Genomic DNA, 57671 nt, shown 5'->3' with positions numbered 1-57671 from the left:
TCGCGGTACTGCACCGACGCCAGTCTGGCGGCGGCGCGGCTCGATTCGCTCTGGCGCATCAGCGCCACCAGGCGTTGCTGACGCTTGTTGTAATCGCTGAACGCGTTTTCCGACTCTTCAAGCGCGAGCAATACCTGCTGCTCATAGTTGGCCAGTGCGCCTTCGGCATCGGCATCGGCGCTGCGAATCTGCGCCCGGACACTGCCCAGGTCGAAGGCCGCCCAGGTGATGCTCGGGCCCAGCGACCAGGCTCTGGCGGCGGACGAGCCGATCTGTGAACCACGTCCTGCGGTAAAGCCGAGAAAGCCGCTCAGGCTGACCCGTGGAAACAGGTCGGCAGTCGCCACGCCGATCCGCGCAGTCGACGCCGCGAGCTGACGTTCGGCAGCGCGCACGTCGGGACGATTGCGCAGCACCTGCGTTGCATCGCCGATCGGCAAGGCCTTGGCAATCGCCGGCAGCTTGCTGGGGCTCAGGTCCACGCTCAGAGTGTCCGGGCGTTCGCCCAACAGGGTCGCAATGCGGTTGCGCTGGCGAGCCTGTTCAGCCTGCAATTGCGGCACCGTTGCTTCGACAGCGGCGAGACGCGCATCGGAACGCACCACATCCAGCTCGTTGCCGACCCCGGCATCACGCAGTTGAGTGGTGATGTCCTGAGACTTCTGCTGGTTGCTCAGGTTGTCGCGGGCGATGGCTTCACGCAATTGTGCACCGCGCAGCTGGCCGTAGGCGTCCACCACCTCGGCAATCAGTGTGACCTGAAGCTGATACAGATTGGCTTCGGCCACGTCCTGGTCGGCATCGCTGGCCTCCAGTTGGCGCTGAATACGTCCAAACAGGTCCACTTCCCATGCCATGTCGAGGCCCAGGTCATAGCGCTCGCTGTTGACCCGGCGCTCGGTGATGCCGGGCTGCTGCCCCTTGCCGATGTCACTGCTGGCGCGGCTGGTCACGACCGGCATGACATCGTTGGCGACGTCATCGCGAATCGCCCGTGCAGACTTGAGGCGGGCAAACGCAACGCGCAGGTCGCGGTTGCCATCCAGCGATCTGGCGACCAGTTTATTGAGGGTGGGGTCCTCGAATTGCTGCCACCACAGGGTGTTCATCTTGCTGCGGTCATAGTTGCCCTGAGCCGCGGAGGCCAGCTTTGCCGGTGCCGTTTCCGGCGTCTTGTAGTCCGGGCCGACGGCGCAGGCCGCCAGTGCCATGACCAGCAGGCTCGGGACAAAGAGTTTAAACGCGCTCATCAATGCATCTCCGCAGGCAGGTTTTGCAGTTGCTGCGCACGGGCGGCCTTGCGGGCCTCCTTGCGCTCGACGTAATTACGGATCAGCACGTAGAACACCGGCGTCAGCAGCAGGCCGAAGAAGGTCACCCCGAGCATCCCGGAGAACACCGCGACACCCATCGCATGGCGCATCTCTGCACCGGCACCACTGGACAGCACCAGCGGCACGACGCCCATGATGAACGCGAACGAGGTCATCAGGATCGGCCGCAGACGCAGGCGGCAAGCCTCCAGCACCGCATCCAGCGGGCTCATGCCTTCCGCCTGTTTGTCCTTGGCAAACTCGACAATCAGAATCGCGTTCTTGCACGCCAGGCCTACCAGTACGATCAGGCCGATCTGGGTGAAGATGTTGTTGTCGCTGCCGGCAATCATCACCCCGGCAATCGCCGAGAGCAGGGTCATCGGTACGATCAGGATGACCGCCAGCGGCAGGCTCCAGCTTTCGTACTGCGCCGCCAGCACCAGAAATGCCAGCAGTACGCAGAGCGGAAACACGAACAGCGCCGTATTGCCCGAGAGGATCTGCTGGTAGGTCAGGTCGGTCCATTCGTAGATCATGCCGGTGGGCAGTTCCTCACGAAGCAGTTTTTCCACAGCAGCCTGAGCCTGTCCAGAGCTGAACCCCGGTGCAGCCGCACCATTGATTTCGGCCGTTATGAAGCCGTTGTAGTGCATGACACGGTCGGGACCTGCGGTGTCACTGATCTTGACGAAAGTGGCCAGCGGAATCATTTCGCCTAGGTTGTTGCGCACCTTGAGCTGGCCGATCTGGTCGGCGTCCTGACGGAACTGCTGTTCAGCCTGGACGTTGACCTGATAGGTGCGGCCGAAGCGGTTGAAGTCGTTGGCATACAACGAACCCAGGTACACCTGCAGGGTGTCGAAGATATCGCTGACCGCCACGCCGTGGGTCTTGGCTTTCTCGCGATCGATTGCAGCGTCGACCTGTGGCACGTTCACCGTGTAGCTGGTAAACAGCCCAGCCAGTTCCGGCACGCTGCGACTTTTGGCAATGATGTTCTGGGTTTCCTTGTACAGCTCGTCATAGCCCAGGTTGCCACGGTCTTCGATTTGCAGACGGAAGCCGCCAATGGTGCCCAGCCCTTGTACGGGCGGCGGCGGGAAGATCGCCATGTAGGCTTCCTGAATCGAAGCGAACTGGCCATTCAGTGCGCCGGCAATCGCGTTGGCCGACAGGCTGGCGTCCTTGCGCTCATCGAACGGTTTGAGGGTCACGAACACCACGCCGTTATTGGGGCTATTGGTGAAGCCGTTGATCGACAGGCCCGGGAACGCAATCGCGTCTTGTACACCTGGCTGCTTGAGGGCCAGCTCCGACATGCGCTTGATGACGTCCTCGGTGCGGTCCAGGCTGGCGGCGTCCGGCAACTGGGCAAATGCAACCAGGTATTGCTTGTCCTGGCTCGGTACGAAGCCGGTCGGTGTACTGGCAAAGCCCATCCAGGTCAGGACCATCAGGCCTGCATACACCAGCAGGGCAATGCCGCTGCTGCGAATGACCCTGGCGACGGTGCCGACATAACCATGGCTGGCTTTCTCGAAGAAGCGGTTGAACGGACGGAACAACCAGCCACCGAGGATTTTGTCGAGGAAGCGCGAGAAACGGTCCTTGGGGGCGTCATGACCTTTGAGCAGCACAGCGGCCAGCGCTGGCGACAGGGTCAGTGAGTTGAACGCCGAAATAACGGTCGAGATGGCAATGGTCAGCGCGAACTGCTTATAGAACTGTCCGCTAAGCCCGGAAATGAACGCCGCTGGCACGAACACGGCGCACAACACCAGTGCCGTAGCAATAATCGGCCCCGTCACTTCGGCCATGGCCTTGTGCGTGGCGGCAACCGGTTCAAGCCCCAGTTCGATGTTCCGTTCGACGTTCTCCACCACCACGATGGCATCGTCCACCACGATACCGATCGCCAGTACCAGCCCGAACAATGACAGCGCGTTCAGCGAGAAACCGAACATGTGCATCACGGCGAAGGTGCCGATCAGCGAAACCGGTACGGCAACCAATGGAATGATCGAGGCGCGCCAGGTCTGCAGGAACAGGATCACCACCAGCACCACCAGAATCAGTGCTTCGAACAGCGTGTGAATCACTGCCTCGATAGAACCACGCACAAAAATGGTCGGGTCATAGACGATGCTGTAATCCATGCCTTCCGGAAAGCTCTTCTTCAGCTCGGCCATCCGCGCCCTAACATCGTTGGAGATGTCGATGGCGTTGGAGCCTGGGCGCTGGAAGATCGGGATCGCCACCGCAGGCTGGTTATTGAGCAGCGAGCGCAATGCGTACTGGCTGGAGCCCAGTTCAATGCGCGCAATGTCCTTCAGGCGAGTGATTTCGCCATCGGCACCGGCGCGAACCACCACGTTTTCGAACTCTTCTTCACTGACCAGACGGCCTTGGGTATTGATCGACATCTGGAAGCTGGTGGCATTCGGCGACGGCGGTGACCCCAGCTGGCCTGCAGCGACCTGGCGGTTCTGCTCGCGAATCGCGTTGACCACGTCGGTGGCGGTCAGGTTACGTGACGCGGTTTTGTTCGGGTCGAGCCAGACACGCAGCGAGTAGTCGCCCATGCCGAACAACTGCACATCACCGACGCCGCCCAGTCGCGCCAGCTCGTCCTTGATGTTGAGCACGGCGTAGTTGGACAGGTACAGCATGTCGTAGCGCTTGTCCGGCGAGGTCAAGTGCACAACCATGGTCAGGTCAGGGGAGGCCTTGTCCACGGTAATACCGATGCGGGTCACTTCTTCGGGCAGTTTTGGCTCGCTGCGGGTCACGCGGTTCTGCACCTGCACCTGCGCGTTGTCCAAGTCAGTGCCCAGTGCGAAGGTGATGGTCAGGGTCAGCTTGCCGTCGGCGGTGGCTTGCGAGGACATGTAGAGCATGCCTTCGACACCGGTAATCGCCTGCTCCAGCGGCGAGGCGACGGTTTCACCGATCACCTTCGGGTTGGCACCGGGGAAGTTGGCGCGGACCACGACGGTCGGCGGCACTACTTCCGGGTATTCGCTGATCGGCAGCTGGAACAACGAGATGGCGCCGGCGATCAGGATCAGCAGTGACAGCACTGCGGCGAAGATCGGCCGTGAGATAAAGAATTTGGAGAAGTTCATCGGACGAGTCCCTTAGCCGCGTGGCGCAGTAGCGCTGGCGATATTGACAGCCGGTTTTGGCGTCACTTTTGGCAGGTTGCTGGCGTCGAGAGCCTGGCGTTGTTTGAGCAGTGCGGCGAGGGTTTCGGCGCTGGCCATCGGCGTGACTTCAGGGTCCACAGGCTGGCCGGGACGCACACGCTGCAGGCCTTTGACGACGATGGTGTCATCCTTGCCCAGCCCGTTGCGCACGATGCGCAAGCCTTCGATTTTCGGGCCCAGCTCAACGGCGCGATAGGCAGGCTTGTTGTCCTTGTCCATCACCAGCACAAACTTCTTGCCCAGGTCGGTGCCGACCGCTTCGTCGTTGATCAGGACGGCCGAGTATGTGCCGCTGCCCACCAGTTTCAGGCGTGCATAAAGGCCAGGGGTAAAGCTGCTGTCCGCGTTATCGAACACCGCACGACCGCGAATGGTGCCGGTCCTGGGGTTGACCTGGTTGTCGACAAAGTTCATCTGGCCCAGGTGTGGGTTGCCGGTTTCGTTGGACAGCCCCAGGTAGACCGGAGTGGTCTGGCCACGCTGGCCTTTGCGAGCCAGTTCGGTGTACTTGAGGAACACGCGTTCGTCTGCGTCGAAGTAGGCGTAGACCTTGTCGGTGGAGACCACGCTGGTCAGCGCCGTGACATCGGCGGTGACAATGTTCCCGGCGGTGATCTCGGCGCGGCTCACGCGGCCAGCAATCGGGGCGGTCACGCGGGTAAAGCTGAGGTTCAGTCGGGCCAGGTCCAGTTGCGCCTGTATCGCCGCGACACCGGCTTTGGCTTCCTGCGCCGACGTTGTACGCGAGTCGGCCAGTTCGGCGGAAATCGCATTGTTGCTGCGCAAGCGTTCACCGCGCTGGGCCTCGCTTTCACCGCGAGAGGCCACGGCACGCGCCTGCTGCAACTGGGCTTCGAGGCGGCGGACTTCGGACTGGAACGGACGGGGATCAATCTGGAACAGCAAATCGCCTTTCTTGACCAGCGAGCCGTCGGTGAAGGCCACCTGATCGATCTGGCCTGACACACGAGGGCGAACTTCGACGGTTTCCGGAGCCTCGAGACGACCCGTGAATTCATCCCACTCGTTGACCGGCTGTTCCAGTACCTTGGCGACGGTGACTTTGGCTGCGCCGGGCGCTGCAGGGGCTTCTGACGTCTTGCCGCACGCACTGATCACGATGAGAGCGATAGCCGTGAGGGGGAAGCGCAGATGGCTGATTGTCTGGGGCATGGGAAGTTCCGCCGAGAATAGTGAATGGGCGGATTCTGTTGGCGGTGGGTGTTATTAACGAATCGAATAAATCGAAGGTTACTATCACCCGCAATGATGCAGGGTCACAGGGCCGGCAACCGGCGACCCGAATCAGCAGGTTCGTGAGGTCCACTGCCGCGCATGACATGTGCAAAGCGAGCCCGCGCCCTGTCTGGATAGCACCTCACTGGCCGAAAAAAAGCTCATGTCATATTGCTATCTTTGCGATCAATTCTTGCAATCGCCACGGCTATCAAGTTGTCCGGTCCGGCGTCGATCTTTGGGTATTCCGATAAATCCCAAGGCGAAATTTGATGAAATCGACATGGCTGGACAATTTGAACGTCAGCAAAAAACTGAGCTTGGGCTTCGGCCTCATTCTGCTCGGCGTACTGACGGTGACCACTATTGGCTACTTCAGCACCAACCTGCTGATCGAGCGGCTGGGCAAAGCGGCCAAGGTCGCTGAAGTAAAAGCAGATGCGCTGAGCCTGAGAATCGCTGCACAGACCTACATGGCAAAGCCTGACGCAAGCACTCAGCAGGGTTATGTCGCTGCCCTCGACGACCTGGGCAAGACCATCGAGAACGGCCTGAAGATTCTGACCGTGCCGGTCAACGCCGATAAGCTCCGAGGTATCCGCGATCAGGCGGATGGCCTTAGGCAGACGTTCAGCCAGATGGTGGACAACAACCAGAAAATCGACCAGGCCATGCAGCCGTTGATTACTATTTCCGAGCAGGTCAGCGGCAGTTTCGAAACGCTTCTGCAAAAGACTTTTGAAGACGCCTCACGCTCGCTTGAACAGAACGCTATCGATCAAGTGAAGGTTGCCGGTGACTTGCGCAACGGCATGACCAACTTTCGTCTGGTGTTCCGTCGCTATATCAGTATTCCTACCGCCGAAAACAAGCAGATCACCTTCGACGCAGCAGACTCTCTGATTACCCAGGTGGGTAGCGCGCGCGCCCAGTTGCCGAACAAGGCCGGTCCGGCGGTGGATGCTGCCCTTGCAGCCTTGCAGCAGTATAAGTCGCTGATGGTTTCCATTTCCCAGCTGATGCAACAAAACGACCAGATCCGCGACACACTGCGCCAGCAGGCGCTGGACATAGTCAAAAGCTCCGACGGGTTGATGGCGGGGCAGGTAGTCAGCGCCAATAAAGAAAAAGACAGTGCCGTGACCCAGTTGCTCACGGTGGCCTTGATCGTCCTGTTGCTGGGCATCTTCGCGGCCATCCTGATCACCCGTCAGATCACGCGCCCCCTCGACTCCACGGTGATCGCGGCCCGGCGTATTGCTGACGGCGACCTGACCAACGACATCAGCACCACCCGCCAGGACGAACTGGGCCTGCTGCAAAACACCATGCAACACATGACCGTGTCGCTGCGAACCTTGATCGGCGGTATCAGTAACGGTGTGACACAAATTGCCACAGCAGCCGAAGAGCTTTCGGCCGTCAGTGAACAGACCAGCGCGGGTGTCACCCAGCAGAAAATGGAAGTCGATCAGGTAGCGACTGCCATGAACCAGATGGCGTCCACCGTGCAGGAAGTCGCGCAGAATACTGAGGATGCATCGCAGGCTGCCCGGCAGGCCAGTGAGCGCGCAGCCCATGGCAGCAGTGTGGTGCAACACGCCACACGCGAAATCAGTCAGTTGGCGGGTGAAGTAGGGCAGTTGGGCCAGGCCATGCAGCGCCTGATTCAGGACAGCGACAAGATTGGCGGCGTGATCGATGTGATCAAGGCGGTGGCCGAGCAAACCAACCTGTTGGCGCTCAATGCGGCTATCGAAGCCGCCCGTGCGGGTGAGCAGGGGCGTGGCTTTGCCGTGGTCGCCGATGAAGTGCGCTCACTGGCTCAGCGCACGCAGAAGTCCACCACGGAAATCGAAGCGCTGATTCAGGCTTTGCAGCACGGCACCGGCGCGGCCTCGGATTTGATGGACGCCAGCCGTCAACGCACCGAAGGCACCGTGGAGCTGGCTCGTCAGGCCGAACAGGCGCTGGTGGAAATCACTCACTCGATCGGCACCATCGAGCAAATGAGTCAGCAGATCTCTGCCGCCGCCGAGGAGCAAAGCGCGGTCACCGATGAAATCAATCGCAGCGTGATCAGTGTGCGCGACATTGCCGACCAGTCCGCGACGGCGACCGAGCAAAGCGCGGCGTCCACTGTAGAACTGGCGCGCCTGGGCAGTAACCTGCAAGACATGGTGGCCCGCTTCCGGATCTGATCGTTATGCCAGAGACAGGGAGCAGCGCTGAAATTCAGCGCTGTTCTACCAACTGCAAGAAGCGTCGCGTTCGTTCATTTTCCGGGTTCAGCAGGATGTCGCTGGCTGAGCCATCCGCCACAATTCGCCCGCCCTCCATGAATAAAACCCGGTCAGCAATGTCCTGAGCGAACTTCATCTCGTGGGTGACCAGCAACATGGTCATTTGAAACTCGTGGGCAATCGAGCGAATCACGGCCAGCACTTCGCCAACCAGCTCAGGGTCCAGCGCTGACGTGACCTCGTCGAACAGCATGATCTGCGGACGCATGGCCAGTGCCCTGGCAATCGCCACACGTTGTTGCTGTCCGCCGGATAGCTGGCTCGGGTACGCGTCGGCCTTGTGCGCAAGCCCGACCAGCCTAAGGTATTGATGCGCGCGCTCCATGGCCTCTTCGCGCGACAACTGCAGTACTCGCAATGGCGCTTCGGTAATGTTTTCCTGCACGGTGAGGTGTGGAAACAGATTGAACTGCTGAAACACCATCCCCACTCGATGAATCACCGGGCCCTTTGATGAGCCCGGCCAGCGCCAACGCGCGGTCTGCGCCGGGACAGGTTCGCCCGCCACTTCAATGCTGCCGTGCTGATAATTTTCCAGCCCTTTGATCAGACGCAGCACCGTTGATTTGCCCGAGCCACTGGGGCCGATCAGCGCGACTTTCTGGCCTTGCGGGATGCTCAGGTCCAGATGGTCGATGACCCGGTTACGGCCGAAGTCCTTGACCACTTGCCTGAGCTGTATCTGCGCCTCTGCGGCGGGCAGGGCTGTGGTGTGTGCGAGATCAGACATGATTGCGCCTTTCCAGGTATTTGAACAACAACGACGTCGGCACGCTGATCGCCAGGAACATCAGCGCCATCACCGTGTACGGCTCGTTGTAGCGATAGGTCATCCCGGCGATCTGCTTGGCTGCCTGAAACAGTTCGGGGATGGTGATCACGGCGAGCAGTGGCGTTTCCTTGAACATGCCGATCAGGTAGTTGCCCAGCACCGGCAGCATCGGTTTCAACGCCTGCGGCAGAATGATGCGTCGCCAGGTGTCGCCCCTGTTGAAGTCGAGCGCGCGAGCGGCTTCCCATTGTCCCGCCGGGATATCCTCGATTGCGCCGCGATAGGCCTCGGCGATATAGGCTGCGTAATAGCACCCGAGGCCGATTACGCCTGTGGTGATCGCCGGGAAGGTGATGCCTGCCAGCGGCAGCGCAAAGAACAGTACATACAACTGGACCATCAGCGGGGTGTTGCGGAAAAAGCTCAGGTAACCCTTGCTCAGGTAATGTACGAGCTTCAGCTGCGAGCGTAACGCCAGCGCCAGAACCAGGCCTAGCAGCACCGCTAGCAGGAATCCCAGTAACACGACTTGTACGGTGACCAGCAGGCCCTGAAACAGCTCCGGCATGATCGACCAGGCGAATGCGACATCGAATTCCATCTTCAACCTCTCGCCTGGCGCCACGCCGTCGCGTGTCGTTCATATCGCCGGACCAGCCAGCTCAGCGGCCACGCCATCACGAAGTAGCAGACCAGCACGATGCTCCAGATCAGCGTTTGCTGGCCCAGCGTGGTCACCAACTGGCTGCCGCTGAAGGTCAGGTCGGTGAGGGTGATCAGCGAGACCAACGAGGTGGTTTTCAGCAGTTCGACCAACTGATTGCCCATCGGCGGAATCACGAACGGCAGGGCCTGCGGCAGGATGATGCGCCGAAACGCGCTGATCGGCCCGAAGTCCAGCGCTCGCAATGCGTCACGCTGCCCCTGGCTGACGTTGATCAGCGCCGAACGGATGATTTCCGAGCCGTAGGCCGAAAACGTCAAGCCCAGCCCCAGCACCCCGGTGGTCATGGGCGACAGACGAATACCGAACAACGGCAGAATGAAGAACAGGTAAAACAGCAGCACCAGCGCGGAAATGCCACGCAGTACTTCGACGTACAGCGTGGCGAACCAGCGCAATGCCCGGAATGGCGACAGGCGCATCAGGGCGATCACAAACGACAGCACCACTACCAGCAACTCGGCGAGAAAGGTGATTTGCAGCGTAACCAGTGCGCCGTGCGCCAGTTGTCTGGCGATGAAACCGGCGGTTTCCAATGTTGCAGGGTCGACAAGCATGGCCTGTACTCGTATGGGTTAAGGCCTTAAGCAGTGGCCCGCAGGCCACGCAAATCAGGGGTTGCAGCGTTGAGCTGCGGTAACGGTGGGCTCAGCCAGCTCGTTGTCGGTGTAGCCGTACTTTTCGAGAATTTTCAGCAGCTCACCAGACGCCCGGAGTTTGGCCAATTGCTCGTTGAACGCCTGCTCGAAAGCCGGATCGTTTTTCGGCAAGCCATAGGCATGGTAATTCCAGCCGTGTTTGCCATTGGCGTCCGGGATCTGCTCGAACGGCAAGGCGCGCTCGATGTCCGGGCTGTTGGCCTTCTTGATCAGGCTGATGACTTCTGCATCAGGGAAATACACCACATCGACCCGACCGGCCTGCAAGGCGGCCAGTGCCTCGGTGTCCTTGTCGAACAACACCACATTGCTGTTGGCGATACCGCTGTTCTTGGCTTCCTGGACCTGATTGCTGCCAGGTTGCGTGGCCAGTCGCGCTTTGCCATGGCTGGCAACATCCTTGAGGCTGTGCAGGTTCAGCGGGTTACCGCTTTTGACAATGAATGCACCGCCGGATCGCGTGACCGGGTTGGAAAACGAGATCACTTTGCAGCGATTCGGATTGATGAACAGACCCGCGCCGATCAGATCGAAACGACCCGCTGCAAGGCCGGGCACCAGAGAGCCGAAGTCAGTGATCGGCGTCTCGATCTTCGTGATGCCCAGTGGTTCGAGAATGGCCCGCAATATCTCGACATTGGCCCCGGTGGCCTTGCCATCGGTGCCGATGTAGGCATAAGGCTGCTCGTTGGCAATGCCAGCGGTCAGACCGTCGCTGCGGCCCTTTTCCAGCAACCCGGCCAGCGCCGGGAATGACAGGGCGGCGTTCAACAGTAACGCCGAACCGAACAGGGCTGAGAACGACAGGGGTGTGCTACGTATCATTGCGTGCGCTCGAAGTAGAGGGAAAGGGGCGTTTTGCTGAGGCGGCCAGATCATGTCGATCAGCTGCTCACGCGCGCTTCGTCTTGCCTGCTTCCTGCGTGGGCAATGCGTTTTTGCATAAGGCGCAACTCTATAGCTATTAAAAAATAAATTTAAATATCGATAAGGAATATGCATATGCAAGGGTGCTGTTTCGGTGCTTTCAAGTCAGATGCCTTGAGCGGGTAACGGCAATTTTCTAGTGCCCGGCTGATACGTGACGTTCAAGACGACGGCCAGGAATCGCGGCAATCAGTTCCTGGGTGTAAGCAGCTTCAGGCCGCTCGAAAACGTCGCTGGCAGGACCTTGTTCAAGGGGCTTGCCCTGCTTGAGCACCAGCACCTGATGAGCAACGCTGGCGACCACCGCAAGGTCATGGGATACCAATACATAAGCGATGCCTGACTCGGCCTGCAGCTCGACCAACAGGTCGAGAATTTGCGCCTGCACCGATACATCCAGCGCCGAAACGGGCTCATCAAGCAGCAGCAAATCCGGCTGCAAGGCCAGCGCTCTGGCAATCGCTACGCGTTGCCGCTGCCCGCCTGAAAGCTCGCGTGGCAGCCGGTCCAGATAAGCCACTGGCAAGTGAACCCGCTCGATCAACTGGCGCGCAGCCTGTTCCAGTTCGCGCCCCTTGAGCAGGCCGAACGATACCAGGGGCTCGACGATGCTTTCGAACAGTGTGAAACGCGGGTCCAGGGCGGCGAACGGGTTTTGCTGCACCAGCTGGATGCGCCGCCGCAACGGCCTGAATTCACGCCAGCCAAGGTCTGTGATATCGCGATTCTCCAGCAGTACTCGTCCTTGCGTGGGCTTCTCCAGACCCAGCGCGATGCGCAGTGCGGTGCTTTTACCCGAACCGGACTCGCCGACGATGGCCAGGGTCTGACCGGGAAAGACCTTGAAACTGACGTCCTGCAACGCCTGAAATTCTGCCTCTTCACCTTTTACGTAGGGCAAACGGTAGGTCTTGCTGATGTTGCTCAGGGTCAGCAATGGCGTGTCATTGGCCAGGACCGGGCGTGGAGCAACCGGGCTTTTGCGCTGGCCGAATGCTGGAGCGGCGGCGATCAGTGCTCGGGTGTAGGCATGGCCTGGGTTGACGAGAATCTGCTCGGGCGTGCCGTGCTCGACCAGCTCGCCTTTGTTCATGACCAGCACCCGGTCAGCGCGGTCGGCCGCTACGCCAAGGTCATGGGTAATGATCAGCAGGGAAATGCCACGCTCGGCCACCAGGCGTTGCAAGTGGTCGAGGATCTTGCGCTGGACGGTGACGTCCAGAGCGCTGGTGGGCTCGTCGGCGATGATCAGGCGCGGATTGCCGGCCAGTGCGATGGCGATCAGTACTCGCTGGCGCATGCCACCGGACAGCTCATGCGGGTACTGACGAGCGCGTAACACGGGCTTGTCCAGGCCGACGTGCTGCAGCAGTTCCAGCACATCGGCATCGACTGTCGGATAACGCCCGCCATGCGCCTGCAGCAGCGCTTCGGCAATCTGCCGACCGACGCGCAGGGTCGGGTTGAGGCTGACCATCGGGTCCTGCGGCACCAAGCCGATCACGCTGCCGCGAATCCGGCGTTTCTCGCGCTCGGAGGCATGGCTCAGATCGTGGCCATCAACCTGCAGTTCGCCTCGGGTGATGGTCGCGTTGTCCGGCAGCAGGCCGAGGATTGCGTTGGCCATCGTCGACTTGCCGGAACCCGACTCGCCGACAATCGCCACGGTTTCGCCCTTGGCGACCTGAAACGAAACGTTGCGCACGGCCTGATTGACCTGCCCGTCGAAACGATAGGCAACGCTCAGGTGCCGGATGTCGATCAGTTGCGGGGTGTCGGTCATCGTTGAATCTCTTCCAGAGTGCGGGCGATGTGGTTAAAACTGAACACGACAGCGACCACGAACAGGCCAGGCAGTAGCGAAACCCAAGGCGCAGTCATCAGGAAGTGCCGGCCGTTGGCGATCAGCGTGCCCCATTCGGCGGCTGGCGGTTCAGCACCAAAGCCGAGGAAGCTCAGTCCGGCTGTCGCCAGAATCGCCGCGCCGAAGTCCAGTGTGGCGAGCACCGCCACCGGGCCCCAGGCGTTGGGCAGAATGTGTCGCAGCAGGGTGCGGGTCCAGCTCGCGCCGCCCAGACGCGCTGCTTCCACGTAGGGCAACGTCTTGACCCGCAGCACTTCGGCGCGGGTGGTGCGAGCGAAACCGGGAATGATCCCCACGCCCACTGCGATGGCTACCGGAATGGTGCCGAAACCGATGGCGGTGACAATCGCCAGCGCCAGCAGCAAGCCGGGCAGGGCCAGCAATACGTCGACAAAGCGCATGATCACAGCGTCTATACGTCCGCCTGCGAAACCGGAAATTACCCCCAGGCTCAGCCCTCCCGCCATGGCAATGCCAACCGCCAGCAGCGCCGCCTGCACTGACAGGCTGGAGCCATGCACGACGCGGGTGTAGAGATCACGGCCCAACTCGTCGGTGCCGAACCAGTGCGCAGCATTCGGCGGGATGAGTTTGTCGCTGGGCGAGGTGGCGTAAGGTGCGTAGTTGCTCAGCAAGCCGGGTGCCAGCGCGGCGAGCAATGCAAAGGCCACGATTGCCATGGCCAGCAGAAAACCCGGTCGGCGCAACAGCGGTCTGGCTGCCTCAAGGGCGCGGCTCAGCCTGTTGCGGCGTCGCCATGGCGCGGTCAGGTTTTTGTCGGCGATAACGGCTCGGGACAGGCGTGCAAGGCGGTCGTCAAAAATGGTCATGGCGTCAGGAGACCTTGGGCGTGTGGGCGATGCGCGGATCCAGCGCTGGGTAGAGCAGGTCAACGATCAGGTTGACCACAACGAAGGCGGCGGCAGACACCGCGACAATGGCCAGCACTACCGGAATGTCCTGACGCAGCACGGCTTCCTGAGCCAGGCGGCCGACCCCGGCGCGGGCGAAAATGGTTTCCACCAGCACCGCGCCGGAAACGGTGTTGCCGACTTGCAGACCGATCAGCGTCAACAAGGGCAGCGCTGCGTTCTTGAACGCATGGCGGGCCTGAACCTGTGCGCGGCTCAGGCCTTTGGCGTATGCGGTGATGATGTAGGGTTCTTTCCAGACGCCTTGAAAGCCGCGTTGCAGAACCTGGGCGTACACCGCCGCGCTGGGGATCGCCAACGTGACGGCAGGGAGTATCAGGCTGGCGAAGCCCTGATTGCCGGTCGCCGGGAACCAGCCCAGTGTGAACGCAAACAGCTGAATGAACAGCAGGCCCATCCAGAACACCGGCACTGAGAAGCCCAGCGACGGCAGCCGTGACAGGGCCACCTTCAAGGGCTGCCAGCGCACATAAGCAGTCAGGTACGCCAGACCGATCCCGCCGATCAGCGACAGCACAATCGCCAGACCCGCCAGGCTGAGGGTGTGCGGCAACCGCTCGACCAGCAACTCTGACACTGGTCGGTTGAGTGTCAGCGAGTTGCCGAAATCGCCATGCATCGCTCCCCACAGCAGATCGAAGTACTGTTCGAAAACGCCGCGATCCAGCCCGTAATACAGCTTGGCCTTGGCAAGGTCCTGCGCTGACAGGGAATCGATTTCGACACCGGAAGCGCTGAGCATGATTGACAGCGTGTCGCCGGGCAGCAGATACAGAATGAAATAGGTGATGCTGTACGCGCCCCAGAGTACCAGCAGCGCCTGGGCGATCCGGCCGAGTATATAGCGGCTCATGGCGCTGCAATCTCGATGTCGTTGAACAGCGCAAAACCTTCGGCGGTCCAGTGGAAGTTGCGCACGTTTTTCGCCGTGGCGGCTTGCCAGACTCGCTCATAGACCGGGAACGCCGAACCTTCATCGATCAGCAGGTCCTGCAAGTCGCCATAGGCTGTTGCGCGTTGCTCACTGCGCGTGGCGGTCAGTCCGGCGTCGAACAACTCAAGGGCTTTGGGCAGTGTTTCTGGTGCGTAAAGGTTGGTCGCCAGTGTCGAGCTGTTGGCGCTGCGCGGGTCGATAATGGTCTGCAGAATGATCGGGTCGGCGCGGGTCATGTAGGTGGACGTCAGGTCGTAGTTGCCCGAGGCATTGTTCGCGGCCCACTCTGCGGTGGTCACGACGTTGAGCTTGAGTTCGATGCCGACCTTGCGCAGTTGATCCTGAATCAGAACGTCGCCAGCGGTTTGAGCGGGTGACAGGTTGTAGGCCAGCTTCAGGCGTTTGCCGTCCTTGTAGCGGTAGCCGTCGGCGTTTTTCTGCCAGCCCGCTTCATCAAGCAGGCGCTCGGCGCCTTGCGGGTCGTAGGCCAGTTTGTCGGCCTGGCTTTTGTAAAACGGCGTCGTGATATCAAAGATCCCCGAGACCACCGGGAATTGCGGGTTGTAAACGGTGGCTGCGTAGGTCTTGCGGTCGATTGCCTTTTGCAAGGCCAGACGCACGTTACGGTCAGCCAGGATGCGATTGCCGCGCGTGTTGGGGTACAGATTCAGGGCCGGCCCTGGCAGCGAACGGCTCTGAATGGTCGCGCCCCTGGATTTGAACAGGTTCAGGTCCACCTCGGAGAACGGGGTGCGCGGCCAGAGAATATCGACCTGGCCCTGCACGAACTGGCCGTTGCGCACGCTTTCTTCCGGCACATAACTGACTTCGACCGCATCCAGATGCGCCTCGCCCTTGTTCTGCGCATTGACCGAGGGCCAGGCATAGCCCTTGCGCTTGGTCAGGCGCAGGCCGCTTTCCGGGGTGTAGCGCTCCAGCACGAATGGCCCGGTGCCGATGATCGCGCCCAGTGAGCGCTCCTTGACGCTGAGCGTGTAGGACTCCGGTGCAAGGATGGCGAGGTTGGTGGTGGAGGTGGCTTGCAGGAAGCCTGCATTGGGTTTGGCCAGTACCAGCTTGATGGTGAAATCGTCCAGCACCTCGGCGTGGTCGTAGCCTTTCAGGTACGTCGCGCCGAAGGTTGCCGGCAATTGCGCGGCAAACGACTGTCGGCGTCGTAAGCGGTTTTCACGGCCTGAGCATCGAAACGCTTGCCGTTGCTGAACGTGACATCCTTGCGCAGGTGGAAGGTGTACTCCAGCGCGTTTTCACTCACGTCCCAGCGTTCAGCCAGCCACGGAATGATCTTGCCGGTCTGCGGGTCCTGATCGGTCAGGGACTCGGCGACATTACGCAGCACCACCCGATGCTCAAGCCAGTACACCTGGAACGGATCCAGGCTGACCAGCGTGGTGTTGTCTCTGAAGAAGGTGACCTTGAGCGTCTTGCCGGCCTGACTGTTCGGGTCTGAAGGCGAGCAGCCGAGCAGGGCGATGGCAGTGATGGCGGCGAACAACAGGCGCGAAAGGAGAGGGGGCCGGGTCATCGCGCTGTCCTCCGATATACGAATCCATTTGGAAAAGTCGAAGGTTGAGTGCGGTACATGGAAAAAATCCTCATCAAGTAGAACGCAGCGATCCAGCTGGTTTTAAGACCGTATTCTTATGATAAGGCGCTGTAAAAGTATTTTTTCTTCTAAGCTAATATAGATTTTTATGATTATTAAATAAATTATTATGCTTTATTCTAATTTTTTAGCTTTGCTCGATGTTCAGGTTCTTGGCGCATTGTGCAGGCGGAGCGATGGGACGAACACCTTTCCCGCTCTATGCTTATGCGAAAAGGGTATTAATTTTATACAAAACAGAAAGTTAAGCTATATGTAATCAAGCCAGTTCAAGGCCTCGCCCGATGTTTCTCCCGTCCGTTTACCCTGATCCAGAAGGCCAGCAATGACCTTCGATTACGCCTTTGCCATTTCCACCTTGCCTGCCTTTCTCAAAGCCATTGGCGTGACTCTCCAGGTGGGGCTGATTGCAATTCTGACTTCGCTGACAGTGGCGATCATCAATGCAGCGATTGCAATGTTCCGGGTGCCGGTGTTGTATCGCCTGGTGCCCCTATATGTCGAACTCGCCCGTAACACGCCATTGCTGATTCAGCTGTTCTTCATCTATTTCGCTTTGCCAACGCTGGGGATTCGCGTCTCGGGTTTTGCGTCGGCGGTGGTCGCCATGACGTTCCTCGGCGGCGCTTACCTGACCGAGATCTTGCGCGCCGGGATTGAGGCGGTGCCCAAGGCACAGATCGAGTCTGGATTATCTATCGGGCTGTCTCGCTGGCATTTGCTGCGGTATGTGATTCTGCCGCAGGCGGGCATCCTCAGTTTGCCGGCACTGTTCGCCAACTTTGTCTTCCTGCTCAAGGAAACCACGGTGGTCTCCGCCGTAGCGGTGCCGGAAATTCTCTACACCACCAAAAGCTATATCGCTCTGTATTACAAAACCTACGAGATGCTGGCGGTCATGACCGGCCTGTGCGTGCTGTTGTTCCTGCCGCTGTCGCTGCTGCTCGGTGTTCTGGAAAGGAGGCTTCAGCATGGCCAGTTCGGGTCTTGAGCTGTTGTGGGTGTCTGCGCCGCAACTGATCACCGGGGCGGGTCGCACGCTGGGAATTTCGCTGCTGTCCATCGTTTTCAGCAGCATTGGCGGCCTGTGCTATGGCGTATTGCGCAGCCTTGGCAAGCGCTGGCTTGAGATACCGCTGCGGATCTATCTGGAGCTATTCCGGGCGATTCCAGTCCTGGTGTGGTTGTACCTGTTCTTCTTTGGCTTGCCGATCTTCTTTGGCCTGAGCATTCCGGCGTTCTGGTGCGCGGTACTGGTGCTGTCGCTGTGGGGTGCCAGTGAGGTCGGCGAGGTGGTACGCGGTGGACTGCGCTCCATCCCGCGCGGGCAACGCGAAGCGGGCCTGGCGATCGGTCTCGGTCTGGGCCAGTTGTATGGACGGGTGCTTTTGCCGCAGGCGCTCAAACGTCTGACACCGCCGGTGATCAACGTCTATACGCGGCTGATCAAGACCAGCTCGCTTGCGGTGCTGATTGGGGTCATCGACGTGACCAAGGTGGGCCAGCAGATCATTGAACGCACCTATGAATCGGTGCTGATCTACGGCTTCCTGTTTCTATTCTTCTTCATCATCTGTTATCCGCTGTCTGCCGCCTCGCGTGTGCTTGAACGGCGCTGGAATCACGCATGAGCACATTGATCGAGCTGTCCGGTTTCAGCAAAAAATTCGGTGATACGCCAGTTCTTCAAAACATCGACCTGAGCGTACAAGAGGGCGAGGTCGTGGTGATTCTCGGCCCCAGCGGTTGCGGCAAGAGCACCTTGCTACGCTGTCTCAACGGCCTGGAACTGGGCCATGCAGGCACTTTGCATTTTGCAGGCAAGGCGCTGCCCGCCAATGCCGACTGGCGGCTGGTCAGGCAGCAGATCGGCATGGTGTTTCAAAGCTACCACCTGTTTCCGCACATGACCGTGCTCGACAACATCCTGCTTGGGCCTTTGCGCGTCCAGAAACGCAGTGCAGTCGAGGCTCGCCAGCAGGCAGAAGCATTGCTGGAACGGGTGGGGCTTGCCGACAAGCGCGACGCCTATCCCCGCGAGTTGTCCGGCGGCCAGCAGCAGCGTATCGCCATCGTGCGTGCGCTGTGCATGAACCCCAAAGTCATGCTGTTCGACGAAGTCACCGCCGCCCTTGATCCGGAAATGGTCAAGGAAGTGCTGGAAGTGATTCTCGATCTCGCACAGGGCGGCATGACCATGCTCATCGTTACTCATGAAATGGCCTTCGCCCGTGCGGTGGCTGACCGAATCCTGTTCATGGACCGCGGCCTGATTGCGGAACAGAACGACCCCGAAACTTTCTTCAGCGCCCCGCAGACCGCACGCGCGCAGCAGTTCCTGGAGAGGTTCTCCTACGTGGAAAACATGCCAAAAAGGAAAGCATCGTGAGCTTCAAGACTGCCCTCGTTTTACCCTTGATCGCCTTTACCCTGCTGGCCGGCTGCGACAAACCAGCCGAACAGAAGCCGATCGCAAAAGCTGCACCTTCACCGTCTACCAGTTACCTCGAAACCATCAAGGCCCGTGACAAGCTGATTGTTGGCGTGTTCAGCGACAAACCGCCTTTTGGTTTCGTCAACGAGCAAGGCCAATACGTCGGCTTCGACACCGACCTGGGCAAGCGCTTTGCCAAGGACCTGCTGGGCGACGAGAAGAAAATCGAATTCGTGGTGGTTGAGCCCGCCAGCCGCATACCGTTTCTGCAAAGCGACAAGGTCGACCTGATTCTTGCCAACATGACCGTTACCCCGGAGCGCCGCGAGGCAGTGGATTTTACCAACCCCAACCTGCGTGTCGCAGTCCAGGCCCTGGTGCCGGAGGCCAGTCCGGTGAAGACGCTGGATGATCTGGCCAGCAAGACCACCATTGTCACCACTGGCACCACGGCTGATATCTGGCTGACGAAGAATCACCCGGACTGGAAAGTGCTGAAGTTCGAGAAGAACTCCGAGTCGCTGCAAGCGCTGGCCAATGGTCGCGGCGACGCTTATGCGCAGGACAACTTGGTGCTGTTCAGCTGGGCGAAGAAAAACCCCGGCTACCGCGTGCTGGAGCAGAAGCTCGGTGACGAAGCGCCCATTGCTCCGGCAGTCAAGAAAGGCAACATCGAACTGCGCGACTGGGTAAACACTGAGCTCACCAGACTGGGTGAAGAGAAATACCTGCTCAAGCTCTACGACCAGTACCTTCGCCCTGAACTGGCTGAGGGTACTGATCCCAATGCGGTGATCGTTGAGGGCGGAAGCTGGAAGCCGTGATTTGATTGCAACGGTGGATTGCGAACCGGCCTTATGCCGGTTCGTTTGTTTAAGAAACTGCACCTGCGTGCTTCTTCTGAAGCTGCGCTTCAAGGCGGTCAATGAACAGGCGTACTCGCTGAGGAACGCGCTGGCGGGTGGGCAGCACCGCAGTGATCGATAACTGTTCGGGGATGACATCTTCGAGGTCTATCTGCTGGAGGCTGCCTTCACGGATTTCCTGTTGAATATCCCAATAGGTCAGCATGGCCAGCCCCAGGCCCTGTTTGCATGCCGTGCGAACAGCTTCGACACTGTTGGCAGAGAAGGCCCCCTGTGCTCGAATTGTCACAGCCTGGCCATCCCTGGTGAACGGCCAGTAAGGCATGGCGTGCAAGGCAATGCACTGGTGGTGCCTGAGGTCGTCCAGTACCGTCGGCTTGCCGCGCCGGGCAAGGTAGTCGCGGCTTGCGCACACCACCCGAGGGTTGGGAGCCAGCGATCTGGCCACCAATGCCGAGTCGCGTATCGTGGCAATCCGGATGGCGACATCGATGCCCAGCCCGGCGATGTCGACGATACTGTCTGACAGCGTCAGGTCGATACGCAAGGCCGGGTTTTCCAGCATCAATACGGGCAGCAGCGGCATGATGACTGTCTGACCAAATACGCTTGGCGCAGTGACTCGCAACACGCCGCTGGCACTGCCTGCATCTGCTTTCAGCATGGCCCGGGCCGTCTCGCTGGCTTCCAGCATCGTTTTGGCGTGCGGCAGAAAAACTTCGCCTTCCGGCGTCAGTGATACCGAGCGGGTTGTGCGGTGAACCAGCCTCACACCCACGTCGTTTTCCAGCGAAGCCAGGCGTCTGGAAACCGCCATAGGCGACAAGCCCAGTCGCCGGGCCGCTTCGGAGAGGCTCTTGCTGGAAGCAATGGCCACGAATACTTCTATGTCAGAAATTTGCACAGATTCTATCCATTTCCGTTAAAGCGCCTTATCTGGACGGCTGGGTTCCAATGGGCTGCCTCAGCACTTACTGTCGTGCAGGTTCTGTCAATGACTGCGGGCAAATCGCAGGCAATCTGCACGGTGAGGTTTTCCAGCATGAGCGAGATAAACAAACAGGTTTCAGCGCCGTTCGATATAGGCAGCCTGACACTGAAGAACAGGTTCGTGCTTGCGCCCATGACGCGGGTAAGCGCGACGGAGCAGGGCAGTGCCACATCTTCCATGGCCCGGTATTACGAGCGATTCGCCAAAGGCGGTTTCGGTCTGATTATCACCGAGGGAAACTACACCGATCAAAGTTTTTCCCAAGGATACCGGTTCCAGCCGGGTATCACCGACGACGAGCAAGCCTTGGCGTGGCGCGCCACGACCGATGCCGTTCATCGTCATGGCAGTGCCGTGATTGCGCAAATCATGCACGCAGGGGCGCTCAGTCAGGCAAATCGCTTCGTCAACGACGCCGCTGGCCCCTCGGCCATTCGCCCGAAAGGCGAACAGATGGCGTTCTATTACGGCGAAGGCCGCTACCGGGTCCCTCGGGCAATGAGTGACAAGGATATCGCCGATGTCATTCAGGGGTTCGTCCGTGCCACGCAACTGGCTATCGGGACTGCGGGGTTTGACGGTGTCGAGATTCATGGCGCGAACGGCTATCTGCTCGATCAGTTTCTGACCGATTACACCAATCAGCGGACAGATCAATGGGGCGGTGATGTTGCTCAGCGTCTGCGCCTTACGCTCGATGTCATCGCTGAGGTAAAAAAGGTTGCCGGGCGGGCGCTGGTTGGCGTGCGTATTTCCCAAGGCAAGGTCAACGACTTTCAGCACAAATGGGCGGGCGGCGAGCGCGATGCAGGTATTATTTTCAGCGCGCTGGCCGATGCCGGAGTCGATTACATCCATGTAACCGAGCACGAGGCCTGGCAGCCAGCCTTTGCTCAGGGTGACGCCAGCCTGGTCAGACTGGCCCGTCGCTACGCACCCGATGTTGCGCTGATCGCCAATGGCGGCTTACACGATCCGGAAAAAGCCAAACAGGCACATCGCGATGGTGCAGACCTCATCGCAGTGGGCAAGGCCGCGCTGGCAAACCCGGACCTTCCACGGTTGCTGCTCGAAGGCGAGGCAATCCGTGACTTTGATCCGGCTATCCTCGGGCCGATTGCAAACATCAAAGACAGTGAACTGGGTTAGTGGTCTGCGGCCACGCCCTGATCCTCGCCCAGAAATCCGCCGCTCTGGTGATGCCAAAGCCGTGCGTAAACACCATTCTTCCCGAGCAGTTCGGCATGGGTGCCTTGTTCTATGATGCGCCCGTCATCCATGACGATCAGCCGGTCCATGGCCGCAATCGTGGACAATCGATGGGCGATGGCAATCACGGTCTTGCCTTGCATCATTTCATCGAGGCTTTCCTGAATGGCCACTTCGACCTCCGAATCCAGGGCGCTGGTGGCCTCGTCAAGCAACAGGATCGGAGCGTTTTTCAGCATCACACGGGCAATCGCAACCCGTTGACGCTGGCCGCCCGAAAGCTTGATACCGCGCTCACCCACCAGCGTGTCATAGCCGCTATGACCTTGCTTGTCGCTTAACTGGCTGATGAACCCGTCGGCCTGCGCATTGGCGGCGGCACTGCGGATTTGCGCGTCGGTCGCGTCGGGTCGTCCATAGGCGATGTTGTCACGGATGGAGCGGTGCAGCAGGGAAGTGTCCTGAGTGACCATGCCGATGGCGCTGCGCAGGCTGTCCTGGGTGACATGCGCGATGTTTTGCCCGTCGATGCGAATCTCACCTTCGTCCACATCGTAGAAGCGCAGCAGCAGATTGATCAGCGTGGATTTCCCTGCACCCGAGCGGCCCACCAGCCCGATTTTCTCGCCCGCACGAATGCTCAGGCTGAGGTTGTCGAGTACCTGACGTTCGCCATTGTAGTTAAAGCCCACATTGTCGAAGGTTACTGCGCCACCTGTGGTGATCAGGGCAGTTGCGTCGGGCGCATCCTGCACCTTGGGGCCGCGGGTCAGGGTGGCCATGCCGTCCTGCACGGTGCCGATGTTCTCGAACAACGAGGTCATCTGCCACATGATCCAGTGCGACATGCCATTGATGCGCAGCGCCATGGCGGTGATGGCCGCCACAGCACCTGTGCCGACCTGACCCTGATGCCACAGCCACAGGGCATAGCCGCCAGCGGCCATGATCAGTGCGACCACCAGTGCCTGATTGACGATCTCGAACTGGCTGACCAGACGCATCTGGCGCAAGCCGGTCTGCTTGAAATCCTCCATCGCTGCGCGCGCGAAATGCGCTTCACGTTTCGAGTGGGAAAACAGTTTCACGGTCGTGATGTTGGTGTAGGCATCGGAGATACGCCCGGTCATCGATGACCGCGCATTGGCCTGCTCCTGCCCGACCTTGCCCAGGCGGGGTACGAAGTACAGCATGGCCAGCCCGAACAACACGATCCAGGCAATGAAAGGCAGCATCAGTTTCAGGTCGAAGCCTCCGGCCAGGGCGATGATCGCGATGAAGTACACACCGATCCCCGGTGCGATTTCGATGAGGGTGAACAGCACATCGCGCACGGACAGCGCCGTCTGCATCACCTTGGTCGTGACCCGGCCGGAGAACTCATCGGAAAAGAACGAAAGACTCTGCCGCAGCATCAGGCGATGGAAATCCCAGCGCAGCCGCAGCGGCAGGTTGATCGCCAACACCTGATGCTGAACCATGGTGCGCAACGCCACCAGCGCGATGCTGGCCAGCAAAATAATACTGATGCTCCACAGTACGCGGCTCTCCTGCAAGGCCGTCTCACCACCGGCCTGCCAGGTCGAGAGCAAATCCACGACCTGCCCGAGGAAAGAAAACAGCCAGGCCTCGTAGAGCGATACACCGGCACTGAGCAGCGCAAGCGCAAGGATATAGCCACGAGCACCCCGCGTGCAGGCCCAGAGAAACCGCGTCAGGCCGTCGGGCGGTGGCGGTACTTCATCGGGCGGGAAGGGGTCGAGCCATTTCTCAAATGCACGAAGCATGGTGATCTCCAAAAAGAACCTGCAAAGATTCTGGCACTTAAAGACTGCTTTGAGGGTTTTTAAGGCGTGGCTGTTCAGTCATCAGGCAATGCTGTAAGCGTTGAACGCCTTGCCCTGTTGCAGGGCGGTGACGATGTTTTTACGGGTCACCGGCAGTTCGCTGCCTTCATTGTCGACGAAGGTTGTCTCTTGCAGTTCGGCTGCATCGCCTTCACCGACAAAGGTAAAACCGAGAAACTCCAGGGCTTCACGGTCAACATTCAGGTGGGAGCGCGGGGTGCGCAACGGCAGGCTGACACTCTGGCCGTCCTTGCTGATCGTGTAGACCTCGGCTTCCTTTTTGGCACGCGCCGCTTTGTTTTTGGCGGTAGACGGGTTGCTGATCGCCTGATGCGTCTGGTTCAGCACCTTGAGCGCCAGGCCGTAGACCAGCTCCTGAAACGCCGGGTCGTTCTTGTAGCTGGACAGGATCCGACTGATCGGAAACTGCGCGCCAAGATCGGCCAGTGCCGCGCTGTCTGCCGCTTCGGCATCCTTGAGGCGCTTCAGTTGGCCCATCAACTCGTAGGCTTTGTCGTCATCGTACTCATCCTGCGCGAGGCGAATAGCGGCACGCAGCTCACGGATTTCTTCGCTTTCCTTGGCGGTCTGGAACGCATCAAGCACCATCTCGCTGATGGTCTTGGCTTGCGGCACGTGCTGCGAAAGACCAATGGCGCTTTCGTATTCCAGCTTGGAGGAGGTCAGGGCTTCGTTGGTCTGGGAATCAGGCATTGAATTTCACTATTCAGATTTGAGGCATTTCAGATTTGAGGCGCGAAAGGCTCAGGGCGTTTCGGGGGGGCGTAATTTAGTGGAGCGACGCGAGGATGTCACGGACCATTGGGCTGGAGGTCTGGCTTGACGCCATCAGCCGCTGGCGACGATTGGCTTGAGGTGACTCACGCAATAGCCCGCTGTTTAGCCTCTAGGCCAAGACCTTGAGTACCTTTGATACTGAGCAGAGAGCGCGCAAATGCTTCGGCTTGCCTAGGATGGCGAAGTGCCCTTGGACGCTGCAGGAAGAGTTATCGATGGCATAGTTGATGTAGCTAGCCGGTTTGCAACCATTGCCGAAAACATGTGCCCAAGGGCTGTTACTCAAAACACGTCGTAGCCTCGTCGCATCTGGGGTGGCTACGCCAAGGTGGGTGTCCCAATTGTGCTAATCGCGGCGCTGACCATTTGTCCAAAACCGTACAATTCTGTACTGACTTGTTGCCCTTATCTCTGAGCGTTGGCATTATTTAGCTATCACTCGATGCCGGCGCAGGGATGGCCGCGACACGCTGCCTATTACTGTGCGCTTAATTTGGCGTCAGCCTAGTGCCCATCTATCTCTGCATACCACCCATTTCTAACCTGTTACGGTTCTATAAATGAGTTTTTTTCGAAAGCTCCTGGCTTTCATCGTCCAGCTATTCAGTCGGAAGGATGAGCCAGATAGCGATGTACTGCCGAAAATTGATCCTGAGAAAATCCAAAGAGAACTGCGCGTCGTTGAGCTGGCAAGGCTTCGCGGAGCTGCCGGAGTTCCCTCCAGTACTGCGACCCAGCTTTCAGATGTCGAGCACAGCATTCGGGGCAAGCTGGGCGGAATGCGTGAGCAGATTCTTAAGTACGGTGAGCGATCCCTAAAAAGCGCGGACAATCGCTTGGACACCATTGACGTGACCCGCGACATCAAACGCACTATCGCACTTGGCGAGGAGTTTGAGCGAAACGCCGATCAGGACATTTCCAAAATGGACGGCGAGTTAACGGAGCTTCAGCAAGCTGCCGAAGACAAGGCCCGAGCGCTCGAAACCTTCCGCGAGAAAAACAAGCTGCAGCACAGGGTGGCTGACGCTGCTGATGGAGATACTAAATGGAAGAATGGCGGACTGCTGATTGCTATGACCGTCATTGAAGGCGCGCTAAACGCCTTTTTGTTTTCGGAAGGCATGGCAAGCGGATATTTGGGTGGGTTTGTCACTGCATTAATGCTGTCGGCGTTCAACGTGTTCGTATGCTTCTTTTTAGGCCGGGCCAGTGCTTACAAAAACCATGTCAAAGCGTCCCGGATGTTTGCAGGGTACTTTGCGTTCGGTGCGGCAGTTCTCAGCATGGTCACTGTTGGCTTAGGAACTGCTTATTTCCGTTTTGTCCTGCCTCAACTTGAAGATGAATCGCAATCAGCTGTCGAGTTGATTCGTGGTTATCTACACGATTCGATCCTTCCATTTCAGGACCTCAGTTCATGCGGCTTATTTGCGCTGACGGTCATTTTTGGAGTGGCAGCAGTCTATAAGGGCTACACCTGGACTGATCGTTATCCAGGGTACGCGAGGGTTTACCTGGCTTACGAAAACGCTCAACGCCGCTATGTTTTTGCAATTGAGGCGCTGCGGCATGTGCTGGAACAGCGCAAGCTTGAATCCCTTCTCCTGATCGATCAGAACGTTGATCGTGCAGCGGTAGCCATCCAGAACTTTAAGCGAGGCATGAGCCAGAAAACGGTCATCAAGAAAGTCGTGGATGAGCGGATGGTACTGGCCGATGAAACGCTCACCAGCCTGGTCCGTATGTATCGGATTGAAAACGAAATGGTCCGCCCTCGCGATAACCCGCCGCCGGCCTATTTCGACGAGCCGGTGACATTTGTTGAGGTCACCATGCCTGACTTCGGCACCGAAAAGGATGAGGTAAAGCTGGCTGAGCAAGAACGCTTAATGAACGAAATGCTCGCCAACCTAGAGATGATCAGGGCGCGAATTCAATCGTCGTTTAATCAGAAATACGATCAAGTACAGCCGCTGCAGCAACTCGTTTTAGGGAGAGCATGATGGCAATTTATGCTCAGAAAAAAGGGCTTTCCGGTAAAACTCTCGGCTTGCTGGTTGGTGGTGTCGCTGTAGCTGCGGCTGCCTTGATGGTTTATTTCAATGCCACGCGTGAAACGCTCGATAAGGAAACGCTTTGCCCGTCGACAGGTCCCAAAGGGCAATTCGTGGTGCTCATTGACAACACCTCACCTTTCCCTTTTACTCAGAAAATCGCTTTAGGCCAACGGCTTAAAACAATGGTCACAGAAGAACTCCCCGAAGGCTATCTGCTCTCCGTATTTCTGCTCGGTGAAGATTTCAGGGTTAATGAAAAGCCATTATTTGAGCGCTGCAATCCTGGTCAGTGGAAGGACAGGAATCAGCAGATGAATAACAAAAAATTTGTCGACCGAGATTTTAACCAAAAATTTGTAAAGCCGTTTGACGACATCGTTCACAAAATCTCGCTTGAAGAGCGTAGCAAAAACTCCCCCATTTTTCAGATGTTGCAGCTTGTTGGCATCAATGGGTTTGAGCGCGCGCATGTGTCGGGCGAGCGTAGGCTAGTGATTTACTCAGACATGCTGGCGAACATGCCGGAGTTCAGTATGTATAAGGCGAGTCCTCTGTCGTACGCGGATTTTCGTAAGACCGCTTATGGGCAAAACGCTATGGCACCGGGCTTACACGGCAGTAGTGTGCTCATCAACCTGCTGGCGGCTGATCAGAAAGCCTTGCAGAACACTAGACTGTCCATGTTCTGGGAGCAATATTTTCAAGATAACGGAGTATCCGTGGAAGGTTTTTCTCGGGTCGAGGGGCTATAAGTGGATTTCAATAAGTGGATCAAGCGCGTCAGTAGCTACTTTGCGCTCGCAGTGCTGCTGAAAATCAGTTTGTCCATCGCCAGCCTGAAGTTAAATGACCCGTTTTGGCTAGGGTTGGTCTTTCCCTTGACGGTGATGGTCGCGTACTGGGTCATCGGCTATGTCGTCCGAGAAAAATGGGACAAGCAACTCACCGTGGCTAAGTTTGCCGATTCGGTTTACTACTTGGGTTTCCTGTTCACTGTCGCCAGTATCATCATCTGCTTGCTGGATATTGAGAGCATGGGCGACAACCTCAATGGTATGGCGACGCGGTTCGGTGCCGCTATGGTCAGTACCGCATTGGGAATGCTGGCGCGTATTATTCATACCGGGTTTCGTATAGATACCAATGATGCGCTCAGAAGCGTAGAAGAACGTGCAATTAACGCTGCCGAAAACCTGGCGATCTCCTTTGACAATACTTTCCAACAACTCGAAGTCTTCCGTGACAAGGTAGATGTCGCGTCCCGCGAAGCGGTGCAAAGTGTGAAGGAGCAGGTCAAGGCACTTTACGAACACAACATCAGTGCCACTGACGCTTACTTTGCTAATGCTACGCGGCAGAGCAATGAGGCTTTTGCACTGATACTTGATAACACTCAGCAATCGAGCAACAACTTGTTGAGCACGATCAGTGAGATGACCGAAAAAAGCGCTCTCACGCTACGGCAGATGGAAGATAATGCATTGGATTTCGGCACGATGGCACGTGATCGTGTGGAGCAGATGATCTTTCCTGATGACCTGTTTACTCGCAAGCTGGGTGGATCAATTGAAACATTGGCAGGCACAACGGACAGTGTGAATGAAGGTGTTGCTTCCTTGGCAGAAGGTGTTAAAACCGCAACGCGTCAGGTCACCACCGCTATTCGTAATTTGAATGCTAAAACTCAAACTCTTGATGAGAATCTGGTTGCCGTTGGCGCCATTGTGACGAGTCAAGAGCGCCTGGTTGATGCAATGAGACTACAGGGCAAGGAGGCGATGGACAGTGTTGAGCGTGTGCAGAAAGAGTATCTGGACTCGCTGGACGAACAGCAAGAAGAATACCTCAACGAAATCAAGACTCGTCAGCAATTGGTAGAGCGAATTGCAGACAAGCTGGATGCCCTGAATATCCGTATCGAAAGCGCCGATACGGCAGGACGCCTAAGCAGTGAGATCGCCGATGCTCTTAAGGGGATACGCGACGTCAGTCAGACTAACCGGGATGTTTTGGCGGAGAGTCTTGAGCATAGTTTGGCACCGCTGGTTCAGGCCTTGGTTGAAAGTAACGAGAAACACCAAGGGGTTACAGCGCGAATGGAGCAGCAACATTTATCAATCGAAACAAGTCAAAGTCAGCTGGCTGCGTTGATTAACAAGATTGATACTCTCTCTACGGTAGAGAAGGGCGCATCCACCCATCAAGGCGAGCCAGAGAGCTTGGCTGATGCGAGATCCGCCTGATGAGCGGAAAGAATGATCAAGTGTTTCAGCTCTCGCTGACCGAGATATTTATCATTATCTGCTTCATATTGTTGCTACTAATGGGATATCAGATTTTTAAGTTAACGCATAAAAACCAGGCGCTTAGTGAGAAAATAGCGGTCTTCCAGGATCTGGAGATACGGGAGAAGGCTATCAACAAGGCGGCGGAGGCACTGAAAGCGCGAATGACGGCGTTAGGCGTGCTTAAGCCCGATGAGATCATCAGCAAGCTGGTGGACGCATCCAAAGCCAATGCAGAGCTGGACCGCTTAAAAGTGCTTATTACCCAAAAAGATCAGGAGCTGACTGCGCTCGCAGCAATCGAAAAGGCATTGATGGATGTTGCCAGCCAGAAAAAAGGCGCTGACGCCAAGCAGCTCATTTTAGAAACGATGATGTCGTTTGAGCAGTTAAAAAAGCTGGTAATCGAGACTGCTGATGAAAGTGACTTACAGCCTACGGATGTGGTGAAGCGTGTCGCGGCGCTTAAGGCTCAAGAAGACATGCTGGCGGCTGCGTTTGGGGCAGGCGCAAACCAGACGAACGACCAGCTCCAAGAAGCGATCAAGCACGCCGTTGGCCTCATGCAGGCGGAGAACAGTGGCGGGAATCCAATTGATTTGCAGAAAGCTAATAAAGACCTCCGGGGGCAGGTTCAATTCTTGCAGAATCGCTTGAACAAGGGCCGGGGAGGTGACCTACCGCCGTGTTGGGTAAATGAAGTCACTGGTAAGGCGGAGATGTTCATCACTGTAAAGCTGAGTGAAAACAATCTCTCATTCGAACCCGCTTGGCCACCCGCCAGGCAGGAGGATGCGATGGCGCTGCCAGGCATTGCAGAACTGCTGGCCAATAGCACGCGTACGTATGAAAGCTTTACTCAAGCGGCTAAACCGGTATCCGATTTGGGCACGCAGAAAGGGTGCAAGTATTACCTGCGGTTGGTGAGTCAGATTCAAGATGCCGTCACCTCCGATCGACGCAGGCTTATGATTGAGAATCTGTTTTACAAGGTTGAAGTCAGGCGATAGAAGGGTGTTTGCGAAGTAAAACACACCTACCGAACTCCAGAATCAAGAGCGATGGTGTGTGTCTGTTTTTAAGCGGACGCTACAGCTCTAATAATGCGCCAGGTGACGGCCTTCGGGCTGATTGCTTTCTCGGCTTACAACTTCTCTGAAGCCTTCCGGCGCAAGATAAATATGCAAATACCCGAAGTGCAGTGAGCCTGGTGCAAAGCCGGAGTGACCGGTCGTTCGCAGCCCGCTCAAACGCGACTGAACTGTGGAGCCCTCGCGGGGACTGAACTTAACCCCCCTTGAAGGAACCAGCCCCATGAACAGCGATCAACTCAATCAATACGACGCCGAGCGCCTTCACCAGCGAGTAGCGGCCGAACTGGGTATTACTGCCGAAGAGCTGACCACCTGGATGATCAACGATATCGAACGCGTGACCGAGGGCGGCAAGGACGTCGGGCACATGGTGGTATTTCGCGAGTCGACCCCTGCGCAGATTCTCGACAAGGTTCAGCACAAGCAAAGCCATTTCACGGCCATGACCGGCGTGATCGATCTGAGCTAAGTGCAGCGGGCTTTGCTGTCAAAGCCCGCAGACTCAATAGCCCGCCCCCGTACCCGCGCCTGTCACGATCGCGATCCCGGAACTGGTGCCCAGGCGTGTTGCGCCGGCTTCGATCATCGCTCTGGCCGTGGCTACGTCACGCACCCCGCCAGACGCCTTGACGCCGATGTCAGGGCCTACCACCCGGCGCATCAGCGCCACATCTTCGAGCGTCGCGCCGCTGCGGCTGAAGCCGGTGGAGGTCTTGACGAATGCCACGTCCAGCTCGCGGCAGATCTCGCAGGCGCGCACCTTCTGCGCCTCATCGAGCAGGCAGGTTTCCAGGATCACCTTGAGCGGCACCTTGCCACAGGCCTGCAGCACCGCGGCGATGTCGTCGCGGACCTCATCGAACAGGCCGTCCTTGAGCCAGCCGATGTTCAGCACCATATCGATTTCCTGAGCTCCGGCGGCGATCGTCAGGGCTGCTTCCGACGCCTTGCTGGCACTCAGCCCGGCGCCCAGCGGAAAGCCCACCACCGCACAGACCTTCACGGCAGACCCGGCCAGTTGTCGAGCGGCAAAAGGCACCTGGCTGGAGTTCACGCACACTGAGTAAAAGCCGTGTTCTCGGGCTTCGCCGCAAAGTGTGGCAATCTGCTCCCGGCTGGCATCCGCCGCCAGCAAGGTGTGATCGATGGCCTGGGCCAGTGCAGCGGGTTCGAGCGAATTCATCAAGGGATTCCTGTCATCATTAAAAACACTTGGGTGGATACCCGTAAGTTATAAAATTAACACTTGGTGTTACTCTAGCGACACCACTAACGGATTGCCGGGATGCCAATGGACGTCAAGAAAATCGACCGCATCAAACAGATTCAACAGGCCCTGCAAGATCAGAAAGCCATTCATCTGCGGGAGATGGCGGCGCTGCTCGAGGTGTCCGAAATGACCTTGCGTCGCGACCTCAGCCGGCACCCCGAGCAGTTACGACTGCTGGGCGGCTACATCACCCGTGCCCACGATGATCCTGAACCGGGGGATTACCGGGTCAGCGAGCAGGACACCCGCCACGTCGAGGAGAAGCGCCGCATCGGCAAACTGGCCGCCACTTTCATCCGGCCCGGCGACACGGTATTTTTCGACTGTGGCACGACGATCCCCTTCGTGGTCGACTTCATCCCCGACGAGCTGGAGTTCACCGCGGTGTGCAACTCGCTCAACGTGCTGCTCAAGCTGCAGCAGAAACCCAACTGCAGCATCGTCCTGTGCGGCGGCGTATTCCACCGCAAGAACCAGGTCTTCGAGAGCCATGCCGAAACCAGCATTCTCGATGGCGTGCGCCTGACCTGGGCCTTTGTCTCGGCAGCCGGGGTCAGCCTGGACTGCGGTGTCACTTGCTTCAATTTCCACGAGGTGGAGGTCAAGCAGAAAGTCATGCGCCAGGCCCGGCAAAGCCTGCTGTTGGCCGATCACTCCAAGTTCGACGCCGTACGCACTGCGCACTTCGGTGCCCTGAGCGATTTCCATTGCGTGGTCAGCGACAAGAAAATCCCGCGTAGCTACCGCGAAGCCATTGAGGCCAGCGGCGCGCAGCTTCTGCTTTAGACGCATCACGGTTGCAGCGCCCGGCGTTCGGGTGCGTTCAGGTAACCGGTGGTCAGGCTGAACTCGGCGCTGGCGCCGGGTGCGAGGCTGCGCACGTTGCCTTTGGCGAGTTCGGCGCGGTAGCCCTCCGGTTCGCAGGTGGCTGGCAAGATGAAGGCCGCCACCTGCTGATCGGTGTTATGCAGGATCCAGCGCGCGGCATGTTCAAACTGCCGGGGGCTGTAGCGGGTGTAGAACGCCGCGCCGTCGGGGTGATCAAGGAAGAAGTGCGCCTGTCCCTGAGCGTCGCTGCGTACGTCGTCGAAGAAGCAGACGATCTCCGGGTCATACAGCGTGGGCGAGTCGAGCACCTTGAGGCGGGTCGGGTCCTGGCTGAGTTCGGCGATATAGGCGCTCCAGGCCGGCGTCGGCCGCACATGGGCCGGCACGCTGGCGCGCACCCGTGTGCGCTCGCAGCCCAGGGGCTGGGTGAGGCGGGCGCCGTCGACGTAGGCGTAGTTCATGTGCGCCATGTACATCAGGTCCATGGCCTTGCCGGCCAGATTGACCACCTGCATGCCGATCTCGAACAGCCCGCTGGCCGGGCGCAGGGTCACGCTCGGGCTGGCCCGGTAATGATCGCCGAAGCCCTGCACGTATTCACAGGTGCCGCCGAGGCGCAGATAAGCGCCGTGCCCGTCTTCGCCTGCTTGCAGCCAGGCATCGTCCATCGGCGCGCAGGGCATTTCGCCGTGCAGCGCATGATCATCCTCGGGCCCTGGGCAACCGTTGCGCAGCAGGCCGCTGTGAAACATGAAACAGCCATAGGTGCCGATCACGCTGGCACTGGGCCGCGGCTGGGTGAACATATTGAGCATGGTCAAATCAACGCCGTCGAATTCGGCCGACCAGATCATCTGCCCCTGCCAGGGCAGGATCACCAGCTTGCCGCGGCTGTTTTCCAGTGACAGCGCCTTGACCCCGCTGGGGTAGGTCCAGGCACGCACGCTGAAATTCGCTGACTCGAGCAGCAACCGGCTGGTCTGGTCCCAGAGCTGTGGGTAGAGCGGCAGGCGCAACGCTTCGCTACTCATTGCGCCACCGCCTTGGCCGAGCCACCCAGCACCGGTTGCGGCTGACGCATGCAGTGCACTGCGTACATCACGATGGCCACGAAGCACAGCAGCGGCACGCTATAGGCAATCTGCATGTTGCCGCCATTGGCATCGCTGAGCAGGCCCTGGAAGATCGGCATCACGCCACCGCCGACGATGCTCATCACCAGCAACGAGCCGCCGACACCGGTGTCCTCGCCGAGCCCGTCAATGGTCAGACCATAGATGGTCGGCCAGCAAGGCCCGAGAAACACACTGACCCCCACGGCGGCATACACCGCAGTGATGTTCGGCACCAGGATGGTGTAGGCCAGCAGCACGATGCACAGCACGCCATACACCGCGAGGACTTTGGCCGGGTGCATTTTGCGCATCAGCAGGTTGGCGATCATCTTGCCGATAAAATAGGCGGCAAAGGTGGTCAGCAGGAACCACGATGCACTGCGCTCGTTCATGCCGCCCATTTGCATGGCCAGGCGAATAGTGAAACTCCACACCCCGACCTGCGCGCCCACGTAGAGGAACTGCGCCAGTACACCGAAGCAGAAGCGTGGATTGCGCCGCAGGCGGCCGAGGCTCTGACCGATGCTCGCCCGCGGTTCGCTGACGGTGCCGTTGCCCTTGCACGCGGGGAAACGGGTGATGGCGATCAGAATGAACATCAAAATGAGTACCGCGATCATCCATTTGTACGGCAGCAGGGTCGACTGGATCATTTGCAATTGCTGCACCGCCGCATCGCTGGCGCTCATCTGGGTCAACTGTTCGCGCGTGGCGTCGGTGTCCTTGAACATCACGAAGCTGCCGACGTACACCCCGGTCATGGCACCGAATGGGTGGAAGGTCTGCGAGATGTTCAGGCGCCGTGTACCGGTTTCCCGTGGGCCCATCAGTGTCGAATAGGTGTTGCACGCGGTCTCGAGAAACGACAGGCCGGCGGCGATAACGAACAGCGCCATCAGGAACATGCCGTACTTGGCGGTCGACGCTGCCGGAAAGAACAGGGCGCAGCCGAACAGGTACAGCATCAGGCCGATGAGGATGGTGGTCTTGTAGCTGAAGCGGCGCACCACCATTGCCGCTGGAATGGCGACAAAAAAGTAGCCCAGATAGAACGCCGACTGGACGAAAGCAGTCTGGAAGTCGCTGAGCAGGAAGGCCTTCTTGAAGTGCGCGATCAGCACGTCGTTCATGCTCGCGGCCGCCGCCCAAAGAGCGAAGATACTGCAGAGCAGGAGGAAGGCGAACCACGGCGTGCGGTTCAGGTAGAACCCGTCCGGGGTTTGTTGCAGCGCAGGCTTATTCATTATTGTTCTCCGCGAAATGCAGGTGAGTGTCAGTTGGCCGATGCATCGAGGAATCGCGCAAACGTGGGTGCATCGGGGTAAGAGGATTGCGTGCCCAAGCCGGTGACCGAGCAGGCGGAGTAGGCCACTGCCTGGTGCATGGCTTGGCGAATATTGCCGTCCTGGCTCCAGTGCCGGGCGAAGCAGCCAATGAAGGCGTCACCGGCACCGGTGGTGTCACGAGCCTGAACCTTGACCCCTGGCGTCTGCCACTCGCCTTCGGCGCCGACGTACAGCGCCCCTTGTTCGCCCAGGGTGACGATGACGTGGCGTACGCCCAGCGCGACCAATTGACGTGCAGCCTGAGCCGCCTCCTCGGCGCAGGTCACCGGCTGGCCGCTGATCAGTGCCAGCTCACTCTCGTTGGGGATCAGGAAATCCAGCTTCGCCAGGTGCTCGCGGCTCAGGCCGGCCAAAGCCGGGGCCGGATTGAGCAGCACCGGGATGGCATGCCGGTGGGCGAAGGCAATGGCGTGGTAAACGGTCGCCAGCTCGACTTCCAGTTGCAGCACAATCAAAGTGCAATCGCGCAACTGCGCCTCGGCACGGTCGATATCCGCCGGGCTCAGGTGGGCATTGGCACCTTTGACGATGAGGATGCTGTTGTGGGAGTTTTCCTGGACGAAGATCGGCGCCACACCGCTCGACACGCCCGGTACCCGTTCGACGAAGCGCGTATCAATGCCCAGCCGTTGAAAATTGGCCAGGGTGGTATCGGCGAAAGCATCGTCGCCGACCTTGCTGAGCATCAGCACGTCGGCGCCCAGCAGCGCCGCAGCGGCTGCCTGATTGGCGCCCTTGCCGCCGCACCCCATGGCAAAACGCGGCGCTTCGAGCGTTTCGCCCTGGGCGGGCATGCGTTCGATGTAAGTGATCAGGTCGACCATGTTGCTGCCGATGACTGCAATCTTGCTCATTATTATTTTGACCTCACCAGCGCCGATGGAAGCCTCGGCGGTGTTTATTTTGTGTTATTTAAATAACATTTTTTGTGAGTATTCAATCTTTATTTTTTGATGTGAGCTTGCGCGATCGAAACATCGGCCAGGCGTTTCGGTGTGAAAGGGCGCTTTGCGCAGATTGATTTTGACTTTGAGTGCAGGTAGCCGCTGCGCCGCTAGAGCAGCAGCGCATGCAGCGTGTTCGCGCTCGAGGATTGAACGCGATAAACATGTGTGCATGGAATTGTTCTGGATTGCGGTGTGTCGGTCAGCCTGTCTATTGACCGACATACCACGATGGCGAGCAAGCGCGATTTATTTGCATTGTCAGGTCAGCGGGTGCTGCTCAGGGTTGGGTGCAGGCACCATCCTGGGTAATGATCAGGCCAGCACGTTGCTCAAGATGGGCGGTTGCAGACGGGGAAATCCTCACGACCGGTCCTTGGTTTCGCAGCACCGAATCCAGGCGTCACCGCAGAGGTGGCTAGCCACCTTTGCGTGCAGTCGCGACGTTGGAGATCCGGGCCAGAAACGGCTCCAGCCTTTCGCGTGGAGCATCGTGTTCAACAACCAGCGCTGTGACTTCGGCACATTGCGCCACTTGATAATGGGCGACGCTGGATAATTTCTCATTGGTTACAGCGACAATCAGCTGACCACTCGCCGCGACGACGGCGCGTTTGAAGTCGGCGTCCTCCAGTTCAAAGGCCGTTACGCCATTGTCAGGGTCAATGGCGCAGGCGCCGATAAAGCAACAGTCGTAGTTGAACTGCTGCAGCTGCTGGACGGCCCTCAAACCTGTCACGCCGCCGGTGACCGGGTGTACGCGGCCCCCCAGGAGAACGACCTCGACGCGTTGCAGCTTCATCAACTGGACGGCAATCAATGGCGAGTTGGTGGTCACCGTCAACTGCAACTGCGGGTCAATTGCACAGGCGATCGCCATGTTCGTTGAACCTGCGTCAATGAATACATGTTGCCCAGCGGTCAAAAACGCGGCCGCAGCCTGCCCAAGACTGCCCTTGCGCGACCAGTCCTGAAGAACGCGAACCTCCAACGGATCCTCCGATTCACGCATCAGGATTGCGCCGCCGTATACCCGCTTGCAAAGGCCCGCAGCTGCCAGGACGCCCAGATCACGTCTTATGGAGTGCTCGGACACACCGAACTCGCCGGCCAGATCAGTGGCGATCACCCGGCCGTAGCGAACGAGGCGTTCCTCGATCACACGCTGGCGTTCACCTGGAAGCGTCTCAAATGGGGAGGTCATCATATTGAATCCTGCATAAACGATCATGAACGAGCTAAACCGAGCAAGAATATGCTGGTTATTGGAAAGGCCGTCAACAGAAGGTATGCAGGGAAATGGGTCATATACCGAAACCGGCTTGCCTGGCTCGGCATGGCGGCTGCCTATCCGACAAAATCAGGGTGGAAGAGGGTAACCAGATGGCGAACACACCGTACGCGTCCAGCAAAAACACTTTGTAAGGTGCTTGCGCCAAGCAATCAGTGCGCTAGATGGCCCGCTATCAGGAAGAAGGAGCCGCCACCCCGGTTGAAGCCGAAATCCAGGACGAACAATCAGGCCCCAGTAGCGGTTGACGACCGGTGGGCTTCTGCGTTGTCGGGTACTCGAAAGTACGTTCTTCGTTGAGCGGGTGTGCTTCGATTTTGGCGGTCTTGGTCTTGGTCTTGGTCGTGGTCTTGGCCTTGAGCGGGGGGGGGTGTGGTTAGCCACGTCGCAGCGGGCACTGCGGGCACTGCCGCGCGCCTCCTTCGGACTGGTGTCGGGGTAAGCACCGATGGAAAAACGGCTGTCATGCAGTCGATACTTAAATCGCCAGAACCTAGAAGGGGATTTTCCAATCTTGCTAGACGCCCTTACCGCCAAGTAGAGACTATGGACTTCGCCGTCGGCGTGTTTGCCGGGATCGGTCAGCGAACGGATGAAGGCATCGCTGGTTTTTCGTTTGAAAACAGCGGTATTTAGTGAGTTTTTCCGCTGTAAGTACTTGTTATTAGGGTATTTCGTGGAGTTTGGTGGAATTCCACTAAAGACTATCCGGACCCCCAAAAAACATTTTGACTGGGCTCTAGGACGGTATTTTCAGGCAGAAAAATTTCAAATATGCCCCCAATGTTGCCCCCACTTGAACCGGGTGTGCGAGCGATCGCGACTGGCGATTTTCTGACAGAGATCCAGTTGGATTCGGATGGCTCTCAGTGGATCTCCATATTAGGTTGGATTGCTTGGCCTCGGTTTTGTCCCGCATCGGCACGTGAGGTTCGATGTCCTTTTCCTCCACAAGCCAGGCCAACATCGGCGCTGTACCGTACTCGGTATCGCCGATGAGGCGTTGCGGCTTGATGTCGAACTGCGCTTCAACCCGATCGATCATCGTCTTGGTGCTCTCGATGTTGGCGCTGATGCGATTTTGACCCAAACCGCCGGAAGTCATTGACCCATTCGAATACTCAGCAATCATGACCTTGCGTGGGATTCCAGAGGCTGCACATGGATCAGATAAAATCAGTAACCTGGGTCAAAATCGCATCAGCGCCAACAGAGACGATCATCGAACAGCTCTCTCACGAAATTGCCATCCTCAAACGCCACAAGTTCGCCAAACGCAGCGAGCAGATCAGCCCAGCTCAAGGCAGTTTGCTGGATGACCTGCTCAACACCGACCTTGAGGCCATCGAGGCAGAACTGGACGCGCTTCGTCCTGCCCCGACGCCAGACGAAACCCGCCAAAAGCCCAAGCGCGCGCCGCTGCCGCCGCAGTTCCCACGCACCGTCATTCGTCACGAGCCAGAGAACACCCAGTGCGCTTGCGGCTGCCAGCTTCAGCGCATCGGCGAAGACGTCAGCGAAAAGCTGGATTACACACCGGGCGTGTTCACCGTTGAGCAGCATGTACGTGGCAAGTGGGCCTGCCGCCAGTGCGAAACGCTGATCCAGGCGCCGGTGCCCGCCCAAGTCATCGACAAGGGCATCCCTACTGCCGGTCTGCTGGCCCATGTGATGGTGGCCAAGTTCTCCGACCATTTACCGCTGTACCGGCAGGAAAAGATCTTTGGCCGTGCAGGCCTGGCGATCCCGCGCTCAACACTGGCTCAGTGGGTGGGCCAAACTGGCGTGCAACTCCAGCCGCTGGTGGATGCACTGCGGGAAGTCGTACTCGCCCAACGAGTCGTGCATGCCGATGAAACGCCGGTGCAGATGCTGGCCCCCGGCGAGAGGAAAACGCGCCGAGCGTATGTCTGGGCTTATTGCACCACGCCGTTCTCGGTACTGAGGGCGGTGGTCTACGACTTCAGCCCCAGCCGTGCTGGCGAACATGCACGTAACTTCCTTGGCACGTGGAACGGCAAGCTGGTCTGCGATGACTTCGTGGGCTACAAGGCCAGCTTCGAGCTGGGCATCACCGAAATCGGCTGCATGGCTCACGCTCGCCGCAAGTTCTTTGACCTGCATGTGGCAAACAAAAGCCAGTTGGCCGAACAGGCACTGCACTCAATCGGCGGCCTGTACGAGATCGAGCGGCAAGCCAAAGAAATGAACGATGAAGACCGCCGGCGATTACGTCAGGAAATAGCGGTTCCCGTCGCAGCAAAGTTGCATGAATGAATGCTGGCTCAACGCGAGCTTGTGCCAGAAGGCTCGGCGATTGCCAATGCCTTGGACTACAGCCTGAACCGCTGGGTAGCGCTGACGCGCTACCTGGGTGATGGTGCCGTGCCCATCGACAACAACCCTGTCGAGAACACGATCAGGCCTTGGGCGCTTGGGCGCTCCAATTGGTTGTTCGACGGGTCTCTGCGCAGCGGCAAACGAGCGGCCGCGATCATGAGTTTGATCCAGTCTGCACGCATGAATGGGCACGATCCGTATGCTTATCTCAAAGATGTGCTGACGCGGTTGCCGACGCAGAAAGCCAGTGAGATTGAGCATCTGCTGCCGCATCAATGGATGCCGGACTGACTTACTCAGCCTGAGTTTGGCAGCCTGCTTGTCGCCCGCGTGACGTCCATTAGCTCTTCACTGGCCAACTGTTTCCGCATCGGTGTACAAGCCAGCTCAAGACCGGAGGGCGAGGTATAGATAGCTTGATTATCTGCGTGATAGCCACACCGACGGTAGAACGCGGTTGCGTTAGGGGTAGCATCTAAATGGATGTCGACGATTCCGGCTTTAAAGGCCAGTCGCTCAAGGTATAGGAGCATTGCCTTGCCAATCCCCTGTCCCATGAATGCAGGCAAAACGAAAATAGCGCCTATCTCTCCAGATTGAAAATCAATCAGACCTGTTGCGACCGGTGTCTCGCCCAACCAGGCAACGTGGTACTCCTTTTCCACCCAAGCCCGATATCGGTCTGTGAGCGGCACATCAGTCCACGCCATTACTTGCTCAGCGGTATAGACGGTAATGCATTGATGCCGGATCGCCTGGAGGCGTATATCTAACGCGGCCTCGGCGTCAGTACGTTTGGCTGGGCGAATCAACAGCATTTTCACTCTCCTTGTCATCAACGAGTTGGAAGGGGAATGAAAAAGCCCCATCCATTTCTGGCGGGGCTTATGGTCGATGCTTCTGTTCTAAGCGCGCATCGCCCTATGGCCCGCCAAAGGCAGTCATCAAGGGGAGCATCATGCTAACGAGATTTGTAGGGGTCATTGATTGATAATCTGGAGATTTGAGCACTGTGTCAATAACCGAAAATGCAAACTGGCGAGTCACTCTTTCGTGAAATCTGATCGTATTTAGACCATTTGCTTTGTCCAGACGACTTCACCAGACGCTTATGGTGTAACTCCTCATTGGATCTGGAGGGAGGGTGCATGGCTCATCAAGGACAAGCTAATCCGCTTTCGCTCGAGAGCAGCGACTCTGATCGGCTGTCTTCGACCAAATATTTGCATCCGCGTAATTGGTTTACTGGGCTTGGAGGCTTCTACGAAACCAAGGGGCGATTCAGTGGTCATTTTGTGCCTCCAGAGGATGAGCAAAAAACGAGACACACCGAACCCCGAAGGGACGTGAGTCCCGTTGGGGTTGTGGATCGTTAGATCTGGGTAGGGGAGGGCATCCATCATCAAGGAGCGATGAGCGTTCGCGCGGGGGACGCAGTGAGCGAACTGGCGAGGTCAGCGCTGCAGGAGCGGCGGCGTAGCCTTGAAGATCGGGGCTACCTGGGCTTGTTGCTAACAAGCGTCAGCGGACATTGGCGTAGCATGAGCTGGCCGCGCGATTGTCTCGTTCTTAAAGAGGATCTATCGTCAGTCCGAATTTTTTGGCCCATGTGTTAAAGGGGAGATTTTCGACAGCTACCAGTCAAACGAATCATTAGAAGCTCGAACACGAGTCATAACTTCAATGCGCTTTGAGGTCTAGTTCAGTTTGAGCGTGAGGCCATGAATCTATAACACTCCGTCGCCGGGTTGGCGCGCCTCGGTGGAACTTCGATGCGATGTTTTGTCCTCAAAGATTTGGCACACGCCTGCCGACTCATTCGGACACCGAGTAGCGCAGCCCTCCTGGGTACTGTTTCTTTGAATTGAGACCTTATCGGGGAAACGGCCGAGTTTCCACATACGCGACAAGATTGGGTCAAGGGTCTTGCGCTCACAGAGACTCTTATTATCTTGCGCATAAAAGCCAGAAACGCTCTGTATACGCTCCTGCAGGGTCACCAGAGCCGAATTGCCACTTACCCTGAAATCGTACTGAAGGGTGGCGAGCGCTGGTAGAAATACCCCCACCAGTCGACCGTTGTTCTGAATAGAAAGGTCACCACAGAAATCATCATGGTTCCGACAAGCCAGTCCAACGGAGCCCAGGCTAGTCATTACTATTTGCCACATCGCAGTATTGGACACGATCCCTAGACCTCGCCCTACCTCTCGCAGTTTATAAAGGGTCAGTGACTTCAACTGCGTGTTGAACTCCAGGGTGAAGTCGCCGCCTATACGTTGCAGAGCGGGCAGGTCCACCGAGATGACGTGCTCTGCATCTCCAGCGGGCTGCGACGCACCGAGCTGAGGATTACGCGTGATGGCGAACGATCCGTCCACCGCGGTAAGTGACGGCATCCATAGGGCTGACAGTTTTGCGTTTTCGGCTATTTCGACTGAGCCGCCCACTGTTTCAAGCGCTGGAAATGACAGCCAGCTCGCCTTCATGTTGTTCAGTACGATATTGCCGTGACCTTTCTGAGGTAAGGCAAAATGATGGACGCACTGGAGACACCGGTGATTTCCAGATTCCCGTCAATCACCGCGTACATGCCAGCCTCAAGCTGTTGGAGTGCGCGAGCGCCAAGGACTGGGTCCGGTCCGCTGATCGACACGTTGCCCTTGAATGTCCGCCCTGACGTTACCGATTTCGGCAAAGCCTGTTCCACGCAGCGGGTTGCCGACAGCATTGCTGCACCGCTTGTACCCGTCTGAAAGTTCACATAACGAAAGTTAAGTCCACGCTCGACGGCCGGCGTACTACTCACTAGCGCTGTCTCGCCACGAAACAGCGGATCCAAATAGGGGGCTTTATAAGCAGCACTGAGTAACGAGGAGAGCTCCTTCCATGTAGGAACGCGCCATTGTTTTCCGCTGATCGTGGAGCCAACGCATGTATCAGCTAAGGCATGGTAGTCGAGAGCAGTCACTGTGTCTTTTTGCCAGACCAGCCCAGTCGCGTTGTCCATAACCGTTAAATCTTGATCGGCATAATGGACGGCAGGAGGGGGGGCACGAAAATCAAAGACACAGAAAAAATTGGCGAGGGACTTAGCCACATTAACTTCGTAGGCCCTCCCATCCGACAGATTTACCACCCAATTAGATGTACCCTCATGACGTGTTGGGGTCATCGTCCAATACGGCGCGGAGACAGCACCTGTCATAACCGCTAGATCAATCGTAGGAGCCACGCGCCGGACATCTTGGATGGAATCCATTTCGTGGCGTGTTGGCAGGCGACTGTCCAAACGTTGACAGTAATTCTGGGCTGTATTCAGAGCGACAGGGGGGGAGATTTTTGTTCGATCGGGTTCACTCCACAGGATACCCGTGGCTTTGTCATAGTGGCCTGCTTTAGCCTTTCGTAACGTATCGAACCATGGTTCGGTCAATACTGGCAGCTGTTTGCCGTCCACTTCTGCGGTGCGCCACCATTCTTGCGCCGCCGGGACCTGCGCTCCCGGCGCGCGCAAATCAGTCTCTTCTGCTGACGAGTCCTGGGCAAGGACTGGTAGTGGGCCCGCACAACCAAGCAAAACCGCAGCCACAATCCATGATAAGCGCATCTGCATTCCCTAACCTCTGGATGTTATTGGCATCAGCGCAAGCGAATAGCGTCGGAGCGATTCCTGGACTCGAATAACCGGGTGCAAGCCATCTCTCGCATATTTCAATTCACCGCAACCCCCTTAACCCTTACAGCCTACTGACGCGGGCGATAGGGTTTGGTATTTTTAATCTACATGAGTATAGGTGGCTTTTTGATGGCTCGTGATGGGTTGCTGAACTTTTTGGGGTAAGGCTACAGAAAATGTGGTGAGTCATAGGCAGCCCCATTTTATGGGCAACCCTACGCACCAAGCGCTGAGCAGTCATTACCTTTTCCAATCTTGGGCGCGGATGAGTCGAGCAGAGGCAATTCGGTTGAGGATGAGCTTGAGACTGAAGGAGATCTGACGGGGTTATGAACCAATCGCGCTGTTACAACAGCGGACTGCTAAGATGTGAGAAACTCTGTGTTTGGCCGTTGGCGTTCGAATTCACTATGCTTTTTTGAATTCTGCACGCCCAACGAGCAAGTCGGTCGCTAAGGGGTCACAACGATCCCAAAGTGGGAGAGGTTCTACAATGTTTCTGTTACAAGTCTCGTTAAGCAACGTGCGTTCAATAAAGTCTCTGGACCTTGATTTCCGGTCGAAGGGTGCTGGCGCCCGCCGATGGACGCTGCTGTTGGGTGAAAACGGCTGCGGCAAAAGTTCTGCACTGCGCGCCATTGCGCTATTGCTCGCCGGCAGTGAGGCTCTGCCTGACCTTCTGGGTGAGCCCGATGCTTGGATACGCAACGGGGCTAACAAATGCGTGATCAAAGGGACGTTAGTCACGGCCAAGGGGGAAACCCGCGAGATCGCGTTGGAAATCAATCGTGGCGACGGTCTCCGGCAAATTTTCACGCGAAATCACTCTTCTTTAGAAGCCTTGGACGCTGCCCTTTCGAAGGCGGAGCGTAACTATTTTGTACTAGGTTATGGGGTCTCACGACGTCCAACCGCAGCAAAGTCCAGGTCTACATTCCCTGACGAGCGCTCACGCGTGCCACGTGCGCAGGGGGTCGCAACGATGTTCTCGTCGGATGCAGTCCTGATTTCTTTGGAGCAGTGGGCGATGGATCTTGAGTACCGCAAGGGGCAGAGTTCGATGGACGCTGTGCGCCGAGCCTTGAACCAACTGCTGCCAGACATGCAGTTCTCCCATATTGACCGAGAATTACGGCAAATTATTTTCAAAACCGTAGACGGAGATGTTCCCCTTAGCCAGCTTTCTGACGGTTACCAGAATATGGCCGCCTGGTGCGGTGACCTTCTATATCGAATCACCGAAGCTTTCCCTGATCGGAAGGATCCTCTTTCTACGAGAGGCGTTTTGCTCATCGACGAAATCGATTTGCATCTACACCCTACTTGGAGGCGTCAGCTAGTTGAGTTTCTATCAATTACATTGCCCAAATTTCAGTTCATCGCAACCACGCACTCTGCATTGACCGCTCAACAGAGTGGAGAGGGCGAGCTTTATGTCATTCGTCGGGAGGGCGAAAATCACTTGCCCACATTGATGCCGTTTGTTGGGGAGCCCCGCAATATGATGCTGCATCAGTTGCTGATGAGCCCGATGTTTGGCTTGACGACGATGGACTCAGTCTCCGTGGAGAACGCACGCAACGTCGTGCGAAATCTCAGCATTAAGAAGACGGCTCTCAACACCGACGAGCTTCAGCAGCTGCAGAACATGCAGAAGGTACTCAGAGACGCTCCAAACTGGGATGCCATTCCCGAGTATGCGAAAGAGCAGATCGAACTGCTTAAAGACATAAATGCCTCCATGACCAAGGATGGTAAGCGTCGGACTATTTCCGCCAAGAAGCTGACTGCCGTGGTCAAGGAGCTAGGGGTCGTTAAATGATACAACTGTCGCGGACGCGGAGCGGGCGGCACTTGAAAGGTTTTACTGGCGCCATGCTCCAAAAAAAACTTGGAAAGCTGCTGCAGTTTTACTACGGCGATGGCGCTACAGGCAAAGTGGATTTTAAGCCAAAAAAACGTCAAGCTTGGAGCAAGGCAAAGGTACAGCTAAAGACCGAGTCTCATAGTAAGTGTGCCTACTGTGAGGCTGATACTGCTGTGGTTGCGCATGGTGATGTGGAGCATTTCCGCCCTAAAAGCGAGTATTGGTGGCTTGCATACTGCTATGACAACTACACCTTCAGTTGTCAAATTTGCAATCAGAGCTATAAGGGGGACACCTTTACTGTTAAGGGGGCGAGGCTAACTCCGCCTACCATTCCGCAGTTATTACCTACGAATCCGCAACAGTTGACGACACTTTTGGCGAGCCTGTGCCCCGATCCCGCGATCACTACAGACGTAGCCGTTGCAGCCTTTTACGCATCAGAAAACGCAGACTTAATTAATCCATATTTAGTCGACCCCGAGCGTTATTTCGCTTGGAAAGCAATTCCGAGTACAGAAGAGGTATGGCTCATTCCAAAGTCCAATACAGTGCGTTCAAAACGAGCTGTAAAAGCGGCTGAAGATATCCTTGGGCTCAACCGCGAAGAGTTGTTGCGTCTACGTTGGATTGCCTACGAAGAGTTAGAAACTCTTGCTTTCGCGCTGCAAGAAGGAAACTTCACCGACGAAAAAAGGCGGGAATTTTTACTTCGTATTCTCCGCCATGCGAAAAGCGACCGGCCTTTTGCAGGTATGAGGCGATTCTACCTCCGTTCTTGGGGGCTGATTGCATAACAAGGCGAGCATGCCATCATATGATAGATACTCGGGCTAGTGATTGCCGATAGGTTGCTGATCTGTTGCGGTTAGAGATGAAAACTGTGAGCGACATGGTTGCCACCTTTACATAGAGTAGGCTTCACTTTCGATGCGTGGGGTTTTGGTCCACCACAATCGTCTCCACCCTATGCTCAAAAAACAAGTACATCATCAAGTATTCTTGCATCATCGTAATAAAATTAAACTCATATAAATCAACGAGTAAACAATCCAGTGCACGTCTCGTTTCCAGCTCCAATCTCCTGATTTTTATTCGCTGTATCGTCAATCTGTGGTTATTCGCGAAGCGTTTTGCCGCAACTGATCTAAATAGTCAACCCACTGTTGAGCCGCTTCCCGACGTTGTGAGCATGGAGGTCGGGTTTATGGGGCGTCCCGGATAGGTCGGTGAGACGAACACCAAGCCTTGCCTTCTTCATCCACCACGCGGGTTTTATGTAGCTCGCGTAAAAGAACCAAGGCTTGTTCAGGCAACGGCACGACGTGTTTGCTCTTATCAAGATGCTTGGTCTTGCTCACCACATAACGCCAATCGGCGCCTACCAAGGCGACATCTTCCCAGCGCATCTTCACCAGTTCGCCTGGTTGGACCGGCAACATGACCAGCAGGCGCATTGCGGCGGCAACGCTGCCGTCGTTGCAGTCATCCAGACGAAGGAGAAACCTACCCAGGTCTGCAGGCCTTTCGATCGCTGGGTTGCTGGTCACGACATGACGGATTTTCAACTCCTCAATGTTGCTGAGCGCCACATTGCGTTCCACCCATCCGCGCCCCTCGGCAAAGCCCAGAACGGCACGGATAATGGTACGCACACGTCGGGCCATGGCTATGGTGCGCTGGCGGCGCAACTCCTTAATGATTGTGGTGATGTGCTCCAACTTGATCTCGTTGACCGGTTTTTTACCAATCGCAGGCAAGATGTGGTTGTTCAGCGCTCCGTTAAATCCCGAGATGGACTTGGTCACCAGTTCGGCAGACTTGAACGCAAGCCACTGCATGGCTACGTACTCGAAGGTGCGCTCTTCATTGAGCAACTGCGTTTCGATTTTGGCGGTCTTGGCCTTGAGCGGGGCGGAGTGGTTAGCTTCATTAAGTCCAGCAGGTTGGTGCCACCTGCGATAAACCGTGAGCCGTTGACCTGCGCCGCCAATGCATCGGCTTCCGCCGGGGATTTGGCACGTAAGTGAATGAAGGGCCTCATGCGTTGACCTCTGCGACTTCGGTGATTTCTTGAATGATGTTGGAGTAGGCACCACATCGGCAGATGTTGCCGCTCATGCGTTCCTGGAATTCGCTGGCGATCAATTGCGGCTTATCGATCAGGCTGGCGCTGGCACGACTGGGAATCCCTTGGCGAATCTCATCCAATACAGCCACCGCCGAACAGATCTGCCCCGGTGTGCAATAACCGCACTGGTAGCCATCGTGTTTGACGAACGCGGCTTGCATGGGATGCAATTTGCGCGGCGTGCCGAAGCCTTCGATCGTGGTGATCTTCGACCCCTCATGCATCACCGCCAGGGTTAGGCACGCGTTAATCCGTCGGCCGTCGGCAATCACCGTGCAGGCACCACATTGGCCGTGATCACAACCCTTTTTGGTCCCGGTGAGCTTCAGGTTTTCTCGCAACGCGTCGTGCGGGTGTTGACATCCAGTGAGTGAACCTGTCCATTCACCGAGAGGCTGAGTGCCGAATTGATAGTGCGCGCCAAGTTGGCTGCGCTAGCTTCGACACTGATGAAAGGAGGAAGCGCTACGGTCGCTGCCATCACTGCACCCACGATCAGAAATTTGCGTCGGGATATTGTTATCACATCGTCCATCGGCTCTATTCCCGGCTAGCGGCAGTGGTTCAGTCTTGGGCAGTATGGCGGTTCGGGTCTTCGCCCGATGCGCTATAGCATCGCCAGTACTCATCACAATGAGTGACCTGGATAGTCGCAGAACATTTTTGCGATGTGCTGCTATAGAGTTATGCGCTGAGCTCATGAATCGGCGGGGCGTGTGCATTAACTGGGGTTCGACTGCGTTTAGGCGGTGGTTAGAGGAGGGCGTATCTGTTACGTGATATTTCTTGGGCCGCGTCGCAGCGTTTCGCTAGCGGTTGCACGCGCGCGCATGCACAGCGCCCAGCGCGACTGGCATCCGGTGGGATAACGGCAGTTGGAGCACGATGGAATCAATACCCAAATGCTCATGGGTAATGGTCCTGTGCGTGGCTCGAAATCCGTGGAGTGTGGTGTCGTACTCTGGCAGCAGTGACTGATTTTCGCGAAGGCCTCAGGCTGGGGGCATCCTTCAAACTATCCACAGAATGCCCCTAGATGTGCCCTCAATGTAGCAATCCACTGGAAGTTAATGGAGCTCCTTGGTTTGTGGAAGGCAGAAATGATCAGCTAAACAGCCTGCCCGACGACGCCTAAAGACTATCCGGATCCCCAAAAAACATCTGAATCCGCGACCGCAACCAACGCTCCCCCGGATCATTATCCTGCGCGCCCCTCCAGGCCATGTGCAGTTCAAACGTGCGAGTCTCGATAGGCAGGTCCTCGGAGCGAACCCCTCCTGCGGCAGTAAGCACCTGCGCGGCGTAATCCGGCACGGTGGCGATGATGTCGGTGCCGGTCAGCAGTGTGGCCAGGCCGTTGAACTGCGGTACGGCGAGGACGACGTGGCGTTTGCGGTCGAGTTTTTCCAGGTGCTCGTCGATGAACCCGCTCAGGTCGCCGGCGAATGACACCAGTGCGTGGGGGCGGGCGCAGAAGTCGTCGAGGCTTAGCGGGCCGGGTATCGAGTCGGCGCGCAGCAACTGTGGCTTGCTGCGGCGCAGGACCTTGCGTTTGGCGTTGGCGGGCAGGTCCTGGGTGTAGCTGACGCCCACGGAAATCTCGCCCGAGGCCAGCAGCGGTGGCATCAGGATGTAATTGACCCGCCGGACCACCAGCACAATCCCGGGTGCTTCGGAGCGCAGGCGCTTGAGCAGGGTGGGCAGCAGGGCGAACTCGACATCATCGGACAGGCCGATGCGGAATACCGAGGTGCTGGTGGCCGGGTCGAATTCGGAGGCACGGCTGACGGCGGTCGAGATGGAGTCGAGTGCCGGGGAGAGCAGGCCGAAGATTTCCGTAGCGCGAGCGGTAGGCTCCATGCTGCGCCCCGTACGCACGAACAATGGGTCATCGAACAGGCTGCGCAAGCGCGAGAGCGCAGCGCTGATAGCCGGTTGGCCGAGGAACAGTTTTTCCGCCGCACGCGTCACGCTTCTTTCATGCATCAGGGTTTCGAAAACGATGAGCAGATTGAGGTCGACACGACGCAGGTCGTTACGATTCATACGGGATATCTCGGGCCATTGGTCGGTTGAGGACGTGAGCAGGGTGCGATAGTACGAGCAAACGCGCGTCGGGCGCAGGGAAAATTAGTCACCGTGCCATCGAATGTCCACATGGCTTGCAATGTTTCGTCGACATGCGAACAATGGCGGCCATTCTGCCTACTGGCTTCCAGACCCCGTCTGGCTGCGACCTGCAGCGCACAGGACACAATCGATGACAGGCATGTCGACTATTAATAGCCACCGATGGTGTTGCCGGCAATGCCCGGATAAAGTTTGTGGCATCAAGGTTTACCAGGCGAGGTTCTAAATGTCCCGCACGATCCGTTTTCACCAGTTCGGCCCGGCCGAGGTGCTCAAGGTTGAAGAGCAACCCGTAGCGTCGCCAGCACCCGGCGAGGTGCAGGTGCGTGTCCAGGCGATTGGTGTCAGCTGGTATGACGTACTCTGGCGGCAAAATCTCGCTTCGACCCAGGCGCGTCTGCCTGCCGGTCTGGGTTACGAAATGGCCGGCGTGGTCACTGCGCTGGGCGATGGAGTCAATGACCTGCACGTGGGCGACAAGGTGGCCAGTTTTCCTGCGGCCGATGCCAACCAGCACCCGGTCTACGGCGAGAACATCGTCATGCCGCGTCTGGCTCTGACTCGCTATCCTGACGTACTTACGCCGGTCGAAGCCAGCGTGCATTACACGCCGTACCTGGTGGCTTACTTTGCCTACGTCGATCTGGCGCGCATCAAGGCCGGGCAGACTGTACTGGTCACCGATGCCAGTCATTGTTCAGGTCCTGCGTTCGTGCAGTTGGGCAAGGCGCTGGGCGTTCGCGTGATTGCGGCCACCAAGACCGATGATGCGCGTGAATATCTGCTGTCGCTGGGCGCTGACAAGGTGGTGGTCACTGAAGATCAGGACCTGCTGATGGCGATCAACAAGTACACCGACAACCGTGGCGTCGATGCGGTTTTCGATGGCCTGGGCGGTCCGCAGATGTCGATCATGGGTGACGTGCTGGCGCCACGCGGCAGTCTGGTGCTGTACGGCCTGCAAGGCGGCAATCAGACCCCGTTCCCGGCCTGCGCAGCCTTTCAGAAGAACATCCAGTTTTACGTACACTGCCTGGGCAACTTCACCGGCAAGCCGGAACTGGGCATCACTCAGGATCAGCAAGCATTGCAACGTGCCTTGCAGGACATCAACCAGATGACCGCCGACAAGGTGCTGGCGCCTCTGCAAACGCGCAGCTTCCCGTTCGAGCACGTGGTGCAGGCGCACCGTTACATGGATGTCTGCCCGATTGGCGGGCGTGCGGTGCTGGAAGTCGAGCCGGTCTGACTCAGCACTTTTCCAGTCGACAGCGTTAGTGAGAAAGCCTTCCCCGCGGAAGGCTTTTTTCATGGTGGGCGATAAACAGTGCGGTTTATTAATCGTCATCCAACGGAGGTGCCTGCTTAACCTTTGCAGCAAGAACAGGGGTGGTTAAAAACGTGGACGTTATACGGCAGCATGAGCATACACAGTGATATCAACGGTTTGTTTGAGTATGTAAGTTTCTTCCGGGGCGAGAGTATACCGTCGAGGTTTTCTGCGGCCTGTGATGTAAGCGCTGCACAGGGCAAGGACTGTCAGTCGCGGGAGGGCTATTGTGTATTGCCTTCGGCCGCTGTGCGTGGGGCGTTAGTTGCGTGTGAATTAAAACGCGTGCTCGAGGGTTAAACTAACTGTTTAAAATGACTGTGATCGTTCGGTAACGCGTGTCTGTTTTGTAGAGCAAACTGTATATTGTAATTATTTTGAAGGCGCTGATAATACTTGGGTAATTATTACTCAGGGAATGAGTCATGCTCGCATACATACTTGATCGTCAGTCTGATGTTCGGGGCTCTGCCTGCACCGTGCGGTGTCTTGATCGACAGGCAGGTGACAGACAATGAGCTCCATACACGAACAAGCAATGAATTACGTTTACCAGCAGGTGTTGCAACGTTTGCTTGGTTATTTCTCACGTGCAGAGCGCACAGCGCTGCAGCTGTTGATTCAGCGCCTTATTGTCGCGGCGGGCGGTATCGAGCGGATTTCCGCTTTCAAGGTGCTGGTGACCTTCGGGGGCGGCAAGGACAGTGCTTACACACTGGCCTTCTTGCGGGCTGCTCAATTGAGTATTGCCTGCCGCTCGCCCGGCACGTTCAACCTGCGCGTTGCCACTCGCCGTCATGCGGGCATGACACCGGCGGTAATGGACAATATCAACCGCACCTATTCAGCATTGTTTCTATACGACGACCCCCGGGTCGAAATGCTGGTGATCGACAATCAGTACACCCAGGCCTTCGAGCCGGACCTGCCTTTTTCCAGCGCCGGTCGCGAGCAGAACCGCATGGACGTGCTGCTCGGTGGCCATCTTTCTGCGGGTGACGCACGCACCACTTTCTGCAACACCTGCTACCTGGGGCTGGCAGAGTTTCTGGGACGTGCGCTGAGCTGGGGCAACGGTGTCGATGCAGTGGCCAGTGGTGACTCGCGCAGGGAGCAAAAGCAGTACATCACCTGGCTCATGCGGCTGGCGCAGCGCACCGGCCAGCACCCCGGGCATTGGAGTGGGCAGGCCCTGAGCGGCGTTCTGAAGATGATCGATTCCATCGGTCAGGCCTACTACAGCGAGCTTTATGGAGACGACGCGCAAGGCCTGCGCAGTGGCCGTGCTGCGGGCTGCTCCGGCAAAACCAGTGCGCCGGCTTTTATCACCATTGCCGATCTGGTCAGTTGCAAAGCCGACGAGCACTGGAACCTGCTCACCGAGTTCCTGGATTTTCGCTTCGACGATCTGGCGTTCTGCTTCAGTGAGTCGGATTGCGCCAACCCCTTACTCATGGCTCACATGCGTGGTCTGACCGCGCAATACCTGCATGGACGCAGTTACGCTGACGGGATCGCCGAATACCTGGAGCTGGCGTCTTCGCTGATGCGTCGAAAGCAAATGCCAGCGCGTTTGATTGACAAGGCGCTGAGCGCTTACGCCGGGCAGGCGCGCATCGACCTGCGTCGGGAACTGGCCTCAAGCTTCGCGCAGGAAGGCTTTGGCCTGAGCGAAACGCAACTGGTGTGTATGGTGTTCTCACCCTTCGTTGATCGGGGGCGCGGTCTGGAAACGTTTTTGCGCAGTTGCCATCCCGGCATGCTGGTCGCACTGCCGGATCTGCACAAGGCGCTGTCAGGCTCGTCTGCGCCGGACCAGGTGATGCAGTGGCTGGTGGACATCAGCGGTCTGAGTCTCAAAGGGTTGCAGAACCTTTATGGCAAACAACGCGTGGACTTTGGCGACCCGAATTCGCTGATTGCTCGAATACGCGCTGCCGACCCTGACAAGGGACGGGTCATGAGCGTAGACCCGGTCACCGGCGAGGCGATGGCCGAAGTGCTTTCCGGGCGCTGACCCGGTAGCGGATTACGGCTGCTGCCGCTTGCTCGGCATCAGCCTTGTCGTGATTGCCCGGACCCTTTGTTGACTGAGCGCCGGATGACTGCCATGAAAGACAACACGGACTTCGCCTACCAGGCGGTTTACCGCTATCTAGTGCGCCTTGTTGACGAGGATCAACGCGAGCCGGCACTCAAGATGCCGTCGCTGCGCCAGCTTGCACGCCGCCTGCAGGTATCGATATCCACGGTGCAAAGTGCCTACTCGCTGCTGGAAAAAGAAGGGCGTATCTATTCGGTTGCCAAGTCGGGCTATTACGCGATACCGCGCAGCAGTGCATCAGAAGAGCAGCCATGCCGCAGTGGCGACCTTTTGCACGCACTGCAGTGCAACGCCAGGCGTGCCGGTATGCTGCTGTTGAGCGGCGATGAGCCGACCGTGTTGCGCGTGCCGGAAAGCCCTTTACTGACGATGGAGCGTGAACTGGCGCGCCATTATCCGCGCTCGCGCGACGCTGTTTTTCAGCCGTTCGGTGAGCCGGAATTGCGCACCGCGCTGGCGGCTCGGTACACCCATGATGCCGAGCATTGCTGGCACGCAGACAATGTCTACATTACGCCCGACCTGCACGGGGCATTCAAGGTGGTGATCGATACGCTGCAGCTGCGCGGTGGCATTGTACTGGTGGAGTCACCCTGCACCTGGACCTGGCTGCGGTTGCTGCAATCGTTCGATATCCGGGTTGTGGAGTTGCCGCAGGACGAACCCGGCAGCCTTGATCCAGTGCAACTGGAGCGGCTGTTGCGGGAGAATACCGTCGGGCTTGCGATATTTTCGTCATTCCTGAATCCGGTGCGCGGCAATTTGCGAGCGTCGATTAATAGTCAGGCGCTGGCCGAAGTGATCAACCGCCATCAGGTCTGGGTATTGGAGAACGACAGTCACAGCGAATTGAGGTTCGCTTGCGAGCCTGACCATCTGCGTCACCTGATCGACCCGCGAAGGCTGGTGATTATTGGCGCGTTCGACAAGAGCCTTGGCCCTGAAGCGCCTTATGGCTATCTGTTGTGCAAACAGCTTGAAGACCGCTGGCAAGCCGGTTTTCTGTTGCGTGCGTTCGGGCTGCCGCGCATACGGCAGAGGGCGATTGCCAGGTTGTGCGGCAGCGGTGGTCTGGATATTCACCTGAACGGGTTGCGCGCTGTTCTGGCTGAGCGAGCGTCAGCGATGACGCATCAGCTCGATGAGCAACTGGGTGAGGTGTTGCGCTACGAAGTGCCAGTGGGTGGCTGCGGTGTGTGGGCGCAAAGCCGGTACCCGGTCAACATGCGTAAGGTTTTCGACATGATGCTGGCTGAGCGCATTGTCATCGCGCCCGGCGAACTGTTCAGCCTGCAAGGCCAGTATGGACAGCACCTGCGCATCAGTTATGCCATCGACTGGGGCCGGAACGTGGCCGGGTTGCTGGCTGTGCTGGGAGACGCATTAAGTCGGGCGCGGCTGCCGTAAGCCGTGAATGGGGCGGCCGCCGATCCATTTGTATTTGCCAGACGGGTTTCAAGGCTGTTAACTGGACGCTTGTCCAGTATTTGAAACCAGTGGCTTTCCCGCGCAGTGACTTCCCAGACCTCCGTTAATCCCGATCAGACGCCAGCCTTCGCCAGCGATTCGCCCAGGCGCTACGTGGTGGCGGTACGCGCATTGTGCGAGTTCACGGCCAAGGTAGGCGATCTTGACCTGCGGTTCACGCCATCGCCGACCGCTCAGGAAGGCATTGCCGGGCATCGGACCGTTGCATCGCGGCGCGGCGCCGATTATCAGGCCGAACTGTCGTTGACGGGGGACTATCGCGAGCTCACCGTGCGCGGCAGGGCGGATGGCTATGACGCTGCCCGCAACCAGCTGGAAGAAGTGAAGACCTATCGCGGCGAGCTGGATGTCATGCCCGACAACCATCGTCAATTGCACTGGGCGCAGGTAAAGGTCTACGGCTGGCTGCTCTGCCAGCGCCTGCAACTGGAAGACGTGACGCTGGCGCTGGTGTATTTCAACATTGTCAGCGAGCAGGAAACCCTGATTCGCGAGCATTTCAGCGCCGCAACGTTGCAACAATTCTTCGAACAGCAATGCACGATCTTTCTTGGCTGGGCGCGGCAGGAGCTGGCGCATACGCAGGCGTTGCATGCCACGCTGACGACCCTGAAGTTTCCCCACCCAGCGTTCCGCACCGGGCAACGTGCTCTGGCTGAATCGGTGTACAAGGCGGCCAGCACTGGCTGTTGCCTGATGGCTCAGGCCCCGACCGGTATCGGCAAGACCGTGGGCACGTTGTTCCCGTTGCTCAAGGCTGCGCCCGGTCAGCAGCTCGACAGGATTTTCTTTCTCACGGCCAAGACGCCGGGACGCAGACTGGCGCTGGATGCCCTGCAGGTAATCAACCGCAGTGCGCCCGAACTCAGGCTGCGGGTGCTGGAACTGGTGGCGCGAGACAAGACCTGTGAGTACCCGGACAAGGCCTGCAACGGTGATTCCTGTCCTCTGGCCAACGGTTTTTACGATCGCCTGCCCGCTGCGCGCTCGGCCGCGCTGCAATCGCCCTGGCTGGATCAGGCCAGCGTGCGTGAGGCTGCGTTGCTGCATCAGGTCTGTCCGTACTACCTGAGCCAGGAGCTGGCGCGCTGGGCCGATGTGGTGATTGCCGACTACAACTATTACTTCGACCTCAGCGCATTGCTGTTCGGCCTCGGCCAGCTCAATCAATGGCGGGTGGCGGTGCTGGTCGATGAAGCGCACAACATGGTCGAACGGACGCGGCAGATGTACAGCGCCAGCCTTGATCAGAGCCAGCTGAAAGCGCTGATCCCGACTGCGCCCGAGCCGGTGAAAAAAGCCTTGCAGCGCCTCGACCGGCAATGGAATGCGCTACACAAGGCGCAACTCGCCGCTTATCAAGCCTACCCGGCGGCGCCGGATAAATTCATCAATAGCCTGAACCTGTGCATTTCGACCCTCGGTGATCATTTCAACGAACACCCGCAGGCGGTGGATGGCACATTGCAGGGGTTTTATCTTGAGGCCATCGGTTTTGCGCGTATCGCCGAGCTGTTTGACGAGCACTTCATTTTCGATATCAGCCGACGCGAAGCGGGGGGCAAGCGCGTTCTGTCGCGGTTGAGCCTGCGCAACGTGGTGCCCGCACGTTTCATTCGGCCGCGCCTGACCGCTGCGCGCAGCAGCGTACTGTTTTCCGCAACCCTCAGCCCCCGTCATTACTACGCCGACCTGCTCGGGCTGCCGGCCAATACCGCCTGGATCGATGTCGAGTCGCCGTTTCATCACGACCAACTGGACGTGCGGATTATCAGCCGCATTTCGACCCGGTTCACTCATCGACAGGCGTCACTGGCACCGATTGTCGAGCTGCTGGCTGAGCAGTTCGAGGCCAGGCCGGGCAATTATCTGGCGTTTTTCAGCAGCTTCGATTACCTGCAACAGGTCGCGGAACTGATGGCGCGCACTCATCCGCACATTACCTTGTGGCAGCAGGCGCGAGGCATGGGGGAGGCGGATCGTCATGCGTTTCTCGAGCGTTTTACCCTGAGCAGTCAGGGCATCGGCTTTGCGGTGCTGGGGGGCGCGTTCGGGGAGGGCATCGATTTGCCGGGCGCGCGTTTGATCGGCGCATTCATCGCCACCCTGGGCCTGCCGCAACTCAACCCGGTCAATGAACAGTTCAAGCAACGCATGGCCGCACTGTTCGGCGCTGGCTACGATTACACCTATCTCTACCCCGGCCTGCAGAAGGTGGTGCAGGCGGCGGGCAGGGTGATCCGCAGCCAGAGTGACAATGGCGTCGTGATGCTGATAGATGACCGCTTTGCCGAGCCCAAGGTGACTCAGCTGTTTCCAGCGTGGTGGCGACCTCAAACCTCAGGCAGTTAGGGATCGATACCCGAGCGTCGCTGTCGAACTGCCAGTAAACTGCCACGCTGATCATGTTTTAGCGCATGTCTTGAAGTCGTGGCAGCCTTTTGTTTTTTTCAGAATTCGATGTGTTCATGGAGGTTGTATGAGTCTCAGTCCTTTCGCCGGCAAGCTGGCACCTGCGCAGTTACTGGTTGATATCCCGAGACTGGTCACGGCTTATTACACCGGCCAGCCTGATGCATCGGTGCCAACGCAGCGTGTCGCGTTCGGTACGTCCGGGCATCGCGGCACCTCGTTCGAACTGGGCTTCAACGAATGGCACGTGCTGGCCATCAGTCAGGCGATCTGCCTGTACCGCAAAGCCAATGGCATCGACGGTCCGCTGTTCCTGGGGGCCGACACCCACGCGCTGTCAACGCCAGCCGCTGCCACTGCACTTGAAGTGCTGGCGGCCAATGGCGTGCAGGTCATGATTTCGGAAGGTGACGAATACACCCCGACGCCAGCGGTGTCCCACGCGATCATCTGCTACAACCGTGGTCGCACGTCGGGCCTGGCGGACGGCATCGTCATCACGCCGTCACACAACCCGCCGCAGAGCGGTGGCTTCAAGTACAACCCACCGAACGGCGGCCCGGCCGACAGCGATGTCACCAAGTGGATCGAGAACAAGGCCAACGAACTGCTGGCCGAGAAAGTCGTCGGTGTCTCGCGCATCAGCCATGAAAAGGCCCTGCGTGCCGATACCACGCACCGCCACGATTACCTCAATACCTACGTGGCCGATCTGAAAAGCGTCATTGACTTGGACGCGATCCGCCATTCGGGCCTGCGTCTCGGTGTTGATCCACTGGGCGGTGCCGGGGTGAATTACTGGTCGGCGATCGGCGAGCATTACGGCCTGAATCTGGACGTGGTGAACAAGTTTGTCGATTCCACGTTCCGCTTCATGACCGTGGACTGGGATGGCCAGATTCGCATGGACCCGTCCTCCAGCCACGCCATGCAAAGCCTGATCGGCCTTAAAGACCGTTATCAGGTTGCCTTTGCCTGCGATCCTGATCACGACCGTCACGGCATCGTGACCCCGACGGGCGGGCTGATGACGCCTAACAGCTACCTGGCGGTGTCCATCGACTATCTGTTTCAGAACCGCCCTGAATGGCGCGCTGATGCAGCGGTCGGCAAGACGGTGGTCAGCAGCGGCATGATTGATCGTGTTGCCGCACGGCTTGGCCGTCGCCTGTACGAGGTGCCCGTCGGCTTCAAGTACTTCGCTCAGGGGCTGTTCGAAGGCTCGCTGGGCTTTGGCGGTGAAGAGAGCGCGGGTGCTTCGTTCCTGCGTCGCGATGGCTCGGTCTGGACCACTGACAAGGACGGTCTGATC

Annotated in this window: 42 protein-coding genes and 9 pseudogenes (2 of these 51 cut by a window edge); 22 read left to right on the top strand and 29 right to left on the bottom strand. The window is 57.9% G+C overall.

The genetic code is table 11. The features are described from left to right. The 3 genes in view from I9H07_RS12840 to mexE are tightly spaced (at most 12 nt apart) and all read right to left on the bottom strand, a layout consistent with a single transcriptional unit that may run on beyond the window. Positions 1-1250, bottom strand: the 5' portion of a protein-coding gene (locus I9H07_RS12840; protein WP_024673811.1) for an efflux transporter outer membrane subunit. The gene continues 148 nt to the left of window position 1, outside the view; 1250 of the gene's 1398 nt are visible here — the first part of the coding sequence; the start codon lies at positions 1248-1250; its stop codon lies beyond the left edge, outside the window. Continuing rightward, positions 1250-4441 carry an efflux RND transporter permease subunit gene (locus I9H07_RS12835; RefSeq protein ID WP_024673812.1) on the bottom strand — a complete coding sequence of 1064 codons (3192 nt, stop codon included), beginning with the start codon at positions 4439-4441 and terminating at the stop codon, positions 1250-1252. Before I9H07_RS12835 ends, I9H07_RS12840 begins: the two co-directional genes overlap by 1 nt. Positions 4442-4453: 12 nt before the next feature. Further along, positions 4454-5695 carry a multidrug efflux RND transporter periplasmic adaptor subunit MexE gene (gene mexE, locus I9H07_RS12830; RefSeq protein ID WP_236423553.1) on the bottom strand — a complete coding sequence of 414 codons (1242 nt, stop codon included), beginning with the start codon at positions 5693-5695 and terminating at the stop codon, positions 4454-4456. A gap of 335 nt (positions 5696-6030) precedes the next feature. Between mexE and I9H07_RS25050 the strand changes: the two are divergent. Both I9H07_RS25050 and I9H07_RS25045 read left to right on the top strand, forming a co-directional pair. Continuing rightward, positions 6031-7053 (top strand): annotated as a pseudogene (locus I9H07_RS25050) (methyl-accepting chemotaxis protein); the annotation flags it as partial. Positions 7054-7086: 33 nt separating this feature from the next. Then, entirely contained in the window at positions 7087-7959 is an 873-nt protein-coding gene (locus I9H07_RS25045; RefSeq protein ID WP_419178521.1) for a methyl-accepting chemotaxis protein, read from the top strand. A 34-nt stretch (positions 7960-7993) separates the two neighbouring features. Here the strand turns inward: I9H07_RS25045 and I9H07_RS12820 are convergent, their stop codons facing one another. The 8 genes and pseudogenes from I9H07_RS12820 to I9H07_RS12785 form a co-directional block, all read right to left on the bottom strand. Continuing rightward, positions 7994-8791, bottom strand: a complete 798-nt coding sequence (locus tag I9H07_RS12820; RefSeq protein WP_236423552.1) for an amino acid ABC transporter ATP-binding protein — start codon at positions 8789-8791, stop codon at positions 7994-7996. Continuing rightward, positions 8784-9434, bottom strand: a complete 651-nt coding sequence (gene ehuD, locus I9H07_RS12815; protein WP_024646883.1) for an ectoine/hydroxyectoine ABC transporter permease subunit EhuD — start codon at positions 9432-9434, stop codon at positions 8784-8786. The genes I9H07_RS12820 and ehuD overlap by 8 nt, the downstream gene beginning before the upstream one ends. A gap of 2 nt (positions 9435-9436) precedes the next feature. Then, positions 9437-10114 carry an ectoine/hydroxyectoine ABC transporter permease subunit EhuC gene (ehuC, locus tag I9H07_RS12810; RefSeq protein WP_236423550.1) on the bottom strand — a complete coding sequence of 226 codons (678 nt, stop codon included), beginning with the start codon at positions 10112-10114 and terminating at the stop codon, positions 9437-9439. Positions 10115-10168: 54 nt separating this feature from the next. After that, the gene (gene ehuB, locus I9H07_RS12805) at positions 10169-11041 is read right to left on the bottom strand and encodes an ectoine/hydroxyectoine ABC transporter substrate-binding protein EhuB (RefSeq protein ID WP_236423549.1); all 873 of its coding nucleotides are present in this window, start codon (positions 11039-11041) and stop codon (positions 10169-10171) included. Positions 11042-11279: 238 nt separating this feature from the next. Beyond that, a complete protein-coding gene (locus I9H07_RS12800) occupies positions 11280-12926 on the bottom strand; it encodes a dipeptide ABC transporter ATP-binding protein (RefSeq protein ID WP_236423547.1) in 1647 nt (548 codons plus the stop codon). Beyond that, positions 12923-13837, bottom strand: coding sequence for an ABC transporter permease (locus tag I9H07_RS12795; RefSeq protein WP_236423546.1), 915 nt, complete (start codon positions 13835-13837; stop codon positions 12923-12925). Before I9H07_RS12795 ends, I9H07_RS12800 begins: the two co-directional genes overlap by 4 nt. Positions 13838-13841: 4 nt before the next feature. Continuing rightward, the gene (locus I9H07_RS12790; RefSeq protein ID WP_024674386.1) at positions 13842-14792 is read right to left on the bottom strand and encodes an ABC transporter permease; all 951 of its coding nucleotides are present in this window, start codon (positions 14790-14792) and stop codon (positions 13842-13844) included. Further along, positions 14789-16419: pseudogene (locus tag I9H07_RS12785) on the bottom strand (ABC transporter substrate-binding protein). The gene I9H07_RS12790 and the pseudogene I9H07_RS12785 overlap by 4 nt, the downstream one beginning before the upstream one ends. A 406-nt stretch (positions 16420-16825) precedes the next feature. On the opposite strand from I9H07_RS12785, the gene I9H07_RS12780 reads away from it, so the two are divergent. From I9H07_RS12780 to I9H07_RS12765, 4 genes are read left to right on the top strand one after another with little or no spacing between them, the layout of a single operon-like run. Continuing rightward, positions 16826-17491: an amino acid ABC transporter permease gene (locus tag I9H07_RS12780; protein WP_236423542.1), complete on the top strand. Its 666-nt coding sequence runs from the start codon at positions 16826-16828 to the stop codon at positions 17489-17491. Continuing rightward, positions 17472-18131: an amino acid ABC transporter permease gene (locus I9H07_RS12775; protein ID WP_058391985.1), complete on the top strand. Its 660-nt coding sequence runs from the start codon at positions 17472-17474 to the stop codon at positions 18129-18131. Before I9H07_RS12780 ends, I9H07_RS12775 begins: the two co-directional genes overlap by 20 nt. After that, a complete protein-coding gene (locus I9H07_RS12770; protein WP_236423541.1) occupies positions 18128-18889 on the top strand; it encodes an amino acid ABC transporter ATP-binding protein in 762 nt (253 codons plus the stop codon). Before I9H07_RS12775 ends, I9H07_RS12770 begins: the two co-directional genes overlap by 4 nt. Further along, a complete protein-coding gene (locus I9H07_RS12765; RefSeq protein ID WP_236423539.1) occupies positions 18886-19758 on the top strand; it encodes a transporter substrate-binding domain-containing protein in 873 nt (290 codons plus the stop codon). Before I9H07_RS12770 ends, I9H07_RS12765 begins: the two co-directional genes overlap by 4 nt. A 49-nt stretch (positions 19759-19807) precedes the next feature. Here the strand turns inward: I9H07_RS12765 and I9H07_RS12760 are convergent, their stop codons facing one another. Next, on the bottom strand, positions 19808-20704 hold the full coding sequence (locus I9H07_RS12760; RefSeq protein WP_236423537.1) for a LysR family transcriptional regulator: 897 nt from the start codon (positions 20702-20704) through the stop codon (positions 19808-19810). A 138-nt stretch (positions 20705-20842) separates the two neighbouring features. Here I9H07_RS12760 and I9H07_RS12755 point away from each other — a divergent pair, with 138 nt between their 5' ends. Beyond that, complete coding sequence (locus I9H07_RS12755) at positions 20843-21940, top strand: NADH:flavin oxidoreductase (protein ID WP_236423535.1); 1098 nt, start codon at positions 20843-20845, stop codon at positions 21938-21940. On the opposite strand, the gene I9H07_RS12750 is transcribed toward I9H07_RS12755, so the two are convergent. Both I9H07_RS12750 and I9H07_RS12745 read right to left on the bottom strand, forming a co-directional pair. Beyond that, positions 21937-23787 (bottom strand): ABC transporter ATP-binding protein, encoded by a 1851-nt coding sequence (locus I9H07_RS12750; protein ID WP_236423533.1) that lies wholly within the window; start codon positions 23785-23787, stop codon positions 21937-21939. The two genes, I9H07_RS12755 and I9H07_RS12750, sit on opposite strands and share 4 nt — an antisense overlap. Before the next feature lie 81 nt (positions 23788-23868). Beyond that, positions 23869-24561, bottom strand: a complete 693-nt coding sequence (locus I9H07_RS12745) for a hypothetical protein (protein WP_236423531.1) — start codon at positions 24559-24561, stop codon at positions 23869-23871. 644 nt (positions 24562-25205) lie between these two features. Here I9H07_RS12745 and I9H07_RS12735 point away from each other — a divergent pair. The 6 genes and pseudogenes from I9H07_RS12735 to I9H07_RS12710 all read left to right on the top strand — a co-directional run bounded on the left by I9H07_RS12735 (position 25206) and on the right by I9H07_RS12710 (position 30553). Beyond that, complete coding sequence (locus I9H07_RS12735; protein WP_236423529.1) at positions 25206-26651, top strand: hypothetical protein; 1446 nt, start codon at positions 25206-25208, stop codon at positions 26649-26651. Further along, a complete protein-coding gene (locus I9H07_RS12730; protein WP_236423527.1) occupies positions 26648-27457 on the top strand; it encodes a hypothetical protein in 810 nt (269 codons plus the stop codon). Before I9H07_RS12735 ends, I9H07_RS12730 begins: the two co-directional genes overlap by 4 nt. Beyond that, positions 27458-28948, top strand: coding sequence for a hypothetical protein (locus I9H07_RS12725; RefSeq protein ID WP_236423525.1), 1491 nt, complete (start codon positions 27458-27460; stop codon positions 28946-28948). After that, positions 28948-30000 carry a hypothetical protein gene (locus I9H07_RS12720; RefSeq protein ID WP_236423523.1) on the top strand — a complete coding sequence of 351 codons (1053 nt, stop codon included), beginning with the start codon at positions 28948-28950 and terminating at the stop codon, positions 29998-30000. The genes I9H07_RS12725 and I9H07_RS12720 overlap by 1 nt, the downstream gene beginning before the upstream one ends. Before the next feature lie 102 nt (positions 30001-30102). Beyond that, positions 30103-30195 (top strand): annotated as a pseudogene (locus I9H07_RS25040) (DUF1206 domain-containing protein); the annotation flags it as partial. A 109-nt stretch (positions 30196-30304) separates the two neighbouring features. Further along, positions 30305-30553: a hypothetical protein gene (locus I9H07_RS12710; protein ID WP_003400385.1), complete on the top strand. Its 249-nt coding sequence runs from the start codon at positions 30305-30307 to the stop codon at positions 30551-30553. 33 nt (positions 30554-30586) lie between these two features. Here I9H07_RS12710 and deoC read toward each other — a convergent pair whose 3' ends face one another. Beyond that, complete coding sequence (deoC, locus tag I9H07_RS12705) at positions 30587-31267, bottom strand: deoxyribose-phosphate aldolase (protein ID WP_236423522.1); 681 nt, start codon at positions 31265-31267, stop codon at positions 30587-30589. Between the two features lie 108 nt (positions 31268-31375). Here deoC and deoR point away from each other — a divergent pair, with 108 nt between their 5' ends. Further along, entirely contained in the window at positions 31376-32140 is a 765-nt protein-coding gene (gene deoR / locus I9H07_RS12700) for a DNA-binding transcriptional repressor DeoR (RefSeq protein ID WP_236423580.1), read from the top strand. Between the two features lie 5 nt (positions 32141-32145). On the opposite strand, the gene I9H07_RS12695 is transcribed toward deoR, so the two are convergent. The 6 genes and pseudogenes from I9H07_RS12695 to I9H07_RS12670 all read right to left on the bottom strand — a co-directional run. Next, positions 32146-33213, bottom strand: coding sequence for an aldose 1-epimerase family protein (locus I9H07_RS12695; protein ID WP_236423520.1), 1068 nt, complete (start codon positions 33211-33213; stop codon positions 32146-32148). Next, the gene (gene fucP, locus I9H07_RS12690; RefSeq protein WP_236423518.1) at positions 33210-34541 is read right to left on the bottom strand and encodes an L-fucose:H+ symporter permease; all 1332 of its coding nucleotides are present in this window, start codon (positions 34539-34541) and stop codon (positions 33210-33212) included. The genes I9H07_RS12695 and fucP overlap by 4 nt, the downstream gene beginning before the upstream one ends. A gap of 29 nt (positions 34542-34570) precedes the next feature. Further along, positions 34571-35497: a ribokinase gene (gene rbsK, locus I9H07_RS12685; RefSeq protein WP_236423516.1), complete on the bottom strand. Its 927-nt coding sequence runs from the start codon at positions 35495-35497 to the stop codon at positions 34571-34573. Between the two features lie 508 nt (positions 35498-36005). After that, complete coding sequence (locus tag I9H07_RS12680; protein ID WP_024674372.1) at positions 36006-36791, bottom strand: DeoR/GlpR family DNA-binding transcription regulator; 786 nt, start codon at positions 36789-36791, stop codon at positions 36006-36008. A 156-nt stretch (positions 36792-36947) separates the two neighbouring features. Then, positions 36948-37598, bottom strand: coding sequence for an Arm DNA-binding domain-containing protein (locus I9H07_RS24925; protein ID WP_329606139.1), 651 nt, complete (start codon positions 37596-37598; stop codon positions 36948-36950). Between the two features lie 163 nt (positions 37599-37761). Further along, a pseudogene (locus I9H07_RS12670) lies at positions 37762-37950 on the bottom strand (IS5/IS1182 family transposase); the annotation flags it as partial. A 140-nt stretch (positions 37951-38090) separates the two neighbouring features. Here I9H07_RS12670 and tnpC point away from each other — a divergent pair. Further along, positions 38091-39509 (top strand): annotated as a pseudogene (tnpC, locus tag I9H07_RS12665) (IS66 family transposase); the annotation flags it as partial. A gap of 5 nt (positions 39510-39514) precedes the next feature. On the opposite strand, the gene I9H07_RS12660 reads toward tnpC, so the two are convergent. From I9H07_RS12660 to I9H07_RS12650, 3 genes are all read right to left on the bottom strand, one after another. Further along, entirely contained in the window at positions 39515-40036 is a 522-nt protein-coding gene (locus tag I9H07_RS12660; protein ID WP_236423514.1) for a GNAT family N-acetyltransferase, read from the bottom strand. A 909-nt stretch (positions 40037-40945) separates the two neighbouring features. Continuing rightward, entirely contained in the window at positions 40946-41707 is a 762-nt protein-coding gene (locus I9H07_RS12655; RefSeq protein WP_236423511.1) for a hypothetical protein, read from the bottom strand. A gap of 5 nt (positions 41708-41712) precedes the next feature. Continuing rightward, positions 41713-42828: a DUF1566 domain-containing protein gene (locus tag I9H07_RS12650; RefSeq protein ID WP_236423509.1), complete on the bottom strand. Its 1116-nt coding sequence runs from the start codon at positions 42826-42828 to the stop codon at positions 41713-41715. A 562-nt stretch (positions 42829-43390) separates the two neighbouring features. Between I9H07_RS12650 and I9H07_RS12645 the strand changes: the two genes are divergently transcribed. Together I9H07_RS12645 and I9H07_RS12640 are read left to right on the top strand one after the other, a co-directional pair. After that, positions 43391-44719, top strand: coding sequence for an AAA family ATPase (locus tag I9H07_RS12645; protein ID WP_236423507.1), 1329 nt, complete (start codon positions 43391-43393; stop codon positions 44717-44719). Positions 44720-44751: 32 nt separating this feature from the next. Continuing rightward, positions 44752-45561: a hypothetical protein gene (locus I9H07_RS12640; RefSeq protein ID WP_236423506.1), complete on the top strand. Its 810-nt coding sequence runs from the start codon at positions 44752-44754 to the stop codon at positions 45559-45561. A gap of 309 nt (positions 45562-45870) precedes the next feature. Here the strand turns inward: I9H07_RS12640 and I9H07_RS12635 are convergent. The 5 genes and pseudogenes from I9H07_RS12635 to I9H07_RS12615 all read right to left on the bottom strand — a co-directional run. Beyond that, positions 45871-46692 (bottom strand): annotated as a pseudogene (locus I9H07_RS12635) (tyrosine-type recombinase/integrase); the annotation flags it as partial. Continuing rightward, positions 46689-46808 (bottom strand): annotated as a pseudogene (locus I9H07_RS12630) (FAD binding domain-containing protein); the annotation flags it as partial. The pseudogenes I9H07_RS12635 and I9H07_RS12630, both read right to left, overlap by 4 nt. Then, a pseudogene (gene paoA, locus I9H07_RS12625) lies at positions 46805-47430 on the bottom strand (aldehyde dehydrogenase iron-sulfur subunit PaoA). The pseudogenes I9H07_RS12630 and paoA, both read right to left, overlap by 4 nt. Before the next feature lie 218 nt (positions 47431-47648). Beyond that, positions 47649-47872, bottom strand: a pseudogene (locus I9H07_RS12620) (hypothetical protein); the annotation flags it as partial. A gap of 154 nt (positions 47873-48026) precedes the next feature. Further along, positions 48027-48941, bottom strand: coding sequence for a LysR family transcriptional regulator (locus I9H07_RS12615; RefSeq protein WP_058392005.1), 915 nt, complete (start codon positions 48939-48941; stop codon positions 48027-48029). Between the two features lie 310 nt (positions 48942-49251). Between I9H07_RS12615 and I9H07_RS12610 the strand changes: the two genes are divergently transcribed. From I9H07_RS12610 to pgm, 5 genes are all read left to right on the top strand, one after another. Continuing rightward, a complete protein-coding gene (locus tag I9H07_RS12610) occupies positions 49252-50274 on the top strand; it encodes a zinc-dependent alcohol dehydrogenase family protein (RefSeq protein WP_024674370.1) in 1023 nt (340 codons plus the stop codon). Between the two features lie 595 nt (positions 50275-50869). After that, entirely contained in the window at positions 50870-52372 is a 1503-nt protein-coding gene (locus I9H07_RS12605) for a hypothetical protein (protein ID WP_236425054.1), read from the top strand. A gap of 93 nt (positions 52373-52465) precedes the next feature. Then, on the top strand, positions 52466-53866 hold the full coding sequence (locus I9H07_RS12600) for a PLP-dependent aminotransferase family protein (RefSeq protein ID WP_236425052.1): 1401 nt from the start codon (positions 52466-52468) through the stop codon (positions 53864-53866). A gap of 105 nt (positions 53867-53971) precedes the next feature. Then, positions 53972-56299 (top strand): ATP-dependent DNA helicase, encoded by a 2328-nt coding sequence (locus tag I9H07_RS12595; RefSeq protein ID WP_419204365.1) that lies wholly within the window; start codon positions 53972-53974, stop codon positions 56297-56299. A 127-nt stretch (positions 56300-56426) separates the two neighbouring features. Beyond that, positions 56427-57671, top strand: partial view of a phosphoglucomutase (alpha-D-glucose-1,6-bisphosphate-dependent) gene (gene pgm, locus I9H07_RS12590; RefSeq protein ID WP_236425049.1) — the 5' portion only. 402 nt of this gene lie beyond the right edge of the window; only the first 1245 of its 1647 coding nucleotides appear in the window; the start codon lies at positions 56427-56429; the stop codon falls past the right edge of the window.

This window comes from Pseudomonas syringae (genome assembly GCF_023278085.1).
Classification (GTDB): Bacteria; Pseudomonadota; Gammaproteobacteria; order Pseudomonadales; family Pseudomonadaceae; genus Aquipseudomonas; species Aquipseudomonas syringae_Q.
The sequence above is the reverse complement of the archived record's forward strand: the minus strand, read 5'-3'. Positions and strand labels throughout refer to the sequence as shown.

Coding starts and splice junctions, on each gene's coding strand:
- deoC (WP_236423522.1), bottom strand. CDS start 31,267: ATGAATTCGCTCGAACCCGCTGCACTGGCCCAGGCCATCGATCACACC.
- I9H07_RS12780 (WP_236423542.1), top strand. CDS start 16,826: ATGACCTTCGATTACGCCTTTGCCATTTCCACCTTGCCTGCCTTTCTC.
- rbsK (WP_236423516.1), bottom strand. CDS start 35,497: ATGAGCAAGATTGCAGTCATCGGCAGCAACATGGTCGACCTGATCACT.
- fucP (WP_236423518.1), bottom strand. CDS start 34,541: ATGAATAAGCCTGCGCTGCAACAAACCCCGGACGGGTTCTACCTGAAC.
- I9H07_RS12710 (WP_003400385.1), top strand. CDS start 30,305: ATGAACAGCGATCAACTCAATCAATACGACGCCGAGCGCCTTCACCAG.
- I9H07_RS12645 (WP_236423507.1), top strand. CDS start 43,391: ATGTTTCTGTTACAAGTCTCGTTAAGCAACGTGCGTTCAATAAAGTCT.
- mexE (WP_236423553.1), bottom strand. CDS start 5,695: ATGCCCCAGACAATCAGCCATCTGCGCTTCCCCCTCACGGCTATCGCT.
- I9H07_RS12820 (WP_236423552.1), bottom strand. CDS start 8,791: ATGTCTGATCTCGCACACACCACAGCCCTGCCCGCCGCAGAGGCGCAG.
- I9H07_RS12795 (WP_236423546.1), bottom strand. CDS start 13,837: ATGACCATTTTTGACGACCGCCTTGCACGCCTGTCCCGAGCCGTTATC.
- I9H07_RS12745 (WP_236423531.1), bottom strand. CDS start 24,561: ATGCCTGATTCCCAGACCAACGAAGCCCTGACCTCCTCCAAGCTGGAA.
- I9H07_RS12600 (WP_236425052.1), top strand. CDS start 52,466: ATGAAAGACAACACGGACTTCGCCTACCAGGCGGTTTACCGCTATCTA.
- I9H07_RS12775 (WP_058391985.1), top strand. CDS start 17,472: ATGGCCAGTTCGGGTCTTGAGCTGTTGTGGGTGTCTGCGCCGCAACTG.
- I9H07_RS12695 (WP_236423520.1), bottom strand. CDS start 33,213: ATGAGTAGCGAAGCGTTGCGCCTGCCGCTCTACCCACAGCTCTGGGAC.
- ehuD (WP_024646883.1), bottom strand. CDS start 9,434: ATGGAATTCGATGTCGCATTCGCCTGGTCGATCATGCCGGAGCTGTTT.
- I9H07_RS12655 (WP_236423511.1), bottom strand. CDS start 41,707: ATGAAGGCGAGCTGGCTGTCATTTCCAGCGCTTGAAACAGTGGGCGGC.
- I9H07_RS25045 (WP_419178521.1), top strand. CDS start 7,087: ATGCAACACATGACCGTGTCGCTGCGAACCTTGATCGGCGGTATCAGT.
- I9H07_RS12660 (WP_236423514.1), bottom strand. CDS start 40,036: ATGCTGTTGATTCGCCCAGCCAAACGTACTGACGCCGAGGCCGCGTTA.
- I9H07_RS12770 (WP_236423541.1), top strand. CDS start 18,128: ATGAGCACATTGATCGAGCTGTCCGGTTTCAGCAAAAAATTCGGTGAT.
- I9H07_RS12750 (WP_236423533.1), bottom strand. CDS start 23,787: ATGCTTCGTGCATTTGAGAAATGGCTCGACCCCTTCCCGCCCGATGAA.
- I9H07_RS12835 (WP_024673812.1), bottom strand. CDS start 4,441: ATGAACTTCTCCAAATTCTTTATCTCACGGCCGATCTTCGCCGCAGTG.
- I9H07_RS12605 (WP_236425054.1), top strand. CDS start 50,870: ATGAGCTCCATACACGAACAAGCAATGAATTACGTTTACCAGCAGGTG.
- I9H07_RS12730 (WP_236423527.1), top strand. CDS start 26,648: ATGATGGCAATTTATGCTCAGAAAAAAGGGCTTTCCGGTAAAACTCTC.
- I9H07_RS12735 (WP_236423529.1), top strand. CDS start 25,206: ATGAGTTTTTTTCGAAAGCTCCTGGCTTTCATCGTCCAGCTATTCAGT.
- I9H07_RS12790 (WP_024674386.1), bottom strand. CDS start 14,792: ATGAGCCGCTATATACTCGGCCGGATCGCCCAGGCGCTGCTGGTACTC.
- I9H07_RS12680 (WP_024674372.1), bottom strand. CDS start 36,791: ATGACCTCCCCATTTGAGACGCTTCCAGGTGAACGCCAGCGTGTGATC.
- I9H07_RS12755 (WP_236423535.1), top strand. CDS start 20,843: ATGAGCGAGATAAACAAACAGGTTTCAGCGCCGTTCGATATAGGCAGC.
- I9H07_RS12720 (WP_236423523.1), top strand. CDS start 28,948: ATGAGCGGAAAGAATGATCAAGTGTTTCAGCTCTCGCTGACCGAGATA.
- ehuC (WP_236423550.1), bottom strand. CDS start 10,114: ATGCTTGTCGACCCTGCAACATTGGAAACCGCCGGTTTCATCGCCAGA.
- ehuB (WP_236423549.1), bottom strand. CDS start 11,041: ATGATACGTAGCACACCCCTGTCGTTCTCAGCCCTGTTCGGTTCGGCG.
- I9H07_RS12610 (WP_024674370.1), top strand. CDS start 49,252: ATGTCCCGCACGATCCGTTTTCACCAGTTCGGCCCGGCCGAGGTGCTC.
- I9H07_RS12650 (WP_236423509.1), bottom strand. CDS start 42,828: ATGCGCTTATCATGGATTGTGGCTGCGGTTTTGCTTGGTTGTGCGGGC.
- I9H07_RS12615 (WP_058392005.1), bottom strand. CDS start 48,941: ATGAATCGTAACGACCTGCGTCGTGTCGACCTCAATCTGCTCATCGTT.
- deoR (WP_236423580.1), top strand. CDS start 31,376: ATGGACGTCAAGAAAATCGACCGCATCAAACAGATTCAACAGGCCCTG.
- I9H07_RS12800 (WP_236423547.1), bottom strand. CDS start 12,926: ATGACCGACACCCCGCAACTGATCGACATCCGGCACCTGAGCGTTGCC.